Source organism: Rhodococcus sp. 14-2470-1a (assembly GCF_002259425.1).
Taxonomy (GTDB): Bacteria; Actinomycetota; Actinomycetes; order Mycobacteriales; family Mycobacteriaceae; genus Rhodococcoides; species Rhodococcoides fascians_E.
On record NZ_NPFZ01000032.1, the window covers coordinates 115,343 to 171,816 of the forward strand.

Annotated in this window: 58 protein-coding genes, 1 pseudogene and 1 other annotated feature (2 of these 60 running past the window's edge); of the genes and pseudogenes, 29 read left to right on the forward strand and 30 right to left on the reverse strand. The window is 63.0% G+C overall.

Features of this window, described 5'->3' with window-relative positions:
- The 3 genes in view from CH292_RS21475 to CH292_RS21485 are tightly spaced (at most 37 nt apart) and all read left to right on the forward strand, a layout consistent with a single transcriptional unit that may run on beyond the window.
- A protein-coding gene (locus CH292_RS21475) for a class I adenylate-forming enzyme family protein (RefSeq protein WP_094655690.1) crosses the window boundary here: on the forward strand, window positions 1-169 show its 3' end. It extends 1,346 nt beyond the left edge of the window; 169 of the gene's 1,515 nt are visible here — the last part of the coding sequence; its start codon lies off the left edge, out of view; its stop codon occupies window positions 167-169.
- Between the two features lie 37 nt (window positions 170-206).
- A complete protein-coding gene (locus CH292_RS21480; RefSeq protein ID WP_094655691.1) occupies window positions 207-1,358 on the forward strand; it encodes a thiolase family protein in 1,152 nt (383 codons plus the stop codon).
- A 14-nt stretch (window positions 1,359-1,372) separates the two neighbouring features.
- A complete protein-coding gene (locus tag CH292_RS21485) occupies window positions 1,373-2,194 on the forward strand; it encodes a crotonase/enoyl-CoA hydratase family protein (RefSeq protein ID WP_094655692.1) in 822 nt (273 codons plus the stop codon).
- An 86-nt stretch (window positions 2,195-2,280) separates the two neighbouring features.
- Here the strand turns inward: CH292_RS21485 and CH292_RS21490 are convergent, their stop codons facing one another.
- Window positions 2,281-3,333, reverse strand: a complete 1,053-nt coding sequence (locus tag CH292_RS21490; protein WP_094655693.1) for an acyl-CoA dehydrogenase family protein — start codon at window positions 3,331-3,333, stop codon at window positions 2,281-2,283.
- Window positions 3,334-3,450: 117 nt separating this feature from the next.
- Between CH292_RS21490 and CH292_RS21495 the strand changes: the two genes are divergently transcribed.
- From CH292_RS21495 to CH292_RS21510, 4 genes are read left to right on the forward strand one after another with little or no spacing between them, the layout of a single operon-like run.
- Window positions 3,451-4,602, forward strand: coding sequence for a thiolase family protein (locus CH292_RS21495; protein WP_094655694.1), 1,152 nt, complete (start codon window positions 3,451-3,453; stop codon window positions 4,600-4,602).
- Window positions 4,603-4,633: 31 nt separating this feature from the next.
- Window positions 4,634-5,794, forward strand: a complete 1,161-nt coding sequence (locus CH292_RS21500) for an acyl-CoA dehydrogenase family protein (protein ID WP_094655695.1) — start codon at window positions 4,634-4,636, stop codon at window positions 5,792-5,794.
- 26 nt (window positions 5,795-5,820) lie between these two features.
- The gene (locus CH292_RS21505; protein ID WP_094655696.1) at window positions 5,821-6,588 is read left to right on the forward strand and encodes an SDR family oxidoreductase; all 768 of its coding nucleotides are present in this window, start codon (window positions 5,821-5,823) and stop codon (window positions 6,586-6,588) included.
- A complete protein-coding gene (locus tag CH292_RS21510; RefSeq protein WP_094655697.1) occupies window positions 6,585-7,361 on the forward strand; it encodes a crotonase/enoyl-CoA hydratase family protein in 777 nt (258 codons plus the stop codon). The genes CH292_RS21505 and CH292_RS21510 overlap by 4 nt, the downstream gene beginning before the upstream one ends.
- 292 nt (window positions 7,362-7,653) lie before the next feature.
- On the opposite strand, the gene CH292_RS21515 is transcribed toward CH292_RS21510, so the two are convergent.
- The 6 genes from CH292_RS21515 to CH292_RS21540 all read right to left on the reverse strand — a co-directional run bounded on the left by CH292_RS21515 (window position 7,654) and on the right by CH292_RS21540 (window position 13,410).
- A complete protein-coding gene (locus tag CH292_RS21515; RefSeq protein ID WP_094655698.1) occupies window positions 7,654-8,187 on the reverse strand; it encodes a flavin reductase family protein in 534 nt (177 codons plus the stop codon).
- A gap of 28 nt (window positions 8,188-8,215) precedes the next feature.
- Window positions 8,216-9,400 (reverse strand): hydroxylase, encoded by a 1,185-nt coding sequence (locus CH292_RS21520; protein ID WP_094655699.1) that lies wholly within the window; start codon window positions 9,398-9,400, stop codon window positions 8,216-8,218.
- A 168-nt stretch (window positions 9,401-9,568) separates the two neighbouring features.
- Window positions 9,569-10,444: an alpha/beta fold hydrolase gene (locus tag CH292_RS21525; protein ID WP_094655773.1), complete on the reverse strand. Its 876-nt coding sequence runs from the start codon at window positions 10,442-10,444 to the stop codon at window positions 9,569-9,571.
- A gap of 119 nt (window positions 10,445-10,563) precedes the next feature.
- Window positions 10,564-11,565: a VOC family protein gene (locus CH292_RS21530; protein WP_094655700.1), complete on the reverse strand. Its 1,002-nt coding sequence runs from the start codon at window positions 11,563-11,565 to the stop codon at window positions 10,564-10,566.
- A 107-nt stretch (window positions 11,566-11,672) separates the two neighbouring features.
- On the reverse strand, window positions 11,673-12,497 hold the full coding sequence (locus CH292_RS21535) for a 2-keto-4-pentenoate hydratase (RefSeq protein WP_094655701.1): 825 nt from the start codon (window positions 12,495-12,497) through the stop codon (window positions 11,673-11,675).
- Between the two features lie 31 nt (window positions 12,498-12,528).
- Window positions 12,529-13,410 carry an IclR family transcriptional regulator gene (locus CH292_RS21540; RefSeq protein ID WP_094655702.1) on the reverse strand — a complete coding sequence of 294 codons (882 nt, stop codon included), beginning with the start codon at window positions 13,408-13,410 and terminating at the stop codon, window positions 12,529-12,531.
- Between the two features lie 369 nt (window positions 13,411-13,779).
- Here CH292_RS21540 and CH292_RS21545 point away from each other — a divergent pair, with 369 nt between their 5' ends.
- The 7 genes from CH292_RS21545 to CH292_RS21575 all read left to right on the forward strand — a co-directional run bounded on the left by CH292_RS21545 (window position 13,780) and on the right by CH292_RS21575 (window position 19,186).
- Complete coding sequence (locus tag CH292_RS21545; RefSeq protein WP_094655774.1) at window positions 13,780-14,376, forward strand: cytochrome c oxidase subunit 3; 597 nt, start codon at window positions 13,780-13,782, stop codon at window positions 14,374-14,376.
- Between the two features lie 3 nt (window positions 14,377-14,379).
- Entirely contained in the window at window positions 14,380-14,664 is a 285-nt protein-coding gene (locus CH292_RS21550; protein ID WP_094655703.1) for a cytochrome C oxidase subunit IV family protein, read from the forward strand.
- Between the two features lie 69 nt (window positions 14,665-14,733).
- A complete protein-coding gene (locus tag CH292_RS21555; protein ID WP_094655704.1) occupies window positions 14,734-16,341 on the forward strand; it encodes an FAD-binding protein in 1,608 nt (535 codons plus the stop codon).
- Window positions 16,342-16,446: 105 nt separating this feature from the next.
- Window positions 16,447-17,316: a mycofactocin-coupled SDR family oxidoreductase gene (locus CH292_RS21560; protein ID WP_094655705.1), complete on the forward strand. Its 870-nt coding sequence runs from the start codon at window positions 16,447-16,449 to the stop codon at window positions 17,314-17,316.
- On the forward strand, window positions 17,313-17,813 hold the full coding sequence (locus CH292_RS28670; protein WP_143545789.1) for a hypothetical protein: 501 nt from the start codon (window positions 17,313-17,315) through the stop codon (window positions 17,811-17,813). Before CH292_RS21560 ends, CH292_RS28670 begins: the two co-directional genes overlap by 4 nt.
- Window positions 17,814-17,817: 4 nt before the next feature.
- Window positions 17,818-18,273, forward strand: coding sequence for a MaoC family dehydratase (locus CH292_RS21570; RefSeq protein ID WP_256978429.1), 456 nt, complete (start codon window positions 17,818-17,820; stop codon window positions 18,271-18,273).
- 175 nt (window positions 18,274-18,448) lie between these two features.
- Window positions 18,449-19,186, forward strand: coding sequence for a hypothetical protein (locus CH292_RS21575; protein WP_094655708.1), 738 nt, complete (start codon window positions 18,449-18,451; stop codon window positions 19,184-19,186).
- Window positions 19,187-19,264: 78 nt separating this feature from the next.
- On the opposite strand, the gene CH292_RS21580 is transcribed toward CH292_RS21575, so the two are convergent.
- Window positions 19,265-20,017 carry an SDR family NAD(P)-dependent oxidoreductase gene (locus CH292_RS21580; protein WP_094655775.1) on the reverse strand — a complete coding sequence of 251 codons (753 nt, stop codon included), beginning with the start codon at window positions 20,015-20,017 and terminating at the stop codon, window positions 19,265-19,267.
- Between the two features lie 164 nt (window positions 20,018-20,181).
- On the opposite strand from CH292_RS21580, the gene CH292_RS21585 reads away from it, so the two are divergent.
- Window positions 20,182-21,252 carry an enoyl-CoA hydratase/isomerase family protein gene (locus CH292_RS21585; RefSeq protein ID WP_094655709.1) on the forward strand — a complete coding sequence of 357 codons (1,071 nt, stop codon included), beginning with the start codon at window positions 20,182-20,184 and terminating at the stop codon, window positions 21,250-21,252.
- Here the strand turns inward: CH292_RS21585 and CH292_RS21590 are convergent.
- Window positions 21,228-22,634 (reverse strand): amidohydrolase family protein, encoded by a 1,407-nt coding sequence (locus CH292_RS21590; RefSeq protein ID WP_094655710.1) that lies wholly within the window; start codon window positions 22,632-22,634, stop codon window positions 21,228-21,230. The genes CH292_RS21585 and CH292_RS21590 overlap by 25 nt on opposite strands.
- Window positions 22,631-23,467 (reverse strand): CoA transferase, encoded by an 837-nt coding sequence (locus tag CH292_RS21595; RefSeq protein ID WP_373454693.1) that lies wholly within the window; start codon window positions 23,465-23,467, stop codon window positions 22,631-22,633. The genes CH292_RS21590 and CH292_RS21595 overlap by 4 nt, the downstream gene beginning before the upstream one ends.
- A gap of 737 nt (window positions 23,468-24,204) precedes the next feature.
- Here CH292_RS21595 and CH292_RS21600 point away from each other — a divergent pair.
- Window positions 24,205-25,656, forward strand: coding sequence for an MFS transporter (locus tag CH292_RS21600; RefSeq protein WP_094655712.1), 1,452 nt, complete (start codon window positions 24,205-24,207; stop codon window positions 25,654-25,656).
- Between the two features lie 175 nt (window positions 25,657-25,831).
- Here CH292_RS21600 and CH292_RS21605 read toward each other — a convergent pair.
- A pseudogene (locus tag CH292_RS21605) lies at window positions 25,832-27,094 on the reverse strand (IS3 family transposase).
- Window positions 26,678-26,810 (reverse strand) — a sequence feature (AL1L pseudoknot). Its footprint overlaps the pseudogene before it by 133 nt.
- On the opposite strand from CH292_RS21605, the gene CH292_RS21610 reads away from it, so the two are divergent.
- The 3 genes from CH292_RS21610 to CH292_RS21620 all read left to right on the forward strand — a co-directional run bounded on the left by CH292_RS21610 (window position 27,085) and on the right by CH292_RS21620 (window position 29,817).
- Entirely contained in the window at window positions 27,085-28,119 is a 1,035-nt protein-coding gene (locus CH292_RS21610) for an MFS transporter (RefSeq protein ID WP_256978430.1), read from the forward strand. The pseudogene CH292_RS21605 and the gene CH292_RS21610 sit on opposite strands and share 10 nt — an antisense overlap.
- Before the next feature lie 75 nt (window positions 28,120-28,194).
- Window positions 28,195-28,611, forward strand: a complete 417-nt coding sequence (locus CH292_RS21615) for a DUF1761 domain-containing protein (protein ID WP_094655713.1) — start codon at window positions 28,195-28,197, stop codon at window positions 28,609-28,611.
- Window positions 28,612-28,722: 111 nt separating this feature from the next.
- Window positions 28,723-29,817, forward strand: a complete 1,095-nt coding sequence (locus CH292_RS21620) for a metallophosphoesterase (RefSeq protein WP_256978431.1) — start codon at window positions 28,723-28,725, stop codon at window positions 29,815-29,817.
- 84 nt (window positions 29,818-29,901) lie between these two features.
- On the opposite strand, the gene CH292_RS21625 is transcribed toward CH292_RS21620, so the two are convergent.
- The 11 genes from CH292_RS21625 to CH292_RS21675 are packed head-to-tail and all read right to left on the reverse strand — an operon-like array spanning window position 29,902 to window position 40,516.
- Window positions 29,902-30,999 (reverse strand): alcohol dehydrogenase catalytic domain-containing protein, encoded by a 1,098-nt coding sequence (locus tag CH292_RS21625; RefSeq protein ID WP_019667787.1) that lies wholly within the window; start codon window positions 30,997-30,999, stop codon window positions 29,902-29,904.
- A gap of 10 nt (window positions 31,000-31,009) precedes the next feature.
- Window positions 31,010-31,969 (reverse strand): ROK family protein, encoded by a 960-nt coding sequence (locus CH292_RS21630; protein ID WP_094655714.1) that lies wholly within the window; start codon window positions 31,967-31,969, stop codon window positions 31,010-31,012.
- Entirely contained in the window at window positions 31,966-32,670 is a 705-nt protein-coding gene (locus CH292_RS21635; protein WP_094655715.1) for an HAD-IA family hydrolase, read from the reverse strand. The genes CH292_RS21630 and CH292_RS21635 overlap by 4 nt, the downstream gene beginning before the upstream one ends.
- Window positions 32,667-33,548: a TIGR03619 family F420-dependent LLM class oxidoreductase gene (locus CH292_RS21640; RefSeq protein ID WP_094655716.1), complete on the reverse strand. Its 882-nt coding sequence runs from the start codon at window positions 33,546-33,548 to the stop codon at window positions 32,667-32,669. Before CH292_RS21640 ends, CH292_RS21635 begins: the two co-directional genes overlap by 4 nt.
- A complete protein-coding gene (locus tag CH292_RS21645; RefSeq protein ID WP_094655717.1) occupies window positions 33,545-34,336 on the reverse strand; it encodes a VOC family protein in 792 nt (263 codons plus the stop codon). Before CH292_RS21645 ends, CH292_RS21640 begins: the two co-directional genes overlap by 4 nt.
- On the reverse strand, window positions 34,333-35,232 hold the full coding sequence (locus tag CH292_RS21650; protein ID WP_094655718.1) for an NADP-dependent oxidoreductase: 900 nt from the start codon (window positions 35,230-35,232) through the stop codon (window positions 34,333-34,335). The genes CH292_RS21645 and CH292_RS21650 overlap by 4 nt, the downstream gene beginning before the upstream one ends.
- Window positions 35,229-36,062 (reverse strand): SDR family oxidoreductase, encoded by an 834-nt coding sequence (locus CH292_RS21655; protein WP_094655719.1) that lies wholly within the window; start codon window positions 36,060-36,062, stop codon window positions 35,229-35,231. The genes CH292_RS21650 and CH292_RS21655 overlap by 4 nt, the downstream gene beginning before the upstream one ends.
- Window positions 36,055-37,050, reverse strand: a complete 996-nt coding sequence (locus CH292_RS21660) for a zinc-binding dehydrogenase (RefSeq protein ID WP_094655720.1) — start codon at window positions 37,048-37,050, stop codon at window positions 36,055-36,057. The genes CH292_RS21655 and CH292_RS21660 overlap by 8 nt, the downstream gene beginning before the upstream one ends.
- Entirely contained in the window at window positions 37,047-38,249 is a 1,203-nt protein-coding gene (locus CH292_RS21665) for an MFS transporter (protein WP_020113254.1), read from the reverse strand. Before CH292_RS21665 ends, CH292_RS21660 begins: the two co-directional genes overlap by 4 nt.
- Window positions 38,250-38,252: 3 nt before the next feature.
- Window positions 38,253-39,290, reverse strand: coding sequence for a 3-oxoacyl-ACP synthase III family protein (locus CH292_RS21670; protein ID WP_094655721.1), 1,038 nt, complete (start codon window positions 39,288-39,290; stop codon window positions 38,253-38,255).
- Window positions 39,287-40,516: a sedoheptulose 7-phosphate cyclase gene (locus CH292_RS21675; RefSeq protein ID WP_094655722.1), complete on the reverse strand. Its 1,230-nt coding sequence runs from the start codon at window positions 40,514-40,516 to the stop codon at window positions 39,287-39,289. The genes CH292_RS21670 and CH292_RS21675 overlap by 4 nt, the downstream gene beginning before the upstream one ends.
- Before the next feature lie 157 nt (window positions 40,517-40,673).
- Here CH292_RS21675 and CH292_RS21680 point away from each other — a divergent pair, with 157 nt between their 5' ends.
- The 7 genes from CH292_RS21680 to CH292_RS21710 all read left to right on the forward strand — a co-directional run bounded on the left by CH292_RS21680 (window position 40,674) and on the right by CH292_RS21710 (window position 45,424).
- The gene (locus CH292_RS21680) at window positions 40,674-41,294 is read left to right on the forward strand and encodes a TetR/AcrR family transcriptional regulator (RefSeq protein WP_019667776.1); all 621 of its coding nucleotides are present in this window, start codon (window positions 40,674-40,676) and stop codon (window positions 41,292-41,294) included.
- Window positions 41,295-41,717: 423 nt separating this feature from the next.
- On the forward strand, window positions 41,718-42,041 hold the full coding sequence (locus CH292_RS21690) for a YbjQ family protein (RefSeq protein WP_026348243.1): 324 nt from the start codon (window positions 41,718-41,720) through the stop codon (window positions 42,039-42,041).
- A gap of 83 nt (window positions 42,042-42,124) precedes the next feature.
- A complete protein-coding gene (locus CH292_RS21695; RefSeq protein WP_019667772.1) occupies window positions 42,125-42,619 on the forward strand; it encodes a pyridoxamine 5'-phosphate oxidase family protein in 495 nt (164 codons plus the stop codon).
- 74 nt (window positions 42,620-42,693) lie between these two features.
- Window positions 42,694-43,623, forward strand: a complete 930-nt coding sequence (locus CH292_RS21700) for an aldo/keto reductase family oxidoreductase (RefSeq protein WP_094655723.1) — start codon at window positions 42,694-42,696, stop codon at window positions 43,621-43,623.
- Window positions 43,624-43,822: 199 nt separating this feature from the next.
- Complete coding sequence (locus CH292_RS29440) at window positions 43,823-43,945, forward strand: hypothetical protein (RefSeq protein WP_020113261.1); 123 nt, start codon at window positions 43,823-43,825, stop codon at window positions 43,943-43,945.
- Window positions 43,946-44,366: 421 nt separating this feature from the next.
- Complete coding sequence (locus CH292_RS21705) at window positions 44,367-44,888, forward strand: DUF3995 domain-containing protein (protein ID WP_019667769.1); 522 nt, start codon at window positions 44,367-44,369, stop codon at window positions 44,886-44,888.
- Window positions 44,889-44,992: 104 nt separating this feature from the next.
- Window positions 44,993-45,424 carry a hypothetical protein gene (locus CH292_RS21710; protein ID WP_094655724.1) on the forward strand — a complete coding sequence of 144 codons (432 nt, stop codon included), beginning with the start codon at window positions 44,993-44,995 and terminating at the stop codon, window positions 45,422-45,424.
- Between the two features lie 30 nt (window positions 45,425-45,454).
- Here the strand turns inward: CH292_RS21710 and CH292_RS21715 are convergent, their stop codons facing one another.
- Entirely contained in the window at window positions 45,455-46,267 is an 813-nt protein-coding gene (locus tag CH292_RS21715; protein WP_256978433.1) for an oxidoreductase, read from the reverse strand.
- 106 nt (window positions 46,268-46,373) lie between these two features.
- Between CH292_RS21715 and CH292_RS21720 the strand changes: the two genes are divergently transcribed.
- Window positions 46,374-47,552 carry an acyl-CoA dehydrogenase family protein gene (locus tag CH292_RS21720; protein ID WP_094655725.1) on the forward strand — a complete coding sequence of 393 codons (1,179 nt, stop codon included), beginning with the start codon at window positions 46,374-46,376 and terminating at the stop codon, window positions 47,550-47,552.
- A gap of 42 nt (window positions 47,553-47,594) precedes the next feature.
- On the opposite strand, the gene CH292_RS21725 is transcribed toward CH292_RS21720, so the two are convergent.
- Window positions 47,595-47,972, reverse strand: a complete 378-nt coding sequence (locus CH292_RS21725; protein WP_037181166.1) for a VOC family protein — start codon at window positions 47,970-47,972, stop codon at window positions 47,595-47,597.
- A 49-nt stretch (window positions 47,973-48,021) separates the two neighbouring features.
- Here CH292_RS21725 and CH292_RS21730 point away from each other — a divergent pair, with 49 nt between their 5' ends.
- On the forward strand, window positions 48,022-48,864 hold the full coding sequence (locus CH292_RS21730; RefSeq protein WP_256978435.1) for a helix-turn-helix transcriptional regulator: 843 nt from the start codon (window positions 48,022-48,024) through the stop codon (window positions 48,862-48,864).
- 77 nt (window positions 48,865-48,941) lie between these two features.
- Window positions 48,942-49,691, forward strand: coding sequence for an SDR family oxidoreductase (locus tag CH292_RS21735; protein ID WP_094655727.1), 750 nt, complete (start codon window positions 48,942-48,944; stop codon window positions 49,689-49,691).
- A gap of 73 nt (window positions 49,692-49,764) precedes the next feature.
- Here CH292_RS21735 and CH292_RS21740 read toward each other — a convergent pair whose 3' ends face one another.
- The 6 genes in view from CH292_RS21740 to CH292_RS21765 are tightly spaced (at most 53 nt apart) and all read right to left on the reverse strand, a layout consistent with a single transcriptional unit that may run on beyond the window.
- Window positions 49,765-50,583 (reverse strand): Fpg/Nei family DNA glycosylase, encoded by an 819-nt coding sequence (locus tag CH292_RS21740; RefSeq protein ID WP_019667762.1) that lies wholly within the window; start codon window positions 50,581-50,583, stop codon window positions 49,765-49,767.
- Window positions 50,584-50,636: 53 nt separating this feature from the next.
- Entirely contained in the window at window positions 50,637-51,452 is an 816-nt protein-coding gene (locus CH292_RS21745) for a CoA ester lyase (protein WP_020113269.1), read from the reverse strand.
- The gene (locus tag CH292_RS21750; protein ID WP_026348240.1) at window positions 51,449-51,949 is read right to left on the reverse strand and encodes a MaoC family dehydratase; all 501 of its coding nucleotides are present in this window, start codon (window positions 51,947-51,949) and stop codon (window positions 51,449-51,451) included. Before CH292_RS21750 ends, CH292_RS21745 begins: the two co-directional genes overlap by 4 nt.
- Window positions 51,946-53,112, reverse strand: coding sequence for an acyl-CoA dehydrogenase family protein (locus CH292_RS21755; RefSeq protein ID WP_019667759.1), 1,167 nt, complete (start codon window positions 53,110-53,112; stop codon window positions 51,946-51,948). Before CH292_RS21755 ends, CH292_RS21750 begins: the two co-directional genes overlap by 4 nt.
- Window positions 53,109-55,106: an acetyl/propionyl/methylcrotonyl-CoA carboxylase subunit alpha gene (locus tag CH292_RS21760; protein ID WP_094655728.1), complete on the reverse strand. Its 1,998-nt coding sequence runs from the start codon at window positions 55,104-55,106 to the stop codon at window positions 53,109-53,111. The genes CH292_RS21755 and CH292_RS21760 overlap by 4 nt, the downstream gene beginning before the upstream one ends.
- 5 nt (window positions 55,107-55,111) lie before the next feature.
- On the reverse strand, window positions 55,112-56,474 hold the 3' portion of the coding sequence (locus tag CH292_RS21765) for a carboxyl transferase domain-containing protein (RefSeq protein WP_020113272.1). The gene runs 215 nt beyond the window's last position; 1,363 of the gene's 1,578 nt are visible here — the last part of the coding sequence; its start codon lies beyond the right edge, outside the window; it ends in the stop codon at window positions 55,112-55,114.

The following is a 56,474-nucleotide window of genomic DNA, read 5'->3' on the forward strand; positions in this document are numbered from 1 at the left end:
CGCCCCGACCGAAAGTGAACTGCGCGAATTCGTTCGAGACCGTCTGACCGGCTACGAGGTTCCCGTTGCGATCCACACGGTCGACGCCCTACCTCGCGGCGCCTCGCTCAAGGTCGACCGCCGCCGTCTGATCGAGCTCGTGAAGGATCTCGAATCCGCACGCGTTTAGCACATCCAGCCTAGACCGAACAATCAAGGAGCACAGCATGTCCGCAGTCATCGTCGGAGCCGTCCGAAGCCCTGTCGGCAAGAGAAACGGCGGGCTGGCAGGCGTTCATCCCGCCGACCTTTCTGCGGCGGTTCTCAACGGGTTGGTACAGCGCACGGGTATCGATCCAGTCATCGTCGATGACGTGATCTGGGGGTGCGTACAGCAACTCGGTGATCAGGCGAACGACATCGCGCGTAACGCCGTGCTCTCGGCAGGATGGCCTGATTCCGTACCAGGCGTCACCATCGACCGCCAGTGCGGATCCTCCCAGCAGGCACTCAACTTCGCGGTCGCCAGTGTCGAAGCTGGGCACTACGACGTCGTGGTAGCAGGTGGTGTGGAATCGATGTCGCGTGTCGCGATGGGTTCGGCCGGCAAAGTCGGCGGCAGTCCCTACGGACCGGGCTTCCTCGAACGCTACGAGGTTGCTCCCAACCAAGGTGTCGGCGCGGAGATGATCGCGGACAAGTGGGGTCTGAGCCGTACCGATCTCGACACCTTCTCGGCTCGGTCCCATGAACGAGCTGCCGCCGCTCAGGACGCCGGATGGTTCGACAAGCAGATCGTGCCCATCACGACCCCGGACGGCACCGTCATCAGCAAGGACGAGGGAATTCGACGCGGAACCACCGTGGAGAAGCTCGCCGCGTTGAAGACGGTATTCAAGGAAGACGGAGTCATACACGCAGGCAATGCATCACAAATCTCCGACGGTTGCGCTGCCTTGTTGATCATGAGCGAAGAAGCTGCCGCGAAGTACGGACTGACACCGATCGCAAAGATCCACACCGCAGTGGTTGCGGCTGCGGACCCCGTCATCATGTTGACTGCACCGATCCCTGCGACAGCCAAGGCGTTGGACAAGTCGGGGCTCACCATGGACGACATCGGGGTGTTCGAGGTGAACGAGGCGTTTGCGTCGGTGCCTCTGGCGTGGCAGAAAGAGATCGGCGTGGATTCGGACAAGCTCAATCCGAACGGCGGTGCCATCGCACTCGGGCATCCGCTCGGCGGTTCGGGAGCGCGAATCCTGACGGACATGATTGCGCACATGCAGCGCAACAACATTCGATACGGATTGCAAACGATGTGCGAGGGCGGCGGTCAAGCCAACGCCACTATTCTCGAACTGATCGACGCGAGCTGAGAGGTAGAAGCGACATGACCGAATCGACCGCAGTGACCGAACCGACCACGCTGCCATCAGGTGCGCTCGTGGAGCGAGCAGGCAACGTCATGATCATCTCGATCAACCGACCCGACGCGCGCAACGCCGTGAACTCTGCCGTGAGTGCTGCGGTCGGGGCCGCTCTCGACGAAGCAGAACAGGATCCGGAGGTGCGGGTGATCGTCATCTCCGGCGCTGGAGACAAATCTTTCTGCGCGGGTGCAGATCTGAAAGCGATCGCCCGAGGCGAAAGCACCTACGCGCCCGGTCACGAAGACTGGGGTTTTGCGGGTTTCGTCAAGCATGTCGTCCAGAAGCCCACGATCGCCGCGGTGAACGGTTCGGCGCTCGGTGGCGGTACAGAACTCGCGCTTTCGGCCGACCTGATCGTGGCGGCGCAGAATGCAACTTTCGGTCTACCCGAAGTCAAGCGTGGGTTGCTTGCGGGCGCAGGCGGCGTTTTTCGCCTTCCCGCGCAGATCCCGCAGAGACTGGCGATGGAGATGGTGTTCACCGGCGACCCGATCAGCGCTGCGCGAGCACTCGAGTTCGGACTGATCAACAGCGTCGTCGACGAGGGGAAGTCCGTCGAAGCAGCTGTCGAACTTGCTCAGCGGATCGCCGTCAACGCACCTCTGTCTGTTCAGGCAAGCAAGCGCATCGCCTACGGCATCGTGGATGGCAAGCGCTCCGACGAGGATCACAAGTGGGCCTTGTCCGCGTCCGAATGGGACCAGTTGCGCCGGAGCGAGGACTCGAAGGAGGGTCCGCGGGCGTTCGCCGAGAAGCGCGCACCGGTCTGGCAAGCTCGCTAGGTAGCAGCTGGGTATCCGGGTGAGACCGGACGCACTGGAAGGCGGGAACCCGATAGGGTTCCCCGCCTTCTCCTGTCAGTGGCCGGTCAGACGCGGACCAATCTGCGACGATGGAACGAGACCGTTCCGTCGAGGAGCTCGTCGACCTTGATCCTTCTCAGTAGAAGGTGGAGGTCGTGTTCCCAGGTGAACCCGATTCCGCCGTGTACCTGGAGAGCGGTCTGGGCGACGGTGCTGGTCGCCTCACCTGCGTATGCGGCGGCCGCGGAGACGGCTGTCGTTCGTTCCGAGGACTTGTCGTCGAGTGCCACCGCTGCGGCCCACAGTGCGGCTCGCGCGGATTCGACCGACAGGGCCATGTTCGCGCAGTGGTGCTTGATGGCCTGGAAGCCGGCAATGGGCTTCCCGAACTGATGTCGACTTTTCGCGTAGTCGACGCTCTCTTCCGACAACCGCGCCGCAGCCCCGAGTGCATCGAACGCGCGAAAAGTCGCGAGCTGGTCGTGGACGAACTCGGCGGTGCCGGCGGGTAGTCCGTACCACTGGTCGGCCTCGAGAGTGATGTCGATGTCAGCGACCGAGAAGGATCGAGTGAGGTCGAGCGTGTCGAGTGACCGTGTGCCGACTGCCGAGACCGACAACACCGCGGCGACCTCGATGCCGTCGCCGCACCGAGCGACTACCAGGATGTGCCCGACGTCGATGAGTCCGCAGACCGGTGCCGAGGTACCGCTCAGCGAGAGTGTGCCGTCTTCGATGGTCGCAGCGAGGGAATCACCGTCGATCGACGCGAGCACCGGCAGGACCAGTTCGTTTCCTGCACTGGCATTTTCGTACAGGGGATGCTCCAGAAACTCCAGTAGGCCCGTTGCGATCGCCAATTCGGCCAATGGAAGTGGGCTACCCAGGCGGCCGTGCTCTTCAGCAAGAACTGCAAGATCGACATGGGTGCCTCCCATGTCCTCGGTCAGCAGTGCGGCGAGGCCGGAGTCGACGAGATGCCGTAGGTCCTCGGGACGCAATCGTGCCGGGCCGTCGTCGATCGATGGTCGCCGAGCGGCGATCGGATCGTGTTTGACGAGCCAGGCGCGTTCAGCGGCGGCGAGGGCGTCTTGTTCATCGCTGAGCGCGAAGTCCATGCAACTCTCCTCAGAAGTGTTTGACGTAGTTAACCATGTAATCTATCTTTTGAGTAGCGGCAGTGGACACAATTCCCATTCTTCCACTGCATTCGGCTACATCGATCGGAGCCATACATGCAGGTCCGGGAAGCAGTCATCGTCGAGGCGGTACGCACGCCCATCGGAAAGCGGAACGGTTCACTGAACGGAATACACCCTGTCGATCTGTCTGCGATCGTACTAAGCGAACTGGTGCACCGCAGCGGAATAGACCCGGGCACCGTCGACGATGTGATGTGGGGTTGCGTCACGCAGCTCGGCGATCAGTCCAGCAATGTCGGCAGGTTCGCGACTCTCGCCGCAGGGTGGCCGGAGTCGGTACCGGCAGTTACCATCAACCGTGCCTGTGGTTCGGGCCAGCAGGCCATCGAGTCCGCTGCACACGCAGTCATGTCCGGGGCATACGACATCGCTGTCGCAGGCGGCGTGGAGATGATGTCGCGGGTACCACTCGGCGCGACCCGTGCGTCCGGATTCCCCTACGGCCAGACAGTTCTCGACCGCTATGGTGTCGACGGACTCGACCAGGGCACCGGGGCGGAGCTCATCGCTCAAAAGTGGGGACTGACTCGGCACATGTTGGACGAGTACGCATCACGCTCGCACCAGCTCACCGCCGAGGCAATCGACGGCGGGGCATTCGATTCACAGTTGGTGGCAGTCGACACCGTAGACGCGAAACTCGACGTCGACGAAGGACTGCGCCGCGGAACCACCCCGGAGACGTTGGCAAAGATGAAGCCGTCATTTCGGGAAGACGGCGTCGTACACGCAGGGAACGCATCACAGATCTCGGACGGGGCTGCCGGAGTGTTGATCACGACACCGGAAAAGGCGCGCCAATTGGGATTGACGCCTATCGTGCGAATCCTGGCGGGGTCGGTCGTCGGCGCCGATCCGGTGTTGATGTTGACCGCACCCATCCCCGCGACTCGGAAAGTCCTGGCGCGAGCGGGATTGAGCATCGACGATATCGGTGCAATCGAGATCAACGAAGCGTTCGCGCCGGTTCCTCTCGCCTGGCAGATCGAGCTCGGCGCCGATCCGAGCCGTGTGAACCCACTCGGGGGTGCGATTTCGGTGGGGCACCCCCTCGGTGCCTCGGGGGCCGTTCTCACCACGCGCCTGATTCACCACATGCGCGAGAAGGGCCTGCGCTACGGACTGCAAACGATCTGCGAAGGTGGCGGCACCGCGAACGCCACCATCTACGAGCTTGTCGACTGATTCGCGAACACAACAGACCGGGAGATTCACAGTGTCACAGAGCTTTTACGACGCCGATCATTCGGCGTTCCGTGCGTCCGTCCGCGAGTTCGTGAACCGAGAGGTCGCGCCGAATCTCGATCGTTGGGAAGAGGAGCGGAGCACGGGCCGGATCGTGTGGAAGGCTGCGGGTAGCCAAGGCATCCTCGGTATTCGTATACCCGAGGAGTTCGGCGGTGGCGGAGCGGGGGACTACCGCTTTCGCTGTGTCGTGCAGGAGGAGCTCGCGCGAGTCGGTGCCGCCGCATTGGCGTCCGCGTTCTCCATCAACGAAGACATCGTCGCGTCGTACCTGACCACGTTCGGCACCACCGAGCAGAAAAAGGCCTGGCTGCCGGGAATGGCAGATGGCTCGACGGTCGCATCCATTGCGCTGTCGGAGCCTGCCGCAGGCAGCGACCTTCGCGGCATGAAAACCACCGCGGTGCGCGATGGTGACGACTGGGTGATCAACGGCGCGAAGACGTTCATCACCAGCGGCTTCTCCTCGGACATCGTTCTTGCAGCGGCCCGTACCGGCGAGAAGGAGGGTCGTCCGCAGCTCTCGCTGATCCTCGTCCCGACCGACACACCTGGGTTCGCCCGAGGCCAGAAGCTTCGCAAGCTCGGCCTGCACGCTCAGGACACCGCCGAGATCGCCTTTTCGGACGTACGTGTACCACTCGCCAACCTCGTCGGCGAGGAAGGACGTGGTTTCCACCACCTGACCGCCCAGTTGCCTCTCGAGAGGCTGTCGATTGCCTGGCGCGCTCTGGTTGCTGCCGAGGCTGCTCTGGAATGGACACTGAAATACACAAGCGAGCGAAAAGCCTTTGGGCAGCGCATCGTCGACTTCCAGAACACCAGGTTCAAGCTTGCCGAGATGACGACCGAGGTCGAAATCACGCGCAGCTTCCTCGAGCAGAGCATTTTGTCCTACAACGATGGATCATTCGACGCCACCCTCGGAGCAAAAGCCAAGTGGTGGACGACCGAGTTGCAGAAGCGTGTCACCGACGGTTGTCTGCAAATGTTCGGTGGATACGGATACATGGATGAATACCCCATCTCACGCGCGTACGCGGACGCTCGGGTTCAGACGATCGTCGGCGGCACCACGGAGATCATGAAAGAAATCATCGGCCGGGACCTGGCGAACCGCTACCCGTCCTGACCACCGAAGAAAGAACAAGGTTTTCGATGAATCTCACAGACAATACGTTTCTCGTCACCGGCGGCGCATCCGGTCTGGGTGCCGCAACAGCGGCGGCGATCGTCGACGGCGGTGGACGCGTCGTCATCGCCGACCTCCCGACCTCGGACGGTGAGGTAACCGCGAAAGGCCTCGGGGACGCAGCGGTGTTCCTTGCTGTCGACATCACCGACGAAGACAGCTTTGCAGCCGCTCTGGATTCCGTAGAGTCCCACGGCCGCCTGCGTGGAGCGGTCCATTGCGCAGGTAGAGGCGGCGATCGTCTGCGAATCCTGGACAAAGAAGGCAATCCGGCTCCACTACAGAGCTTCCGGGATGTGCTCGAAGTAAACCTGATCGGCACGTACAACGTGCTCCGGCTGGCGTCTGCACGGATAGCGCGCAACGAGCCGGTCGACGGAGAGCGCGGTGCGATCGTTCTCACGGCCTCCGTCGCAGCGTTCGACGGTCAGATCGGTCAGACCTCCTACACGGCGTCGAAAGCAGCTGTGCACGGCATTACTCTCGTCGCTGCGCGCGATCTCGCCAGCGTAGGAATTCGTGTCAACACCATCGCGCCCGGAGTGTTCGACACTCCGATGTTGGCGCGCCTACGTGATGACATCCGAGAAGGTCTTGCAGCGGGCGTTCCGTTTCCCAAGCGACTCGGCCAGCCGGAGGACTATGCCGACATGGCGGTCACTTTGCTCGGCAACTCGTACGTCAACGGCGAGACCATCCGACTCGACGGTGCGATTCGGATGGCGCCGCGATGAGTGCCACTGCGAGCGGTGAGGTGATCGTAGATGCCGACAACGGCGTCCTGACCATCACAATCGACAGGCCGGCGCAGCGCAATGCCATGACGAAGGCGGCAGCACACGTGATCGCTGCCGCCCTGATTCGGCTGGACGAGGACCCTGATCTACGGGTGGGAATCCTGACCGGAAATGGTGGGACGTTTTGTGCGGGAATGGATCTGAAGCGCTTCCAGCTCGGCGAGCGGCCCGTGGTGGATGGGCGCGGGTTCGGTGGGCTCGTCGAGTCTCCGCCGGAGAAGCCTCTTATCGCGGCGGTCGAAGGGTGGGCGCTCGGCGGGGGCTTCGAACTGGTGCTGGCATCGGATCTGGTTGTCGCGGGGGAGAGCGCCAAGTTCGGCCTCCCCGAAGTGACGCGCGGTTTGGCCGCACGAGCCGGCGGTATCTTTCGTGCTCCTCGCGTGTTGCCGCGAGCTGTTGCGCTCGAAATGTTGCTGACGGGACAACCGCTTTCCGCGGCCACCGCACTGAGTCACGGCCTGCTCAACCGAGTAGTGGACGACGGTTCGGCATTGACCGTCGCTCGAGACATCGCCGCTGTCATCGCCGCCAACGCGCCGCTCGCAGTGCGGGCAAGCAAGGCGTTTGCGCTCGCGTCGAGGACGATGTCCGATTCCGAGGCGTTCGAAGTGCAAGGTGCATACACAGATCCGGTGTTCGCCTCGCAGGACGCGATCGAAGGACCCGCCGCATTCGTGGAACGTCGCCCGCCGAGGTGGACGGGTCGGTGAGCGACGCCCCAGCACGCTGTCGCTAGCCCGACGAGGTGGCGGATGCGTCGCTCTGACCCGGATGGTCGTCGCGTGGTTCACCGCTGGAGGGCAGACGTACCTCACTGAAGGCAATCGATCGCTGCTGGAGTGCTACGAAGCAGTAGTCGCTGTGTGCATGCGCGCGAGCGCCGAGAACTCGGGTGAGTGGGGGTAGATCCAACACTTGGCGGCTCGATGGGGTTGCAGAGCTCAAAAATGGGGTCGGTGGACATAGTTGTCCACCGACCCCATTTTGCGCCGTGTCGAACCGCTACCAGGCGAGATTGCCGTCGAGCAGCGATTGTGCTGTGGAGGAGTAGTCCCCATAGCCACCGCGGAAGAACAACAGTGGGTTCTTGACCGACGCAGCGCGCAGATCGTGCACCCTACCGACTACCAGGAGATGGTCACCGAGTTCGACGACCTTGTCGATCACGCAGTCGATCCACGCAACCGTTCCGTCGAGTACCGGATTGTTCAACGACGACTTCTCCCAGGCGACGCCGGCAAACCGATCTGCACCTCGCCGAGCCATCTTTCGGCACAGAGCTTCCTGGTCGGAGGCAAGTGCGTTGGCACAGAAGCGCTCAGCCGCAACAATCTTGGGCAATGTCGACGACGAGCGGTCCGCGAGAAATGACACGAGTGGCGGGTCGAGCGATACCGAAGTGAACGATCCGACGACCATTCCCACCGGTTCCCGGTCGGATCCGATAGTCGTTACCGCCACGACGCTCGTCGGAAAATTGCCCAACACGTCGCGCATGTGTCGCGCATCGATCTCGACGACTGTCGGATCACTCATCCTGTTGTTCCTTCTCTCGGGTCGTACGTTAGAGCATTACGAGCATTCCCGGAGGTGTCTCCAGGTCCATCATGTGCAGTGCGTTGGAGTGATACGCAACGCCGTCACCGTGGATCATGTGCTGCAGACCAACGTGCGCATCACGCCAGTAACGCTGCATCGGGCTGCTCTTGCGGATAGCTCCGCCACCGGAGCGGGCGAAGATCGCATCGACGGCCTGCACAGCCCTCCATGCACAGCGAACCTGGTTGCGACGCTGATTGGACTTGTCCTCGGTCGTGGGTTCGCCGCCGGATTCGACGATGTCGTACAACCGGCTGATGCCGTCGATCAACTGGGTACGTGATGCGGCGATCTCCGATGCGGCCTGACCTGCGGCGTAGAGCGCATACGGATCGTCACGAACCTGTACTCCGGTTACCGCGACGCGATCCTTCTGAATTTGCAGGTGGGTAGCGAGCGCGCCTTCACAGATTCCGATGACCGCCGAAGTGATACCGAGAGGGAACATCACGCCGAACGACAGCTTGTACACGGTGTCGTGACGTCCTGCACGTGCAGCAGCGACTCCGCCGGCGATGTCCGACTGCAGAACGGTGCGGTAGGCCGGAATGGTGGCCTTGTCGACGACGACGTCCTTGCTGCCGGTGCCGGAGAGCCCGACAACCTCCCAGGAGCCCTCGATGATCTGGTAGTCGGGGCGGGGGAGCACGACGTGCATTACCTCGGGCGGCATGATCGGTGCGCCGGATCCGTTGCCCTTCATTGCGCCGAGGAAGTCCCACTGACAATGATCTGCACCGGAGGAGAACGGCCAACGGCCACTGAGCACGAAGTTGTCGTCACCGATGGGGTCGGCAATGCCGTTTGGCATGTACGGCGAGGCAACCCACACGTCTGGATCCTCGCCCCAGATCTCCTGCTGAAGCCTGCGATCCATCTGGGCGAGCTCCCACGGGTGTACTCCCACCACGCCGGAAACCCATCCTGCTGCGGGATCGTGCTTGGCGATCCCCATGACGGCCTCGGCGAAATCGCGCGGGTGCGCCTGGTAGCCGCCGAAGTCGGAGGGCTGCAGCAACCGCATCACGCCGATCTGGCGCATGAGGCTTGCCGTCTTGTCGCTCAATTTGCCCAGGCTTTCGTTCTCCTCGGCGAGCGCGGCCAGTTCGGGGCCCAATTCTTCTACACGCTTGACAACTTCGTGCACCATGCGAGCTACCTCTACTTCTCGTGAATTCTATTTCCCCGTCCGGCGGATGCGGGGTGCCTTATTCGATTGTGAACCCCGTATCCGCTTATCGCCCTTACGTTCCCGCTGAGCGGGATGATCGCTTTGACAGGAGGATGGGTGTGTGCGGGGCGCACACGATTTTTCTCCTCACTCAGCGAGGACGGATGCCTCCCGAGTCAGGAACTCGAGCACGACACGTTCGAAATCCGATTTGCGCTCCACCTGGATCCAGTGACCGCAGTGGGCGAAGGTGTGCAGTTCGACCTCCGGCAGCCATCTGGTGGCGAAATGGGCCTGGTCGTAAGGCAACATGCGATCGTCGCGACCCCACAGCAACAGCGTGTGGGTGGCGATCGTCGACGCCTTGGTCCACAGCGGGGTGTACTTCGCTTGATTCTTCGGATTGAACAATGAACCGAAGATGGCCTTGGTTCTTCCGAGAACCCCTTCGGCGAGTGCATTTTTCATACGCTCGTCGACCAGCTCATCGGTGATCAGGTTCTTGTCGAAGACCATGGTCTTGATCCACCCGATCATGCGCTCCCTGGTCGGGTCCTCCAGGAACTCGAACAGTCTGAGGAAGCCCTCACTCGGCTCCGCCTGGAAAATACCCACCGACAGTCCGCCGGATCCCATCAGTGCCATCCTGCGCACCCGATCGGGATGCAGCGCAGCGAGTTCGGCAGCCACGGCGCCGCCCATCGAGTTGCCGACGAAGTACGCGGACTCGATCCCGAGATGGTCCATGAAGGACGCGATCTTCTTCGCCGCAGCGATTGTGTAGACCTCGTCCAGTTCGGGCAGATCGCTGCCACCGAATCCGGGCAGGTCGGGCATGATCACCCGAAATGTCTTCGAGAAGAAGGGGAGGTTGTGCTGGAAGTTCGACCACGCACTGACGCCGGGTCCCGATCCGTGGAGCATTATCAGCGGCTCGCCCTCGCCCGCTTCGTGGTACGCGAACGTGAGACCTCCGACCTCGGCGGTCTTCCGTGTGGAATCGAAAGAGATTGCACCGGTCATCTTCTCGAGCCTCTCTGACAGCTCCATTGCTGCCGGTATTCGAATGCCTGACGCGTCTGTGCAAGGCACGCTCACGCAGACGCGTCAGGGGTGTTCTTCAGCGGTGGTGTCGCTCGGTACTACGGCTTGAGGCCTGCGGAAGGAGTGGTGGTGAGGAATGTTCCCTGCGGGCCGACGTCGAGCAGGTCGCCGTACCAGGTCTGGCCGTACTGAAGCTCGGGGAGCTTCCACTCGATCTCTTCGAAGTCGGGGTCGAAGATCAGGTATCCACCCGAGTAGAGCTCGACGCGGTGGCCTGAACCGGGGTCGTGAAGGTAGAGGTACATGGCCTGGCCGACCCCGTGCTTGCCGGGTCCCGCGCCGTACTCGATGTCGAGGTCACGAACTTCGTCGGCGATGCGCAGGACGTCGGCGTAGTTTTCGATGTTGAACGCGACGTGGTGGAACTGGCCGTTCTGTTCGAGCGGGTTGATGCCGATGGCAATGTCGTGGACCTGGGGGGTGACCGACAACCACGATGCCATGACCGTGCTCGGATGGTCAGGAATCATTGCGAACTCGCGTCGTTTGAATCCCAGCGACTCCCGAAGCCAACCTTCGGCCTGGTTGACAGTGCCGGGGCTGCACTGGACGTTGAGGTGGTCGAGGCGACGGACACCGAAGCCGCGGCGACGTGAGCTGTTGCTGGGAAGCTTCGAACGGAGCGACTCTTCCGCAATCGGCTTGTCGATGTCGTAGTACAGCTCGATCGGATGTTCTCCACCTGGGAGGAGGAAACGGATCGCTTCTCCGCGCCCGGTTTCGTGGCCCGCTGCGAGCTCGATCGATTCGATCTCCTCGCGATCGAGCTGCTTCTGAAAGAGCTCGACGTCCTGCTTGCGCTGTACACGGAAGCTGTAGCTGTTCACGGCAGCTTCGGACTGCTGAGTGAGAACCAGTGAGTGGTGTGTCAGCTCCTGGTATCCGCGGAGGTATGCGACACCGTCGGCCTGGGCAGTGACCTCCATTCCCAGGAGGTCGCGGAAGAACCACAGTGAACGGTCGAGATTCTTCGTTCCCAGGTTGATGCTGCCTGCGTGGGCGATCTGGGGACCGGGGTCGTAGTCGTGGGACACAGTCATCGAGCTCTCCTTAGAGTGGGTGTTGCCGATTCGAACGCTATTTCCAGCCGGGGACCGGGCGTGGTGGGTGTCCCGGCCAGCGGGACAGGTTCAGTTGCGCCGTAGCGTCATTCGTGTGGGATGGCGGCCGGTCGGCCGGCCTCGGCCCCTGCAAAGCTCACCGAGATGGAACCGAGTGGCGCTATATCCGCTTCGAAAATATCACCCGGTTGAACTGCCACCATAGGGCCGAGCGCGCCGGAAAGTACGATGTCGCCTGCGCGCAAGGGACTTCCGAACTCTATCGCTGTCGCCGCGAGCCACGCCAGTGCGTTCAATGGGTCACCGAGGCAGTCACGCCCGGTGCCTTCGGAGACGACTTCTCCGCCGCGGCGCATGGTCATGACGACCTCTTTCGGGTCGAACGTATCCAACGAGAATCCGGTTTCGCCAACAACGAAAACGCCGGAGGACGCGTTGTCGGCAACGGTATCCGTTATACCTATCTGCCACTGTGCAATTCGGCTGTCGACGATTTCCAACGCCGGGTAGGCCAGTGCAACTGCCGCACGCACCGCGTCGGGTGAGGTCGCATCGTCGATGTCAGTGCCGAGCACGAACGCGATTTCAGCTTCAGCTTTGGGTTGGAGGAGCCTTCCGAAAGGGACGACATCGCCGTCCACGAAACGCATGTCGTCGAAAAGCACTCCGAAGTCGGGGCGGTCCACTCCGATCTGCGATTGCACGGCAGCTGAGGTCAAACCGATCTTTCGCCCTATCAGGCGAGCTCCCGCACTGATGCGGCGCCGTGTCAGTGTCTGCTGTACCTGATACGCGGCGTCGATATCGGTCGTTCCGATCAGATCGCTCAGTGGGGAGCATGGAATGCCGCTTTCGACAGCCTGCTCCAGGCGATCGGCAACCTCGTCGATCACGCGAGTACTTGTAGTCACGGTGCCATCGCTGGCGTAACGCCGTTGTCGATCAACATTTTTCGACCCTCTCGATTCTGTGTTCTTCCTCGGCTGCTCTGCTGCGGCGCCACCCAGCCGGTGTCGAGAAGTCGACGACTGTTGCGCTGTGTCCACTGTTCTGCATCGGGTTGACTGCGCGGCTCGGCGGACAGCTGGAGGCCATCAGACGCCGAGAGATTTCAGCTGCGGTCCACATGACACGGTGTTTGAGCTCGTCGACGCGGAGTCGTTGTTGAGGGCCGCATGCAGAGATGGCTGCCACGACATTTCCGAACTCGAATATCGGAGCGCCCACGCAACCGACGCCCGGCACCGCTTCGCCTCTTTCGGTGGAGTATCCGAAGTTGCGGATGTTCAGTATCGAGGTTTCGAGAGCGTCCTCGGTCATGATGCTTGCGTTGGTCTGCCGTCGCATCCCGCTTTTTTTGTATTCGTCGGTGATTGCCTTGGGGGAGTATGCGAGAAGCACTTTCCCTACACCGGTGCAATGCGCGGGAAGTCTGCCACCCACACGCGAGGGCAACGTACTGCCGAAAGTGCCGCCTACCTTTTCCAGGTAGACAACGTCCTGTTCGTCGAGCAACGCGAGGTGCACGACGTGGCCGGTGGCTGCGGACAACTCTTGCATCAACGGCCGGGCGACTTCGCTGAAACGGGTGCGCTGCTCTACGTGGCTGCCGATCTCGAACATTCGCAGGCCCAGTGTGTATTCGTTGTCGCGCCGTTCGATCCATCGTGCAGTGACGAGCTGTTGCAGTATTCGGTGTACCGAGGACCGGGGAAGTCGGCTTCGCGAGCTGATCTGGCCCAGAGTCAAGGTGCCCGAGGATCGGGAGAAGACACCCAAAATCAGAACTACCCGCTCGACCATGCTTGATGGCGCATCGGACATCGTCAACCTCCTAACGCAGGCGTTGGCTTGACGGCTTGGAACTATCTTACTTATTGCAACACCATGCAATGCCAGTATGGACTGTCGACCCCCGGTTCGGATAAGAATCGAACAGTCGGTCTACAAATGACTGTACCTTTCGATGACCGATTCGGGTTGCGTCTCGGTGAGTGGGATTGCGGCATCTCATCCGACGCGGGCACCGTGAGACTGACCATTCCGGCGCTAGGAGATGTAGATCACTCATGCGTAACGAACGTGAAGCCAGTCACCGAGACCGAACTGGCGACCATCGAAAGGTGTTGACGTGATGTCCGAGAGATGTCGACCTGTGGCGTCGACCGAGGCGGCGGTTTCGTGACGAGCGATATGAACGTGTCTGCAGATCAAGAAACTGCAGCTCAGGACAAGGGTCACATACCTGGCGAGCCAGGTCTCTGGGTGTTTCTTCTCGGTGACATGGTTGTGTTCGGGTTCTTCTTCGTTGCGTTTCTTCTGGAGCGGGCGGAGGAACCCGAGGAGTTCACCGCCTCGCGCGAGGCGCTCGGTCTGACCGTCGGTCTGACGAACACGATGATTCTTCTCATCAGTTCACTTCTGGTCGTTGTCGCCCTGAACGCTGTCCGTCTGGGTAGACACCGGCTCGCCTCGAAGCTGTATCTCGGCGCGATGGTCTGCGGCGTGGTCTTTGCCGGCCTCAAGATCTCCGAGTACATCCACATGATCAACAGCGGGTATGGACCTGAGTCAGGTCCCTACTACATGTGGTTCTTCATTCTGACCGGCACACACCTATTTCACGTAGTTATCGGTCTGGTCGTGCTGTGGGTACTCTTCACCCGCTCGCGAACTCCGGTCGTATTGGCTGGTTCTCAGCGCGTCGTATTCGAGGGTGGCTCGTGCTACTGGCATCTCGTCGACCTGCTCTGGATGGTCCTCTTCCCCCTCGTCTACTTGGCGGTGTGAACAATGTCCACGAAATCGGTCGAACTGAAAGAACTGCTTCCCGGTCGAATCATCGTGACCTGGGTGATCCTCGTACTGGCCGCCGTCGTTGGCCCGCTGCTGACCTTGGACTCGCACGGGGGAACCGTGGCGGCTGTGGTGGTACTGGCGATCGCAGCGGTCAAGGTGCGTCTCGTGGGTCTGGACTTCATGGAACTGCGTCACGCTCCCTGGGAGCTTCGCGCGGTATTCGAGGTCTACTGCGTTGCACTGTGGCTCGTACTCTCCGGTCTCTTCGTATTCCTGTGACCGCTTCATCGAAACTCGCACACCTCAACGGCCGAATTCTGGCTTCGGCACTGACAACAGGAGAAAATCATGACCATTGACGTGGAAACATTCGACGTTATCGTCGTTGGTTCGGGCGGCGGATTGATCGGTGCGTACATCGCGGCGTCCCGCGGCTTACGCACCCTCGTCATAGAGAAGACCGACAAGGTCGGTGGAACGACCGCCTATTCCGGTGCGGGCTTGTGGTATCCGGGCAGCGCGCCGATCAAGCGCGCGGGAATCGAAGACGGCGTCGAGAACGCGCGGGCCTATCTGCGGGCGTTGGTAGACGACAGTTCACGCGAATCGCTCCAGGATGCATACCTCACCGCGGGCGTAGAACTCGTCGACGAACTCGAGAGCAGTGCGTGGTTCCCGGAGTTCGTTCATCAGCCTGTGCCTGACTACTTCGCCTCAGCTCCCGGTTCGTCGCCAGCGGGCAACACCATCTTCCCGGCGCCGATCCCGGCAGCCGAGCTCGGGGACAACCTCGCCATACTGCGCAAGTCGATCCCGGACGAACGGTGGGGGGACGACGAGGGCCCGGTGCTCTCGGGTGGACGCGCACTCATCGGTCGCGCGTTGATGGCGTTTCTCGAATCGGGCAACGGCACTCTGCGGTTGAACACGGCGCTCGAAAGCCTCGTGGTGGAAGACGGTCGGGTCGTCGGAGTCAACACTGTCAGCGATGGCGAACACGTGACCTACCGCGCAGGAGGCGGCGTCCTCCTCGCCGCAGGTGGCTTCGAGCACAACGAAGAACTGCGCGCCAAGCACGGCAAGATCGCTCTGACCGGCGAATGGTCGAACGGGGTCGCGAGCAATACCGGTGATGCGCTGAATGCAGGCGTTGCCATCGGGGCCGACATCGGTCTCATGGACGAAGCATGGTTCGTTCCTGGACTCGTGCAGCCGGACGGGCGACCGGTGTTTCAGACGGGAACCCGGGGCGGTATCTGGGTCAACGGCGCGGGGGAGCGGTTCACCAACGAAACGCAACCCTACGATCAGTCCGGTCATGCGATCTATAACGCCGAGGCAACTTCTGGGGTTTCCCACATGCCGGTGCGGTGGATTCTCGACCAGAAGCAGATCGACAGGGACAGTTTCGGCGGAGACCCGGCACTGCCGGTCCGTCCCGAATGGTTCGAATCCGGTGCTCTCGTGAAGGCTGACACGCTCGAGGAGCTCGCCGAGCTGATCGGAGTTCCGTTCGAGAATTTGAGTAACACCGTCAAGGAATTCAACGCAGCGTCAGAGAGTGGTGTGGACGAAAAGTTCCACCGCGGTGAGACGACGTGGGACAACATGTTCCAGTACGTAGTCGGATTCCCGGCACTACCGGCGCAGAACTACATGGTCCCGCTGCCGCAGGACATCCCCAACCCGCTTCTGGGTGCGATCGACACAGCGCCCTACTACGCCGCGACCATCCGCTTGTCCGATATCGGTACCAAGGGTGGTCTCCGGACCGACGATCATGCGCGTGTTCTGCGTGCCGACGGTGAGCCGATTGCCGGTTTGTACGCAGCCGGCAACACGATGGCCGCGATGTCAGGTGGTGTGTATCCCGGAGCCGGCACGCCGATCGGATCGTCTCTGGCGTTCTCCTACCTGGCTGTGCAGGACATTGCGCATGCTACCGAGCGCAGCTAGCCGCTTCTCGGTCTCGAAGATTTACACCCACACGTACACAAGATGGAGGTCCGAGCATCGACTTGCGATGCTCGGACCTCATCGTTCAACTGAATTGGAGCTACCGTGGCTGGACGCACGGAAGGCAAGGTCGCCTTCATCACCGGTGCCGCACGAGGCCAAGGCCGTTCGCACGCGGTGCGACTCGCCGAAGAAGGCGCGGACATCATTGCGGTGGACATCTGTGAGCAGATCGAGTCCGCGACGTATCCGATGGCCACGGAGGCGGACCTTGCCGAAACTGCACGGCTGGTCGAGGCTTTGGACCGTCGAATCATCACTCGCGTCGCGGATGTACGGGACCGTACAAGCCTCGCCGACGCAGTGGCAGCCGGAGTCGCGGAGTTGGGTCACCTGGATGTAGTCGTGGCGAATGCCGCCATCTGCCCGATAGGTCCGGATGTCCCGATCATCGGCTACTTCGACGCGTTGTCCGTCGATCTGGTCGGCGTCATCAACACAGTCGAGGCCGCCTTCGGGTACCTGCAATCCGGTGCGTCCATCGTGTGTACGGGATCGTTGGCCGCGATGTTGGCAGGGTTGGTGGACAACCCAGCGGCAGGACCGGGAGCTGCGGGATACGGCCACTCGAAACGAGCCGTCGCCAGATTCGTTCACGAGACTGCGCTTCAATTGGCACCGTTGAACATTCGGGTCAATGCCGTGCATCCCGGCAATATCGATACGGACATGCTGCAGAACGACGCGATGTACAAGCTCTTCCGGCCCGATCTGGAGAAGCCCACTCACGACGATGCGCAGGCGGCCTTCGGCACCTCACACAAGCTACCCGTCGAGACCATTTCTGCACGCGACATCAGTGAGGCTGTGCTGTACCTGGCGTCCGATGCCGCTCGGTACGTGACCGGGCTGCAGCTGAAAGTCGATGCGGGCGCACTGTTGACCGCCACCACGTCCGGCGCACCGCCTGTGTGACACAGGACCTGCCAACAGTCCAATCAGGAGTAGACATGAGCGTTCCAGTTGCGCAGTTCGAGCTGCGGCCGAGCTTGTCAGTCGTCCTCGGCGGCGACGACGAATCCAGTAATCACCCAGACCACGTTCATCGTGTACGAAGACCTGACCTCGCTGGTGCCATACGCGAACGCCGAAATGTGCGCCGTGAATGGATTGCGGCGGGCCACAATCCTGCGAGCCTGGTTGTGGCGCTGGAAATCGACGTATTGATCGACGGCGATGCATCGTCGGCGCGCGCACATTTGCGAAGACGTGGCGAAAAGCTGTTCGGTAGCACCGTCCGGTACGTCGGGACTGCACGAGGTCTGGCGTCACTGATTCTCGATGCCTATGTTGCCGAGGTCGCCGACGCAGTAATTCTGCATCCGCTGGATCGGGACGGCCTCGATCCGGGCACAACTCGGAGTTTGATCGGGCGCGAGGTACTGCCGTTGCTTCGGGACAAGATCTTTTGAGATCGTGATCGTATTCAAAAGTGTCTCGGACATCGAAATGGCATTGGGCCGCGACTACGGACCCACTGACTGGATCCAGCTGTCTCAGAACCGGATCGATGAGTTCGCGCGAACTACTTTGGACCGCCAATGGATCCACGTCGACGTGGAAAAGGCAGAAAGAGGCCCATTCGGTGCGACCATAGCGCACGGGTTCTTGACTCTTTCCCTGGTCCCGCACTTTCTCAGCAGGCTGCGAAGGATCGAGGGGGTGTCGATGGGCATCAATTATGGGCTGGACCGAGTGAGGTTCCCGGCACCGGCGCGGGAAGACAGTCGGGTGCGAGCAAGCATGGTTATCATGACCGTCGAGCGAAAGTCGGATGGCTCCGTGCATATCGTCACCCGGGTCACCATCGACCTGGAGAATTCGGAGAAGCCATGCTGCGTCGCTGATTTGGTGAGCAGGCTGTATTTCTGACGGGTGTCGATCCGACGCGCTGCAGCCCTCTCTGATCACCCGTCGACTACACAAATAATGTTCCACTGACCGAGATCCAGACACGCTGTATTTGTTTGCTTCGTCACACTGATGGAGTTGTTCTACCCGTCACCGCGCCGAGTCGATGTCACTTATCGAAGGAGTCTCGTTTTCCATGAACAAGAATACTCTCTACCAATTCCAGCGGTGGTCGGCGCTGTCCGGCTTCCTGGTGATGATCGTGATCGGCGTATGTTGGTTCAGTTTCGCCAAACTGCAGCCGCCCTTCTCCCCTTCCGAATCGGCAGAATGGGTCAAACAATTCCTGATCGAAAATCGCTCGGGAATTTTATGGTCCTCCGTCATCATTTCCTTCGTGGTTCCGCTCGAGTATTTGTTCGTCACTACGACGAGCTGGCAGATGCGCCGGATCGAGCGAGGGTGGGGTCCGCTGTCGATCATCCAGCTCCTCACCGGCGTTGTGGCTCCCATTGGATTCATGTACCCGTTGTTCATTATCTCGGTTGCGGCATACCGCCCGGAGGAGCGGTCACCGGAGATCTTGCAGGTGCTCACCGACATGTACTTCTTCTTCTACGTCGGATTTGCTCTCGTCTTCGTACTGCAGGTTCTCGTGATCGGTTTTGCAGTTCTACTCGACAAACGTGAGAATCCGATCTTCCCGCGCTGGTTCGCGTACCTGAACTTCTTCTTGGCCGTTGTTCTGACGCCGGGAGTGTTCATCTTCGTCGTCAAAGATGGCCCGTTGGCGTGGAACGGTCTGTTCGCGTTCTGGCTTCCATGCTTCGCGTATCTCGCATGGAAGATTGCGACGCCGCTCCTGCTGCTGAAAGCGGCCAAGAGCGAACTCGAAGCCTCGGACGACGACGTGGTGGAGACCGTTTCCGCCTGAGTGCGATACCCGGGATGTAGGTTTCGATCGTCCCGAACTGTTGCGCTGCCCGGTGATCTGCGGGCAGCGCAACACGTGTCATGCGCCGAGCATGAGCAGACCGCCGTTGACTGCGATCATTTGGCCTGTCATGAAACGTGCGCCATCTCCTGCGAGGAAGGCGAGGACTGGGCCCAGGTCGTCGATGGGGTCACCGAGTTTCCCGCCCAGCGGAATCAGTACCTGCAGCTGTTTTTCGAATTGTGCTGCCGCCTCAGGGCCGATGAACTCCGTGCGCCGGTCGGCTCCGGGAGTCTGGACTGCCGGCGCGAGCGCGTTGACTGTGACTCCGTCCTTGGCCCAGCTACGCGCTGCGGATCGGGTCCAGGTGTGTACGGCGGCTTTCGCAGCGGCGTAGGTGGCGGAAAGCCCGCTACCCGATACGCCCTCACTCGAACCGAAGTTGATGATCTGACCGCCGGATTTCCGCATGACTGCGTAAACAGCTTGATTGGTGATCACGGTGGCGCTGAAATTGATATCGATCATCCTCCGAATGTTCGCTCCGTCTATCTTGCCCGGCACGCCGGGCTCCCACAGCCCCGCCGCGTGCACGAGCACATCGATGCCTCCCAGAATCTCGACCGCCCGAGCGACGCATTCTGCGACGGATTGTTCGTCGACCACATCGCAGTGAATCCACGACGCATCGGTGCTCGTCGGCGGTGGGGTGTTGTGATGAGTGCCGACGACCCGCGCTCCCGCCGCGGTCAAAACCTCGACCGCGGCGGCTCCGATTCCTGTTGCCGCACCGGTAACCAATATGCGGCGGTCTTGCAGTGTTACAGTCACATTCGACTCCACTTCGTGTTTCGTCCCGCTGGATCGGTTGATACAGGCCGCACTGTAAACGCCGACATTGTCAAAGTTCGAGATCGGGACCGTTCAGCGGAACTGATCCCGAGTGGAGAGATCGACTGGCGGACGGAGAACGAGCAGGCCGTTCCAGAAAAACAATGGATTCGAGAGCGGGGGAGTCGGTGGAGATGGTCTCGGTCGATCGACTCGCCGCGGCCGATCTCGATCCCGTTACCCCTGATGACGTGCTGTCCTGGGTCGCGCTACCAGAGCGCGGCCAGGCTGACGTCGAGACCCTGGCCGCGGCCGCAGAGCGAGCACGACGGTCCCACCGCATTCTGATTGGGATCGGTACGCCGTCGGCGGATCTCGAAGAACTACTCGACGCGTTGTCTTTTACGTTTCACGACGGCACTGTCGATCACCTAAATACCGTGCAAGTGTCCTCGATCGAGGATGCTGCAGCCGAGGTCGACAAAGCGGTGGGTGCGACTCCGCTGGCGTCGATGACCTGTACGGGATTGTTGCGAATGACGGAATCGCTGAGAGTTCGAGACGGGCTCGTTGCAGAGTCGCTGGCATACTCGACGTTGCAATCCGGTCCGGAGTTCACGCGGTGGCTGAAGGGCGACCGCAGGCACGGTCAATCGGACTCAGGCGAGTCGATACGAGTACGGAGAGACGGCGACCGTCTGACGGTGGTACTCGACCGACCAACGATGCACAACGCCATCGACGCGGCGATGCGAGATCAACTCGTGGATGCGCTCGATCTAGCGTTGATCGACGACACGATCGAGGACGTTGTTCTCTGCGGCAGAGGTAAGTCGTTCTGCAGCGGCGGGTTTCTCGATGAATTCGGCTCTACTCCTGATCCGGCAACCGCACACTTGATACGCACGCAGCACAGACCAGGCGAGCAGCTACATCGGCTTGCTCAGCGCATGGGTCCCCGATGTGTCGCCCACGTCCACGGCGCGGTGATCGGAGGCGGACTCGAGATCGCGGCCTTCGCTGGATCCGTGGTCGCCGACCCCCAGTCCTTCTTTCGACTCCCGGAAGTATCGATGGGGTTGATTCCGGGTGCGGGCGGAACGGTCAGTGTTTCCAGACGAGTCGGCCGATGGCGCGCCGCCTGGATGATGCTGACAGGAAACGCGATCGATGCGGAAACGGCACTTAGGTGGAACCTCGTCGACGACGTTCACACAGCCTCGCCTGCGATATAGGTCGCGCGCACGAAATTTGCGTTCGGCTGCTTCAGTACGGTCGCGAGCGGGGCATGCAACAAGATCAGGTCGGCCGCGATGCCGACAGATACTGCCCGAGGGCGACCACCTGGATCGTGCGCAGGGCTCAGGAACGCGTCGAGGGCGGCACGAGCAGAGATGCGTTCCTTGGGCAGGATCGTCACGCCGGTTTCGCTGTGCCGGTCTCTCGCGGAAACAAGGACCGACCACGGGTCGAGGGGTCCGTATGGTGCATCGCTGGACAGCGCAACCGGAATCGACGCGTCGATCAAGGATGCGCACCGATATAGATTCGTCGCTTCGAACTCGTCGACCTCATGGCGAAAACGGTCACCCCGGTGTGCTAGAAAACCGGGCTGAGTGACAACGCGAAGCCCCAAGGCGCGCAGAGGTTCGATGCAGGCGTCCGGCACCACCGACGCGTGTTCGATGCGGTCACCATCGATACAGCCGACCATGTCGAAGGCGTGCAGCAGCAGGACCAACGCCTCCGCGGTGACGCAGTGGACGGCGACAGCTCGCCCCAGGGAACGTGCGTGTCGAATCGTGTCCGAGAGAGTATGTGCGTCGGGTAGCTCGGAATCGGCGATGACGATCTTGTAAGGACCACACGTGAGCCGACCACCCACACTCGATGATCCGAGCGGATCGGCGGTGAGAGGTAGTCCAAGGAGGCACACACGCTGGGTCAGAAGCCCAGCCGCCATGTCCGCCTCGATCGCTGCGCGCGACTCGACCGCCAGATCGGGGCTGGCGTCGGTGACCGAGGTGACGCCGAACCGAGAGAGGGCGCGGCTGACACCGGCCAAACTGGGCGGAGACACGACGGGAAGGCGGCCACGCAACCAGTTGTCAGCGCGCCACACACGGCCGGTAGGCGCGCCATCGCCGTAACGTTCGACTCCAGGATGATCAGCGATCGTGAGTCCCGCAGACTCGACTGCTCGCGAATTGAGCATCCATAGGGCGCCGCTGCGATGTTGAACGCGCACAGGGCGGTCGGCGTGCAGCTCGTCCAGGCGGTGCGCGTCGAGTGGCCCGGCGACCTCCTCGTCGTAACCGACCCCACGCACCCACCCGGCGTCGTCGCTCAACGATCTCGCCAGCTTCAGAGCCAGTTCTGCAGGGCCGCGTACCTGAGGTGGGCCGCAGCGGACCGACAACCATGAGGCGGCCAGTGCGTGGAGATGTACATGATGGTCCGTCAAGCCAGGGATGACCGCACCACCGCGAGCATCGACGATATCAGCGCCGGTAGTTCTGAGGCGGCGACCGATCGAGCGGACCAACCCACGCTCGAGACGCACATCCATACCGCTGACTCCGTTGATGTCGGCGTTCCTGATGACGGTAGTCGTCATACCGATTCGATATTCAAGTCGGACAACACTGTTGCGGTGTGCGAACCGGATGCGGCCACGCGACCGGTTGGCGCGCGGCGATGCGGAACGCGTACGTCGAGAATGTCCGCTGGCCCCTCGCTCCTCACGAGCGTCGACCTCACAACGTCGGACATCGAGATGTCGATCAGGTGGCCCTGTGTGGTCGGCGCGGTGAAGGCCGCGGCGGCGGCCACCAGTCCCGTCAACGGGTCGGCTATGGCGTCACCTACGAACAGAGGTCTGCCGTAGTTGTCCCGTGCGATCAAACCGTTCGCGGCGGCGATGTCGTCCCCGAAACCGATGCGATCGGATGCGCGTCCGTCGGCCGTGATGGAGATCCACAGACCCCCAGCATCGACGAATCGCTCAGCATCCAAACCGAATCCGAGCAATGCACGTGGACGGGATGCTTCGATGACGATGTCCGCGTGGGCAACGAGTTGCGCCAAAGCAGTTCGTTCACGAGGAAGCGAAGGATCGAGAACGACCGATTCGTGGCCGCCGTGAAGCAGGCGATAGAACTCCGAGTTGCCCTGTCGTGCTCCATCGGGCCGCTGTGGGGTCTCGACTTTGACGATTCTGGCTCCCGCAAGCCCGAGAAGATGAGCGCAAAGAGGCCCGGCCCACAGGGCACTGAAATCGACGACGAGCGCGTTTTCGACCGAACGGAAGCGTGTGGGCGTACAGACGGGTGAGCGCTCGACGAGCGGACGGTCCTCGACGACACCTCCGGCGATGCCGAGTAGGGCGATGCGTGAAGCGACCTCGTCGTCCGACGTCGACGCTAGCCATGCTGCGAGATGCGGCCACACAGATTCGGGCGTAAGCGATTCGCCTACCAATGCTCCGATAAGGAGTACATCGTCCGGACGCGCCTTGGTCACTACTGCCCAACTGTCACGCGTAGGTAGAAGTCTGGATGATCCGCCGACAGAAATGTTCCCGTTTCGAGTTCGGCTGGTGCATGCCGCACGTTCGCCCAGCAACGCCGCGCCGTCGACGGAGACGGGGTGAGGTGCGCGAGCGGTCGCAGATTCGATCAGCCCGGATAGTTCCCGTGCAATGGACGCGGCATTTCCCGGCGGGAGAAGCGGTGGGCCCAGTGCTTCTCCCGTAAGGGCCATGGCACCGCTTTCGGCCCAGTCTCGGGCCGCGCTCTTGCCGATCACAGATGGAAACACTACCCACTCGGTGTGCCGCAATTGCGGCGTACGAAACATTCGATGTCGGCCATCCCATTGAGCGGAACGAAGTTTCAGGATTCTCGTTGTAAGACGGTTGTGCGCACAGGTAGTTGAATGGACATTGCAGTCAGCGGAAATTGCAGACCTTGTTTTAGTGGACCGACTGTTCTAATATCCAGTGACGTAGCCCACAGATGGCGACTACTCGACGGGGATTCGAATGCGCCCGGTCCGTACCGAGGTAATGGCCGTCGGCCCGCACGTGTGCAGAGCGCACTGCGGAATCATTGAGAGGATCAGCTGCAGTGGATGCAACCCGACCTATAGCGAACTCGTTTCTAGGGGCTTCCAAACATAAGAAGCTGATGACCCTGGCCGGCCTCTACATATCCATCATGGTCGGAGTCATGGTGACCACCGGTGGGTCGACGTTGCTACCGGCAGCGGCGGCAGAAATCGGGGGACAGGACATCTACCCGTTGGCGTCGACCATCGGTGGTGTCTTGGGGATCGTGTGTATGCCGTTGTTCGGTTATCTCGCTGCGAAGAATCCAGCGTTGATGCCTGTCCTGCTGTCCTTTTCGTTGGCTGTGGGTGCAGTCGTCGTCCTCATGCGTGCATCTGCTCCATCGATGACGTGGGTCATCGTCGTGAGCTTCTTCTGGGGAATCGAGTCGGCTGGAAACTTCGTTCTCGGATACTCGCTGATTCGAGTGCTGTACCCGGCTGAGCGATCCGGTGCTCTACTGGGTGTTGCCGGGACGTGTGCAGCTATCGGCATGATGGCCGGCCCATTCTTGACCGGACTCATTATCGACCACTTCGACTGGCGAGTCGTATGCCACGTCGAGTGGCCACTACTACTGATCGCGTCGGCGCTGGTGTTCTTCGGCGCACGAATCCGTAAGGCCGACGCTGCTGCCGTTGCACTGCCGGGTGCCAAATTCGACTTTGCAGGAGCGGGGTTCTTGGTTGTTGCTCTCTCCGGTGTCATTCTTTGCCTCTCGCTCGGTAGCAACTTCATCCCGTTCGGCGGAACGGCGAACAACGCCCTCATCGTCATGACCGTCGTAGCCATCGGGGGACTGGTAACGGTTCTTCGACGCAAGGGGGCTGCAGCAATCGTTCCGAGTCCGGTACTGGCGGACAGAAATACGGCGTTGATCACGGTGTCACTCATGCTGATGACTTTCTCGAGTATGGCGGCGATGTTCTTCGTTCCGGCTTACATACTTCGAGTCATGGGTGAAAGTGCAACGGCCGCAGCACTCACCACGACCTTGCTGGCGATTGCCGGTGTAGTCCTGGGGCCGATATTCGGGCGTCGAATCGGGTCGACCGGTGATTCGAGAGGAGTCCTCGCCATCGGCGGAATCGTTCGAATTCTGGTCACCGTTGGGTTGCTCGTACTGCTGTCGCCGAGCCTGCCGCTGTGGGTGGTGTACATACTGATGTTCTTGGCGGGTGTCTACAACAGCGTTCAAACCATAACTTCGTCGACCATTCCCCAGATTCAGATCCGTCCCGAGTTCAGGCTGATGGGTAATTCTGTGGTTCAAGTGGGCTTGGCTCTGGGCGGGGGTTTGGGACTGTCGGTGTACACCTTGGTCATCGCGTCTTATGGCGTCGTGGACGGGATCGGCGTTGCATTCGCAATTGCACTCGTTGCGGCGGTCGCATCGTTCGTGCTCGGTTTCTTCATCAAAAAAGTGGACGTGCACGAAGACGACCCTGTCCCGGTCAGTGATACTGAAATTCTCGTGATGGACGGCATTACTGCCACCACTGCATCCGAGTTCTCGCCGAAGCGTCGATGAAGTGAGTCATGCTGTCGGAGAGCTTAGTGTGCGAGGAGGCAGAGTCGTTCAGATGTTGGCGAATTTGCCTTAGTCGCAGCTTTCGTTCGCGTCCTCGCTTCGCCGCGGGGCCCGACGATGCGAGGCGCTGGTGGCAGGGCTCGGTGAACTGCCCTGGATCTGATGGAGACCTGGTTCAAGCCACTTCGCGGTCGGAGGTGGCGATCGAGCATTGCTGACCGTACTCGTTTTCATAGTCGACGGGCGAAACGTAGCCGATCGAGGAGTGCAGGCGACTGGTGTTGAACCAATGCACCCACGACGCGGTTTCCCGTTCGATCTCGGCCCGACCGGTCCACGACTTCTGTCGGTCGATCAGCTCGGTTTTGTACAGGCCGATCGTCGATTCCATCAACGCATTATCGAGCGCATCGCCGACGCTTCCGATCGATCCGGCCAGCCCCGATTCGATCAACGCTTCGGTAAAGGCAAGCGACGTGTATTGCGAGCCGGCATCGGAGTGATGTACCAAACCTGTTGCAGTGAAGACGAAATCGGAGCGTCTACGAGTGAACAAGGCTTGCTCCAACACCCCTGAAACCAACGGTGTCGCCTTAGTCGTCATCACCCGCCACCCCAGAATCCGGCGGGAAAACACGTCGACCACGAACGATGTGTAGACAAATCCAGCCAAAGTCCAGCAATACGTGAAGTCAGCAACCCACCACTGATCCGGACGGGTCGGCGCATCCCATTGACGATCGATCAGATCCGGGTGTCGAGGTGCCCGATCGTCCGACTGGGTGGTCACCGTGCGCCGGCGTCCGCGGACGACGCCGACCGCGCCACAGATCGCCATCAACCGGCCGACCTGATCGCGACCCATGTCGTGACCAGCACGTTTCATCGCATACCACATTTTCCGCACACCATAGAGACGCCTGTTGGCCACGTACAGCCGGTGCACTGTGTTCGCGCAGTACGCCTCCTCGAGAGCCGCTGAAGAGACGGCGCCGCGTTTCCTGGCTGCGTAGTAGGTGGACGGGGCGATCTTGATGCCGTGCTCGCGCAGCACGGTGCAGATCGGGACGACCGGCGAAACGGTGGCGGTACTCGTCGATGTAATCGACGATCACCGAAGTCGGCGGTCGACCTCCGCCGCCGCGAAAAACGCTGACGCCGTCTTGAGAATTTCGTTGGCTCTTCGCAGTTCGGAGTTTTCGCGCCGCAACGCCTTCAATTCGGTATCGCGGTCGATCGCTGCCTCTAGCTGTTCCGCGCCAGTTACCGGCTCGTCCTTTTCGACCCAGTTCCGGATCGTCGCGGGATTGATATCGAGCAGCGCTCCGACGTGTTTCCGAGCGGCGATCTTGGTGTCGCCTGCCTCGGCCAGACGGTCCCGATACATCCGAACCGCTCGCTCACGCGTCTCGGCATCGAACTTCCTTGGTGCACCCATATCTGCATTCTCCTGGTGAGATCACAGTCTCCACCAGTCCCAGGGCAGTTCCGTATCTCGGATGGGAATGGGTGCTCTTCGTCAATGTTCCCGTGGGATTGTTCATGGTGTGGCAAGCATTCCGCCTGTTCCCGGCGTCGAGCAGAGTCGACGGGGCCCGCAGCTTCGACCTACCCGGTTCGATCAGCGTGACGGCCGGCCTGGCGCTGTTGGTGTTCACACTCGTCGACGCCGAAAAAGCCGGATGGACATCGACTACGACACTGCTGCGAGCTGCGGCTGCAGTCGCACTTCTGGTGGTCTTCGTGGTGATCGAGCGGCGCAGTGCGGCACCGCTGGTGACACTGTCGATCTTCCGACTACGTACCCTTCGTGGCGCAAACGTCGTCATGCTCCTCGTGGGCGCATCCTTGATCTCAGGCTTCTTCCTCATCACCCTGTACCTACAGCAGGTCCTGGGGTTCACCCCGCTTCAGGCTGGTCTTGCGTACCTGCCTCTGGCTCTGTCGATCATCGCCTCGGCCGGCGGCGCGTCACCGCTGATCACCAAGTTCGGGTTCAAGACTGTCCTTCTCGTCGCCTTGTGCTTCGTGGCTGCAGGCCTGGCCTGGTTCGCGCAGGTCGGTGCCGACGGTCGATTCATCTCCGACGTCTTCGGTCCGTCCGTTCTGACCGGCCTCGGAGTGGGTGGATCCTTGGTGGCCGTGACCGTAGCCGCCCTCACCGGAACGACGGACGAACAGGCCGGCCTCGCTTCAGGTCTCGTCAACGCCGGCAACCAAATCGGTGGGGCAGTGGGGCTGGCGGTCATCTCGGCGGTGGCAACAGCGACGACTGCACGCGCGATGTCCGGCGGTGTCGATCGAACCGTGGCGTTGACCGACGGCTTCCACGACGCGTTTCTCGTCGGGGCGGGTGTCGCGCTGGCAGGCATGGTTTTCGCGGCGTTGTCGATCTCCTCTCGGGACAGTCGTGAGCATGCTGCTGCGGCGCAGCGGGGCGAGGTGGCCGTGACAGCGCTCTGAGCGGCACACCGCACACCCGTTTCACCAACCGACTTCAACGGGCGTCGACGGACGCTCATCTCGAAGGAATCCGAAATGTTCGATGTTCTGACCGATATCAATTGGCTCGCAGTGCTTGCCGCGTTCGTGGCCTCCGCGGTGATCGCAGGCGTGTATTTCCCCGTCCTCATCGCCAAGCCGTACATCGTTGCACTCGGCCGCGAGAACGCGGGGGAGCCCGAGTCCTCGCTTGTGCGTAATCTCGGCCCGGTGGTGTGCATCTTTGTCACCACCATCACGAGCGCGGTGTTGATCACCGCGCTGGACATCACCGCGGTCGGCGACGCCGTCGTATTCGGTCTCCTCGTCGGGATCGGTTATCTCACGGCCATGACGTTTCAGATTGCGCTCAACCCCAACTTCCCCCGTCCGCTGTACTACGGGGTGCTCAATGCCCCGTTCTTCATCATCACCAGCGTGCTCACCAGCGTGATCATCGTCTTGATCGGCTGAAACGTCCGTCGCTCCGGAGTTGCCCAGCAGCTTCGGAGCGGCACCCGACGTGACGAACTCACGTCGTCTGCTGCAATGGTTCTTTCAACAGAAACCCGGTCATCGTTCACCATGCCTGCTCCTCTTCTCGCGCTCGTCGCTATCGTCGCAGTGCTGTCGATCTTCGTGCGCGTCATGTTCGTTTCTCCTCTGCGTCTGTCACGTCCGTTGGCACGCACCGTGGACTGTGTTCTCGCGGTCTTGTTGTGCCTCACGGTGGTCGGCTACGGAAGCGGAAGTATCTTCGATCCGTCCTGGGCGCGCGGCCCGGGGTTCGTCGGAGCTACGTGGGCTGCCGCCCTGCTGTATCTGTGCCTCGGCGGTCTTGTGGTCGGTGCAGTGTTGCTTGCGATCCGGATCAAAGGTGTTGCGCAACAACGCGACAGTTCGCCCACCAGGATGCGAGTTGCGCGGGTCGGTGCCGCCGTGGTCGCGCTGACAACAGCCGGTACCGTCGGATACGGTCTCGTCGAAGCGGCCCAGCCTCAGGTCACGCACACCACCATCGCGTCGGATGGCCTCCCACAGCAATTCGACGGTCTACGGATCGCGTTCGTGTCCGACATCCACGCCGGGCCCACGCGAGGTGCAGGTTTCGTCGAGGCGATCGTCGGCGAGATCAATCAGCACGATCCCGACGTGGTGATTCTGGGCGGCGACCTCATCGACGGGACGGTCGAGTTGGTCGGCGATGTGTTGACGCCACTGTCGGAGCTGAACGCCCCCCTCGGAGTGTTCGCGGTCACCGGCAACCACGAGTACTACGCCGACGCCGACGAATGGACCAGGCTGTGGTCGAGCCTGGGTGTGGAAGTTCTGCGCAATGCCACTGCGACACTGGAGCGTGGCGGCGCGTTCATCGATCTTGCGGGAATCAACGATGTCTCCGCTCCGCCGCCACATGCTCCCGACCTCGGCCGCGCCCTCGGCGAGCGAACTTCCGATCGATTCACCCTGTTGGCGGCTCATCAACCAGTTCAGGCGTTGGACGCCGTCGTGCCGGAATCGATCTCCAGCTCTCCGGACACACTCACGCAGGTCAGTTGTGGCCTCTGCGGTATCTCGTTCCCTTGCAACAACCCTCGATCGAAGGGCTCGTCACCGTCGCGGGCACCCCCGTCTTCACAACGCGCGGCGCCGGTACGTGGGGACCGCCCGTGCGCGTAGGTGCCGAGCCGGAAATATCGATGCTGGAACTACATTCGGTTGGTGCGTGACCTCGAGGCACTTATCGAAGTAGGCACGGGCCCCTCACGCCCCCAACCCCACCACCAACCGCATCACGAGTTCACCGTCCACCACCCGGGTCCGTTGTTCGCAGATGGTGTTCATCAACGCCGTGCCCTCCACGATGTCGCGCCGGTGGGTCAGTAGTCCGTCGATCGCGTCGTCCGCTGCGGTCAGTGCCGTAGCCGCCGCGGTGAGTTGGTCGTTCGTGACGCCTCGATTACCAGTGAATGCCACTCGCTGCGCACCGCGGCTGAACGTGGTGACCGCGGGAGGCGTCGGGCCACCGGTGTTGGCTTGCCTCACCCCGGCGATGTCCACACCTGGTAGCAGGCCCGACGTCGCCTTGGCCGGCACCCCGCCGATAGGGTGCACGGCCACTACCCGATCCCCGAGACGCCGTATCGCCTCGTCGATCGAGGCGACAGTTCCCGCGCGGTGGGTCGCGCCGAGCACCGCAACGGACCCGGTGATGTGACGTTCCCAGTCGTCGCCGGAGGAGAAGTTCTGCACCGAGGGCAGGTAGTTGGCGGTCCACTTCGCACCCAGCTCCGTACGGTGCACCATCGCCACCTCGACGGTCGGGAACATCGCCGAGGGTGCAAGTGTGGCCGCGAGGTTGCCGATCAGACCGTCCCCGAAGATGAGAAGCGTTTGCGGGGTCTCGCGCGCGAGACACGACAGTGCATAGCGAACCACGGCATACGGCTCCACAAGGGTCGCTCGGACACTCGACAAGTCGTCCGGCAGCAACGACACCAGACCGCTGCTGACTGCGGACGCTCCGATCACGACGCGTTCCTGAAACAGACCTTCCACATTGTGGCCGAGTAGGAAGGACGAATCGTGGGGATGGGTCGGGTTGACCACCACGCGGTCACCCACTGCGAATTCCGACACTCCTTCGCCCAGCTCGACGACTCGCGCAGCACCCTCGTGCCCGACGATCGGGGACGGATCGTTCCGGTCTCCCCGCACGATCTGAATGTCGGTTCCACACAGCGACACCGCTTCCGGCGCGAGCAGCAGCTCGCCGGGCCCAGGGGAGGGCGTCGGGCGAATCTCGACGGACGAGTGGCTACCGTGCCGGACGATGGCGCGGTGGGTGAGTTCGATTGTCATCGTTCCTCTTTCAAATCTTAGTCACACGAAGGTAACCGTCGGCGATTGCGTCCGCTCCGGAGAGTGTGTCGATGTCGCCGGGCGCGCACACGTGGATGATCTCGCGAACCCGATCCGACGTGAGCGAGTCGGCATACGAACGCGAGCCGGCAAGTTGCGCAATGAGTTCGCGCTCGTAGAACCCGACCAGTCCCTCCGCTACCCCGCCGCCGATCCCGATGCGGTCGAGTCGCGGATCGAGCGTGATCATGGTGCGGATCAACTCGGCAATGGGTTCGACTACCACGGTCAGCAATCGAGCGAGGTCATCGGTACCCTCCGCCAGCGAAGAAGCGAAACTCCGCTCCTCGTAGTCGATTCCGAGGACTTGCGCGACCGCCGCCACTCCGGGACCGGACGACATCGACGAAATGTGCCCGACGCCACCGCACGCGCACGGCAACTGCAGCACGGCCGGAGGCGCGGAACTGACGGCGCGCACGTGCCCGACCTCGCCTTGCAATCCGCGGTGATCGACCGGAACAACCTTCTCGGCCAGGTAGGCCGTGCGCACCGCGATGCCGCTGCTGATCGTGATATACGCCAGGTGCCGATCGGTGGGGCGAGCGAACCCCTGAGCGTACGACGCCAATCCTGCCGTCACGTCGTTGACCAGGGTCCAGCGAACATCGGGGCGTCGAGACGACAGCATGTGCAGTAGCGGAATCTCGCCCGAGGGCGCGCCGCCCCACAGTGGCCCGGAACCGAGTGCCACGCCCTTCTGCTCGTCGAGCGCCGCGCCGCAGGACATGTTCACCCTTGCACCGTGCGGCACGTGGACGTCGAGCGTATCCACCAACTGTTGCAGCAACCTGTCCACGGACAGGCCAGGCTGTTGCAGCACACTGGGCGCCGGGAACCGTTCGGTCGCGCTCCCTACACGAATGCGCAGCCACGTACCACCCAGATCGACGGAGACAGTATCGGTCATCGCACGGGAATCGCGTCGGTCACCGGATGCACGTCTTTCGCCGGGTACAGGTCGATGACCAGCGACCGGTCGCGCATCTCGACCCGCAGGGAGTCGAAGTTGTCGACGCGCGCGATGTTCTGGCCGGGCTCGTCGCCGATGGTGATGCACCGCACACCGGCATTCGCCGCGGCAGCCATTCCCGCCGACGAGTCCTCGAACACGATGCACGACTCGATGGACGCGCCCAGTTGCGCTGCCGCGGAGAGGAACCCTTCCGGGGCCGGCTTGCCGACGGTCACGTCCTCCGCGGCGACGGCGATCCGCGGCGTCGGGAGCCCGGCGGCGGTGAGGCGTCGGACCATCATCGATCGCGTCGCCGACGTGACCACCGCCCACCTCTCGGGCGGCACCGACGCAAGGAATCTCGCGGCGCCGGCAATCGGCTGAACCGGCACCACGCTCCGGCGCTCGTGCTCTCGTATCCACTGCAGCTCGGATCGTACGTCGGCTGCGGGTCCGAGGACGCGCAGAACGATATCGGCGGCGAGTCGGCCCGGAAGTGCCTCGGCAACAATCGATCTGTCGACGTCGTGTCGCTGGGCGAACTCGAACCACACCGCCTCGATGGATGCGTGCGAGTCGACGAGGGTGCCGTCCATGTCGAACAGGAACGCACCCGCAGTGATGGACTGCCGAATCGGGCTGGGCTGCAGACTCATACCGTGACCCCCATCCCCATGCTTTCTCCGGCGAAGCGGACGAGTTCGAGATCGTGCTCGGTGGATCGCCGCAACCGTTGATCGCCCGGATCGGTATCCAGAACCACGGTGCCGGCGCCGAGCCCCTCGAGAAAATCGATGTCCGAGTGAATCTGCTCGACGCTGCCGTACCCGAGGGGACGGTTCGGCGACTGAACCGGAGTCTCGGTGGGCAGGAAGTAGATACGTGGGACGAAGTCCTTGCCGTCGTCGAGGGCGTCGGCGCCGGCCGCGCACAGCTGCCTCGACGGGTGCAGCGGATGCCACCCAGTGCCCACGCGGTTCGTCCGCGCGATCGCAGCGGGGCCGTTGCCGCCGATCCACAGCGGCGGGTGCGGCGTCTGGGCGGGCAGCGGCCCACCGTGCACGCGGCGCGGGGTGCCACTGGCGCCGAGGGCCTCGTAGGTCTCCGACGACCATGCCGCCACCAGGGCGTCGAGGGTGACATCGGTCAGCCGCCCGCGTTGGTGATAGGGGACACCCAGCACGTCGAACGCCTGAGACGTCCACCCGACACCCACGCCGACGATCAACCGCCCACCGCTGAGTGTGTCGATGGTGGCCGTCGCGTGCGCGAGGTGCGCCGGATGGCGGTGGCTGCCGATGAGCACGCCGCTACCCAGACGGATGGTGTGGGTCTGACCCGCCAACCACGACAGCGTCGCCAGGCACTCGTAGAACGGCGCGGGCGAGCGGCGATGGGCGTCGTCGGTCAGCACCACGTGATCCGACAGCAGCACGTTGTCGAAGCCGGCGGCTTCCGCGGTGGTGGCCCACGCAAGGATCCCGTCGGCATCGATCTGCGGCCCGAAGTTCGGGAGGTTGAGTCCGTACCTCACAGCGCACCCGGAAACAGTCGAACGCCGTCGCGCCGACCCTCAGCAGGAAGCGTCAGGAAGTTGCTGCCGTTCGCGGTGAGTGGGCGTGCGGCGTATCGACGGCCGATGTGGTGTTCGAACAGCTCGATGTTCAGCTCTCCCACCGACACCATTGCCATCCGCGACGTACCTTCCACGTCGAGGTCGAACTGCGCGGTCATGAAGCCGCGGTCGGCCTCGATGTCGGTCCGCAGAACTTCCGTCGCTCCATGGTGATTCACGAGGCGGTCGATGGCCGCGTCCAGATCGGCGACGCTGTACCCCGAGTGGTCCAATCCGCGGCACGTGGGCAGAGTGGCCGACGGTAAGTCCTCGCGTCGGTGATGCAGGCGGGCGTCGGTGTCGCCGTAATAGCCCGGCACCTCGGGCCAGTTCTGCAGTTCGAACAATGTCCCCCACGGTGAACGGAAGTAGACCCATCTGTTGCCGGCGATCGGGCCTTCCGGCACGGTGATCACCTCGCCGAGAACGGACACATCGTCCAGCCCGGCAAGGTGATCGGCAGCGCGTTCGATGTCGCCGACGGTGAAGCAGAGGTGATTGGTGCCGATGTCGACCAGGCGCGGCGGGGCCTGATTCGGGCTGCGCGAGGACGTGAATTCGATCGATGTGGAGCCGACCGGAACCGTCGCGCCGTTGCCACTCTCGACGCCGAGCAGAGACGCGACGAAATCGGCTGCCTCGTGCGCGTCGGGAACAGTGATTCCGATCGTGCTGAGCGATGTTCGGGCATTCGTGGTGACGGTCATGGGATCAACAGCACCTTTCCTCGTGTTCCACCGGCAGCGAGCATGGCGTGAGCCTGCGGGGCTTCGTCGAATCCGAATGTGCGAGCGATCGGCACGGTGATCTCCCCCGAGGAGACAAGTGAGGCGAACTCCGCTAGGCCAGGCCCGTCCTCGTTCACGTAGCTCTTACCCGGGGTGATGCCCCGCTGTGGTTCGGGTTGGTCGCCGTCTTCGATGGAGACGAACGATCCGCCGTCACGCACACCGTCGATGGCCTCGACCACTCCGGCGGTGTCGACCACCGCGTCGTACTTCCGTGGCTCGAGATCGACGGGCTTGGCCAACACCGACCCCACGCCGAGCGTGAGAAGGTCGTCGGTGTCCGTCTCCCGCGCCAGCGCGTCGACCCGGTGGCCGCGCGACAACAGGATCGCCGACGCTATGCGCCCCACCGCGCCCGCAGCACCGGTCACCACCACGGTGGCGCCTGCCGGAAGCGTGATCTTGTCGAGCTGTTGCACGGCGGTGAGCGCCGCCAACGGGATCGCGGCCGCATGCTCGAGGCCGACGCCGGTGGGGGCGTGGGCGAACAGCGATTCGTCGGCGACGACGCGCTCGGCGTACGTACCGAAACGGTGCGCCGGCTGCGCGATCATCCCGATGACGGTGTCGCCGGGGGCGAATCGAGTGACGGACGAGCCGACTGCTTCGACCGTGCCCGACACGTCCCATCCCAGCACCGCGGGATACGTCAGATCGATGGGCAGGAAGCCGGACCGGGTCTTGAGGTCTACCGGGTTGACGGCCGCGGCGGCCACCGACACGGTGATGTCGCCGGGCCCCGCGGTGGGCTCCTCGATCTCGCCGACGGTGAGGACGTCGGGGTCACCCTTGCCGTGAACGATGATGGCTCTCATGCAGCTCCCTTCGATGTGGCGGCCTTCGATGTATCGGCCGTGTGCAGTTCACCGGCATAGCGTGCGTTCTGCTCGGCGGCGGTGAGTACGAGTCCGCCGTCGACAGTGATGGTGGTTCCGGTGACATAGCTCGACGCGGAGCTCGCGAGAAACACCGCGGCAGTGGCTACTTCGTGCACACCCGCCGGACGACCGAGCGGGATCGCGGGCCGGTCGATGGCGGCGTAGGAGGACTCGTCGTCGACGCCGTTCATCGCGGTCGCCGTTTCGCCCGGTGCGACGCAATTGACGCGGATACCGTGCTGCGCGAATTCGAGGGCGAGCACCTTGCTCGACGCCGCCAGCGCCGCCTTGCTCGCGCAGTAGATCGATCCCCCGGTGATGGGCACCGAGTCGTGAACCGAGGTGATGTTGACGATGGATCCCGCGATACCGTCGGCGATCATGCGGCGACCCACCGCCGACGCCAACGCCAACGGCGTGACCGTGTTGATCGCCAGCACATCCTCGATGCGGCCGACGTCGAGCGCATCGGCCGGAGAACGGTCGTTGACACCGGCGTTGTTGACCAGGCATCGGATCTCGCCGAGGCGATCTGCTGCGTCGAGAACGGTCTCGACGGCGGCATGGGCGTCGCGCAGATACAGCCGAAGCGGGACGACATCGACGGGATGATCCGCACGAATATCGTTGACCAGGGCGTCGATTCGATCGATTCCGTTGCCGTAGCCGAGGATGAGGTTGTGCCCTTCCGTGGCGAGCGCAAGCGCGATGGCGCGGCCGATGCCGCTGCTCGCGCCGGTGACGACCGTGTAGCCGGGTCTAGTCAATGGAGATCACCACCTTCGGCCGGGTTCGGTGGCTTTCGAGTCGATCGAAGGCGGATTTCGCGTCCGAGAGGGGCACGACGCTGTCGATGAGCGACGCCAGGGCGGGCCGGATGAGGGGGAACAGGGCCGCTGCACGCCGATAGTGATCGACGCCATGGCGCACCCCGATGATCGAGATTCCGGCCAGCGCAACCGCTCCGGGGTCGATGGACTCCGACTGCGCGGCGACCCCGACGAGTATGCACTTTCCGCCCGGTCGGAGTACGCCGATTCCCGTTCCCAGCGCGCCGTCGCCACCCGAGGCTTCCACGACGATGTCGTAGGGTCCTGCCAGGGCCTCGGTACTGGTGAAGCTGTGTGCGGCGGCGCTGGGACCGAGGTGGTCGATGGGTCGTGGTTCGAGCACGTCGACGGTGACGGGGTACTGCGACAGCATGGCGATAGCGAGGCTGCCGATGGTCCCCGCTCCGATGACGAGGACGCGATCGCCCGGGGAGACCGACGCCGAGTCGACGGCTTCGAGCACGGTGACCAGGGGTTCGATGAGAACGTGTTCCGGTTCGGCCGGAGCGCGGCCCAGGGATACCAGGGCGCGACGCGGCATGACGAGGAATTCGGCTGCGGCGCCGCCGTGCTCGTAGAGGCCGACCTCACGGAGGTCGGAACATTGATTGCGTCGACCCGATCCGCAGGCCGTGCACGACTGGCAGAAGATCATCGTGCTGCCGGTGACGGCATCGCCGGCGGCGAGGTCATGGACGTGAGCGCCCGATTCCTGGACGATGCCCACCCACTCGTGTCCGAAGTGATGCGGATACGACGTCTTGCCGTCCACCAGATACGACGACGTGCCGTGCAGTAGTTCGAGATCCGTACCGCACAGGCCGACGTACTTCACCGCGACGACGACGTCGTCAGGACCGCAGACAGGCGCGTCGAGTTCGACGACCGACACCGAGTGAGGCGCGTCGATCACGGCCGCTCTCACACGGCCACCCGGGCGGTACGGCGACTGAGGAACAGCAATCCGACGGCGGCGACGGCGAGAACAGCCCCGATGGCGGGCAGAATCCCGACGCTGTAGCCGCCGGACAACGCAATGGACCCGATCCACGCGCCCGCGGCGTTCGCGAGCTGGAAACCGGCGATGTTGACCGTCGCGGCGAGGTGCGGCGCTTGACTGGCCGCGCCGATCAGTTTGGAGGCCAACGGCGGAATGATGGAGAAGCCTGCGGCGCCCAGGACGAACATCCATGCGAACGCGAACCACGGGGTGCCGCCGAACAAGAACAGCACCAGCAGTGCCGCGGCGAGTGCGGTGAGCGCGACGTAGAGCGTCTTGTCCAGGGCCTTGTCGGCGAAGTGGCCGCCGAGTTGGTTGCCGACCACCGAGCCGACCCCGAACACGAACAGCACGATGGTGACGGTGGACGCCGAGATCCCGGCGTGGTCGGTGAGGTACGGCGCGATGTAGGTGAACACGACGAACAGCGCGGCCTGGCTCAACGCGGTGAGGCCGATGGCCCAGAGCACCGGGCCGCGGGTGAACACGCCCAGTTCCGAGGTGACGCTGCCGGTCTGATGAGACGGCGCTGCGCGTCGGGTCGAGACGATGAGGGCTGCGGTGACGACGAGCTGGAAGATCGCGATGATGGCGAACGACCAGCGCCAGCCGAGTTGGGTGCCGATCAACGTGCCCAGCGGAACACCGAGAACCGTAGCGAGGTTGAGGCCGAGCGTGACGCGGGCGATGACGCGGCCCTGGAACTCGGGGGCCACCAGGGAGGTGGCCAGCACGAGGCACAGCGCGAAGAACGTCGCGTGCGGAAGCGCGGTGATGACCCGGAAGACGACCAGGGTGGCGAAGTTCGGCGCCAATGCGGTGCCGATGTTGCCGACGATGAACAGGGCCATCAGCGCTGCGATGAGCGGTGTTCGCGGGACCCGGGTGGTGACGATGGTGAGCAGCGGGCCGCCGATCACGACGGTGACGGCGTAGATCGTGACGAGCAGGCCGGCCGTCGAATTGCTCACGGCGACGTCGGACGAGATGTCCGGGAGGACACCCGCGACGAGATATTCGACGGTGCCGACGCCGAATACGGCGAGGAGCATCCAGAGGATGGCGACGTTCGCGTTGGTAGGACGCGTGGCTGCGGGCTCGCTCAGACGTGTCTCGGTGACCATGGTCTATCCCTTCGTTGAGTTGTCGTGGCCGGTGTATTCGACGACTGCACATCCCCAGGTGAATCCGACGCCGATGCCGGTGAGCATGATTCGGTCACCCGGGTCCAGCGTCTCGGTACGGCGGAGCAGATCGAGACCGAGCAAAGGATCGGCGGCACCGGTGTGGCCGATCTCGCGGCCGAGTTCGACAAGTGTCTGATCAGGGCGGATCTTCAGCGGCTCGAAGCATTGCTTGCGGAGCAGCACATTGCCGAAGTTCGGGACGATCCACCGGGTGATCTCACCGTGGTGCGTGGCGGCATCACCCAATGCTGTTTCGGCGCAACGCGACAGGGCTGCCGAGTTGCGGGACCAGAATTCGTCGATGGAATGCATTTCGGTGAATCCGGCTACCCGCTTCCGCAGGTCGAGCGGACCGTCGGTGCTATAGACCTGCATGGCGAGACTGTCGTGGCCGCGGTGCATCTGCTCGAGGTGCGCGTCGCTCACCACGGAGGTGGACAGCAGGCGGAACGGGCCGGGATCCGGACCGATGACGGCGGCCCCCGCGCCGTCGCCATAGACCAGTCCGCTGTCGGAGGTCCACCGATCGAACAGGGGCTCACGCCACGCGTCGGATGCGGTGACCAGGCCCTTGCCGCGACCGTCGAACCAGCGTCCGATCATCTCCATCCCGACGATCGCGCCGGCGCAGGCGGTCCGGATCTCGATCGGCAAACAGTCCTCGATACCGAGTTCGTTCTGGATGTATGCGCCGCAGTTCCACGCCTCGAGCCCGTTGTGCAGGACTACGGCGTGGACGAGGAGGTCGACGTCCTCGGTGCTGATTCCGCTGTCTTTCAACGCAGCTCGGCCCGCGAGAACGGCCATGTCCGGAGCGGACTCGCCGAGGTCGGGGTTGGACACTGCCGCCGACGTCTGCCCGGTCTTCTGATGCTCGACCTCCTCGAAGCGGCCCGCGGCGACCATGTCGGCAGCCTGGACTCGCGCATCCGGAAGATACGAACCGAAGCCCTCGATGTAGAGGCTGTCCCACTTCATGACGCGACCCTCGTGACCGTCGGTTCTCCGAGTTCGGCGTTCTTTCGGCTCAGCAATTTCAGCGCGGAGGCGATTTCGCCGGGCGTGACGTCGTTCGCGAAGTGGTGACCGCCGATGCCGACGGGGAGCGGCAATCGCTGCCGACCGTCACGGTGACGGACGGTGTCGGCGAGTGCGGCGTCGAGCAGTCCTGTCTTGTCCAACACGTCGTTCCAGACCGGCAGCCCGAGCCGCTTCATGACCGTCAGTATCCGGTCGAGGTCGGCGCTGCCGAGGCTGCCGCGCAGGAAACCCAGTGCCGACGTCAGGGCCATGTCGATGCCGACGGCTTCACCGTGTAGCAACGCGGGCAGCGCTTCCATCTCCAGAGTGGGGGAGAACGTGTGCCCGTAGTCGACGCACCGTTCGAGGCAGGACTCCCACAGATTCGGTTGCAGTTCCTCCAACATCAGGTGGATGGACTCCGCGATGACCTGCGTTGCGGCAGTGTCGAGTTCGCCTGACGTCCCCTGAAAGTTGTCGGCGATCAGACGCGGACCGTACGTTTCGAGCAACTCGAACAGGTCGACCGACTTGATCAGCGCCATCTTCAGAATCTCCGCGAGACCGTTGGACAGGTGCCGGTCGTCGAGGGTGCGGAGAAACGCGCGGTCGACGTAGGTGGCGATCGCCGGCGCATACGTTCCGAGACGGTTCTTGCCCATGGCGTAGTTGACGCCGGTCTTGACGCCGACACCGGCGTCGACCAGGCCGATGAGCGTGGTCGGGATGCGGATGTAGGGGGTTCCACGGCGGTACACGCTGGCGGCGAATCCGACGACGTCGAGCAGTACGCCACCACCGATGGCGATGACCGGCTCGCGGCGCCGGTCGATGCCGAAGCCGTTCATGGCGTCGACCACCCGGATTACCGAGCTCCACTCCTTGACTGTCTCGTCGGCTCGCATGGGCACGAAGTGTGCGTCGACGCCGTGGTGTTCGAAGTACCTGCGGATACGGTCGCCGTGGATGCGGTCGACATTGGCATCGATGATGATCAGACGACGGTCGCCGCGGGTCAAGGGTGCCGCGCTGCAACTGTCGAGTAGCTGCGTACTTTTCAGCGCGAACAGGTTTCGCGCGGCGATGACATGGTATTCGACTTGCTTGACGGCCTCGACCTTCCACGCGGAGTCGGCGTCCGCCGTGTGGCTGAGGCCGAGTTTGAATGAAGCGGCACTACGCATTTCGATCCCCCTGGACGATGAACTGCAAGCTCGGGCTGTGACGGTTCCTTTGCGGTGCTTCGGCGAACCAAAGTTCGTAACCGAGGGTAAGGGATTCGCGTAGTGATCGCTACAGGAGTAGACTAGATCACAATTCGGAGCGAGACCAGGAGGTCCTATGGCAGGCGTACCGGGGCAGGGGCGGAAGTTCGACGTGGGCACCGCGCTAGAACAGGCGATGTTTGCCTTCTGGGAGCATGGCTACGAGGGCACATCCGTCTCCAAGCTGACCTCCGCGATGCACATCAACCCTCCGAGCCTCTACGGCGCATTCGGTGGCAAGGAAGGCGTTTTCTTCGCGGCCGTGGAGCATTACCTCGCCACACGCGGTGACTTCATGAACCGCGCCTTCTCGGAGGAACCTCATGCGGCCAAGCTGATCTCCCGGCTGTTGTATGACGCCGCGTCGCACTACACCGACGAGTCGTGTCCGGGTGGGTGTCTCATCATCAGCTCTGCCGTCAGCGTCACCGACGCCAACCAGGGTGTCGCAGATCGATTGCGCGACATGCGCAATGCCAACGTGGCGCTTCTGTCGGAGCGCATCACCGCCGACATTGCCGACGGCGTCCTTCCGACATCCTGGGATCCGATCGAGATCTCCGAATACATCGGCGTGATCATCCAGGGCATGTCGCAACGAGCCCGCGACGGCGCCACGCGTGCGCAGCTCGAGCGGGTGGCCGACCGAACCGTGGCGTCCTTGGGTGCAGCGGCTGCGACGCCCCTGCGCACATGATCACTGCCCGCCCTGTCGAAGACTCATGACCTAGTCGGTTGAATTCGGATCGAGTCCGAGCGCATCACGATTCACGTTCCGTTCGGCTCACCGACCGTTTCGGAGTCACCTGGATCATCGACGTCACTGCACCCTGGGGCTGAACTCCGAAGGCTGCGTGAGAATGGGTTGGCGTGGTTCAGGTGTTCCTCACCCCCGGCGTGAGTTCGAGACTCTGCGGCGCCGCTCGCGGAACAAGCATCGGGTTGCGCGTTTCGAAAAACGGGGAGGCTCCCTGAAATGCGCCCTCGATTCGACATTCGAGTACGGCTCGGAACCTACTTCGGAGTGGTTGTCGGTGCTTCGGAGACCGCGGCTGGCACCGCCAGTGCATCTTGTCGAATACGTTGTCGCGGTCGTGAATCACCGCCTATCGTGCAGTGCATGATCATCGTGACTACGAACGAGATTCCTGGCCATCGCATCACAGCGGTACACGGTGAGGTGTTCGGTTTGACCGTGCGCTCGCGCCACATCGGATCGAATATCGGTGCCTCCTTCAAAGCGCTCGCGGGCGGAGAGCTGAAGGGCATCACCACGCTCTTGCAGGAAACTCGCACCGAAGCGCTGTCCCGATTGTCGGCGGAAGCCACGGCGAAGGGTGGCAATGCCGTGGTCGCGTTTCGATTCGAAACCAACGATTACGGCGACACCGGAGGAGTCGAGGTGTGCGCCTACGGCACCGCGGTCACCACCGAACCCAGTTGAGGGTTTCATCCGGACGGGCGCGATAACGGTCGGGTCCAAGTCCGTTGTCGTTTGCGGGGGCTCACTGTGGGTACAACCCTGAAATGACAATCGACGACGACCGTACGGCCGGTATCTCCAAAGTGACCGAGCTCCTGAAGGATTCGAAGCTGTGCATGTTCACCACACACGGCCGTGACGGACACCTGCTGTCCCGTCCAATGGCACTGCAGGAGCACGACTTCGACGGTTCGCTGTGGTTCTTCGCGCGCAACGATTCGCGCAAGGTCGGCGACGTTCGCGCGGACAGTTCGGTGAATGTGTCGTTCCAGTCGGGGACAGCCTGGGTTTCCGTGTCCGGACGAGCAGAGATCGTTCTCGACGAGGCGAAGAAGAAGGAACTATGGAATCAGGCGGCGGCAGCATGGTTCGACGACGGCCCTGAGTCTCCCGAGGTCGTTTTGATCTCTGTCGAAGCGGAGGGCGCGGAATACTGGTCAGCGCCGGGGTCCAAGGTATCGACCCTGCTCGCGTACGCCAAGTCCAGGATCACGGGCGACAAGCCGGATGTCGGCACGAACGACACCGTCGAAATGTAGAAACTGGCGCGCTGGAGGAGGGTAGGGTGGCGGCCTCTGGACGGTGCAGGCACGAATGGTGATCGAGGGTGTGCGTGAAGTATTACGAGATGTTCGCTGGCGGCCCGCGCGCGTCGAGCATCGTTCTCGGCCTGATGCGCATCGAAGCACTCGACAATGCGAGTATCGCGAAGCTCGTCGGGACCGCTCGCGATGCGGGTGTTTCGGTTTTCGACCACGCTGATATCTACGGCACAAGTCGACACGGATGCGAGCGTCGATTCGGAGACGCAGTGACATTCCTGCCCTCCGAACGCGAGCAGGTCGTCATTCAAAGCAAGGTAGGGATCCGGGACGGGTTCTACGACTTCTCCAAGGCGCACATCCTCGACACCGTCGAGGGATCGCTCTCCGCGCTCCGCATGGATCATCTCGACGTGCTGCTGTTGCACAGGCCGGACAGTCTGGTCGAGCCCAGCGAGGTCGCCGCTGCATTCGACGCTCTGCACTCGGCCGGAAAGGTGCGCAGTTTCGGCGTCTCCAACCACACACCCGGTCAAATTCAGTTGCTTGCCACCGAGGTGACGCAGCCGCTGATCATCGATCAGGTGCAACTGAGCCTCACCCATGCGCCGTTGATCGCTGCGGGTTTGGCGTCGAACATCGGTGGTCTCGACCAATCGATCGACCTGAGCAACGGCCTTCTGGATTACGCGCGCATCAACGACATAGCCTTGCAAGCTTGGTCGCCCTTCCAAAGCGGCTACACAGGAAAGGTTTTCATCGGTGATCGCGACAACTACCCAGAACTGAACGACGCTCTCGACGACCTCGCCCGCGATCACGGTGTGACTCCCACTTCCATTGCGACGGCATGGCTCACCCGTCACCCGGCGAAGATCCAAGTTGTCCTGGGGACGACCACGCCGAGTCGAGTAGCTGAAGCCGTGGCCGGGAGCGATATCAGTCTGAGCCGGGAAGAGTGGTATCGACTCTTCCGTGCTGCCGGATACCGCCTGCCTTGACGGTCAGCGCCTGTTTGCTCGGATTCCTTTCAACCATCCTCGGATAACTGTGAGGTCGTGCAGTCCCAAAGGTGCAGTGGTCGAGAGGCAATGCGTCGATTCACTACTTCTGCACACGTCGTCGCATCTGGGCGATAGGTAATCTGTGGGAATGGCGGCTTACGAGGTTGGAGACGGGGTAACAACGACGGGTGGGCCCATGAGCGGTGTCTACGGCACTGTTGTCTGGTTCTACGAGGAGAAGAACCAGATCCTGGTTCGTTTCGGTGCTACTCAACAGATGTACTTCGCGCCCGACGAATTGAAGCGTTGGGGCGGGTAGCGCCGGCGAGGCTGGAATCGTCGATCTTCGGAGCAGTCCTGGAGTCATTCGGTCGAATGAATGTCTTTGGAGAGCGCCCGACCGCACCGATGAGATAGATGCGTTCTACCGTGATGTGGTGCAACCGCTGAAGCCTTGGGTGCCGTCGGCGCCGGAATCGACCACGAGCACGGTCGATTCGGAGTGAGGATGCCAACCTCCGTGCTTCATAGCGGCGCATGGAGTGGAGCGAGATGCAGTTCCCATCGCGCACTGGTAGCCCCAGCGTGATGCTCGAGCCCCACGACAACAGTCACCGTTCAAGCGAATTCGCTCCCGTAGTGCGGCGCCGGAAACTGGGTGTCGGTATCCGGGTGCGGTCAGGGCAGCACTCCGGGTAATCCTGGATGTGCCGCCCTCGGGTAATTCGTACCGTTGTTCCATGCGAACACGGGGCACCGAGCGAACGAAGGCTTCGACTGCAGCGTTCGCGGTTGCCGCCGGGGCCGGGGTGGTTCACGCGGTGGCAAGCATGTACTGGGCGCTCGGCGGGCGGTGGCAGCTCGAATCGGTCGGGGAGTGGGCCGTCCAGCTTTCGGTTGAACACCCGCTGACGACCGGGCTGGCGCTGGGGACGATCGCTGTCGTCAAGCTGGTTGCGGCGGTCGTGCCGTGGGTCGACGAGCGTCATCAGGGGCGCTTCCACCGCCCGTTGCGGGTGGTCGGTTGGGCGGGCGGATTCGTTCTGGTCGGGTGGGGCGGCATGTCGACCATCGCGGCAGGCGCGGTGCTGGCTGGACTGTTCACACCGAGCGGTGGATACAACGAGACGACAATGATCGGACACGCGATCGTGTGGGATCCGCTGTTCGCGCTGTGGGGAATCGCGTTGTTGACAGCGTTGGGTTTGACGCGCACCGCAGAATCATCGACTGCGGGCCTCGGCCGAGTGCGTCACCGCTGAAGCCGATCTGCGGACAAACCAATACCTGCAGCGACGGAATCCGAATACCCATCGAGAGGCATTCGACGTCGATGTCGGGGCCTGCTGACTGGAGGAGTGAGTTCATGCGGGGCGACAGGAACCATCTCAGGCTCGTCGACGATGCACCCGAAGTGTCCGCGTCGGTCCCACGAAGCGGTGCGGCCAACGTGATCGCAGTCCGAGCCGACAACGTTCGCCCAGGTCAGGTCTGCGAGGTGTTGCACGCGGGGGTGTTCGCACTGAGTCACCGCGTGGTGGTTCCCGAGGGTCACACGGGCGTCACGATGTCGACCTTCGCGCTGGTGAAGGGCAACTACGAGGTTTCGTTGCGGATCGACGGCGTCGTATACCCGTGCGCCGGTCCAGAGTCGGTTCGTGTGGGCGAACGACGCACCGAGCCGACGACCGCGCCCTCCACGCCGAAGCCGTCGTACCCGAACATCCGTACGGCTGCTGTCGGTCCGCGCAGCCTGACCCGACCGCGGTCGGCACAGGTCACTGCGCACTCGCGCTGAGCACCCCTCGACTCGTCGTGGGTGCGGCGGTCACGTCGTCTTCACGGTGCCCCCATCCACGATCACGTCGTGTCCCGTCATCGATGCAGCCGCGTCGGACACGACGAATCCGATGACGTCGGCTATCTCGGAGGCCGGCGCCAATCGGCCGGCCGGAATCCCACCGAGCGAGTCCATGAGAACAGTCATGCCCTCTTGCTCGTTCACATCGCGCGCCGCGGCTATCCGCCTGGCCAGATCGAGTGCGCCGTCGCTCTGAATCCCGCCGGGTGAGACCGTGTTGACGCGTATTCCACGAGGAGCGAGCTCGTTCGCGAGCCCCTTGCTGTACGTGCGCAACGCGGCTTTGGCAGCGGCATAACCCAGTGTCCCGTCGTACAACGGCATCCTGCCTTGTATCGACCCGACGTGCACGATCGCACCCGCTCCGTTCGCGAACAAAAGCGGCACCAACGCTCTGTCGATGCGGACCGCTGACATCAGGTTGAGCGCAAGTTCGTCGTACCAGTGGGCGTCGGTCATCGTCGCATGGCCGCCGCCCGGGGACGAGGAACCGCCTGCTACGTGCACCACGAAGTCGACTCCGCCTGCATCGTCCGCCGCGCGAGCAATTTTGCCCGCCGACACCGGGTCGGTGACGTCAACTTCTATCGTGCCGTCAACCCTGGTCCTGCGCGCAGGTGTTCGACCGACCGACAGCACCTGTGCTCCGGCGTCGGCGAGACGATCGACGACCGCCGATCCAAGGCCTCTGGTCCCGCCGACCACAACGGCCCTTCGACCCTTCAGCGACAGGGTGGTCGGGTAGAAGGTATGTGTTTCCGGCGGCGTTGGTTCGTTCATGCTCCTACCATCCAGTCTCCCTGCACTGGAGAGTCAAGCTGTCGGTGCGAGCGAACCAGTCGCTTGGTGATTGCTGCACAGTGGTGTCCGGGTCGATAGTGGATGCATGGACACCCTGAACCCGGATGTACCCGACGATGTCTTTTCCGATGTGCTGACGCAGATCTCGAAATTCGTGCGGTCACGCGTCGTACCGCGCGAAGTGGAGATCATGAACGCTGATGCCATACCGGATGATGTGCGGGCGCAGTGCGCGGAGATGGGCCTGTTCGGGTTCGCGATACCGCAGGAATGGGGCGGACTGGGTCTCAACCTGATTCAGGATGTCGAAGTCGCGATGGAGCTCGGTTACACGTCGCTGGCCCTGCGGTCGATGTTCGGTACCAACAACGGGATTGCCGGGCAGGTTCTCGTCGGTTTCGGCACCGAGGAGCAGAAGGCGAAGTGGCTGCCGGGTATGGCAGCAGGCGACATCGTCGCCTCGTTTGCTCTGACCGAGGACGGTGCCGGTTCCAATCCTGCTGGGCTCGCGACCACGGCCAGAGTCGACGGTTCGGGCTGGGTGATCAACGGCAACAAGCGGTACATCACCAACGCGCCGATCGCCGATATGTTCGTCGTCTTCGCCCAGTTGGATCCGAAACCGGAGAGCGGTAACGGTATCGCAGTGTTCCTCGTCCCTGCCGACACTCATGGAATCACCGTCGGGGCCAAGGACGCCAAGATGGGCCAGCAGGGATCGGGAACCGCGGACGTGACGTTCACCGACGTGAGGGCCCCGGCCGATTCGCTTGTCGGCGGAAACGGCGACATCGGGTACAAAGCGGCGATGACGTCGTTGGCGCGTGGGCGAGTGCACATCGCCGCACTCGCCGTCGGTCAGGCACAACGTGCGCTCGACGAGTCGGTGTCTCACGCTGCGGTGTCGAGGCAAGGCGGTGAGCCGATCGGAAACTTTCAACTCGTGCAGGCGATGATCGCCGACCAGCAGGCAGGGGTCATGGCCGGCCGCGCCATGGTCAGGGAAGCAGCGAGGGCTTGGGTCGAGAAAACAGACCGACGCATCGCCCCCTCTGCCGTGAAACTCTTCTGTACCGAAATGGTCGGCAAGGTAGCCGATCTTGCGGTCCAGATCCACGGCGGTGCAGGCTACATGCGCGAGATACCGGTCGAACGGATCTACCGCGACGTGCGGCTGCTACGTCTCTACGAGGGTACGAGCGAGATACAGCGTTTGATCGTCGGCGGCGGGCTGATCCGAGCGGAACAGAAGCGGAACAAGTAGCTCGCAGGACGGACCGGACCCTGGGATGTCGTTCTTCTCGCACTATCCCCAGTTCTCGGCTTTGGTCAGGCAGAAGGGGTGACCGGACGGATCGAGCAGGACCCGCCAGGTTTCGCCGGGCTGGTCGTCGGGGAGGGTGGCGCCCAGGTCGACGGCCGCGCGTGCTGCGTCGTCGAGATCGGCCACGGCTAGATCGAAGTGAAACTGCTTGCTGCCGTGTTCGTTGGGCCACGTGGGCGGGGCATAGTCCTCGACTCGTCCGAACCCCAACGCGCTGCTGGGGCCCGCCAACATCGCGTAGTCCTTCTCGGAGTGGACGACGTCCCATCCGAGCAGAGACGACCAGAAGGTCGCGTTGGCCTCGGGGTCAGCGCAGTCCAGTGTGACCATCTTCAGTGTTGCCACGGGCGTGGTGTTCATGTCTCTCTCCTGACGAACGGTGTCGTCACAGCCTCCTAGACTGCTCCACGTGGCGGATAGGAAAAATGCGACAGCAACCACTGCGGGTGTTCTACGACCCGCTGAACTCGCACGCCACGTCGAGCTCACTCGGCTTCCCTGCTCGGCTCCGTTGTCTCCGTGGATCGAGAACTACTGGCTTTTGCTCTGGGATCTGCCGTCCGGATCGACGTACGCCAGCTCGACGCTTCCGCACCCAGCATGCACCTTGAGCGTCGAACGCGGGCACCTTCGAGAAGGGGTGACCGATCCGGTGGTCGTGACGGGCGTACTCACTCGACGGTTCGACGTCCGACTGGCGCACTCCGGATGGGTGTTCGGGGCCAAGTTTCGTCCGGGAGGATTCGCGTCGTTCACCGGCACTCACGCCCGCACGTTGCGCGACGTGTTCGTCGCACCTCCCGTCGCGTTCTCGACGGAGACCGTCGGGTCGCTGGCAACTCTGGGTTCGCATCTCACGCCGGACGAGTGTCGATTGCACATGGACGCCGCACTCCGCCCGTACGTGCGGGGCGTCGAGCCGGACTACTCCACAGTTCTGGACATCATCGAGGTGATGCTGCACGACCGCTCCCTCGTCCGAGTCCAGCAGGTCGAGGACCGGTGCGGGATCGCGACGAGGCGGCTGCAGCGACTTTTCGAGAAGCTCGTCGGCGCCACACCCAAGTGGGTACTGGCGCGCTATCGCATCCACGACGCGGTGACGGACCTGGACAACGGCTACTCCGGATCGCTTGCTGACCTCGCGGCTCGCTACGGCTGGTTCGACCAAGCTCACTTCACGCGGGAGTTCACCGAACTCGTCGGCGTTCCGCCGGGAACCTATGCACAAGCACGACCGACTGAAACCTGACCGTCGGCGGTGAGGCGTCGAGCGCGTCGGGTGCGCAGATCCGAACCCTCGTTCTGGCGGCGTGATGGAATGGAGTGATGGTGATCGAAATCGAACGTGTGATCGTCGTGACCGGAGCGGGATCCGGGCTGGGGCGCGCCATGGCGACCGGCCTGCTGAACGTCGGCCATCGTGTGGTGTTGGTGGGCAGGACCCGGTCGAGTCTCGACGAGGTTGCCGAAGGACACGATCGAGCAGACGTCCGTGAATGTGATGTGTCCGTGCCCGATTCGGTCAAACGACTGTTCGAAGGAGTGGTCGCGGACTTCGGGAGACTCGACGTGCTCGTCAACAACGCGGGCACGTTCGGGCCGTCGGGAAGCATCGACGAGGTCGATCCCGCCGACTGGTCGCAGACCGTTGCCACGAATCTCACCGGGGTGTTCCTCTGCGCGCGCGAGGCGGTGCGCATCATGAAGGCCCAGGACCCACGAGGCGGCCGGATCATCAACAACGGTTCGATCTCCGCGCACACGCCGCGTCCCGGGAGTGTCGCCTACACCGCAACCAAGCACGGAGTGTCCGGGCTGACCAAGTCCATCGCCCTCGACGGCCGCGATTTCGACATCTGTTGCAGCCAGATCGACATCGGCAACGCCGCGACCGACATGACCGCGGGCATCGCACTCGCCGCTCGGCAGGCAGACGGGTCCAGCCGCCCGGAACCTACGTTCGATCCGGTGCACGTCGCGAACACTGTCGTGCAGCTGGTGGACCTGCCGCTCGACGTGAACGTCCCGACCATGACGATCATGGCGAACCGGATGCCGTACATGGGACGGGGCTGACTCGTCCGAGTCGACTCAGCCCGGGTCGACTCTGCCCGAATTTACTCTGCCCGAATAGACTCTGGGAACGACATCATTCCTGTTCGCGGGAACACCACCACGTCGTACGGCCGCCGACGGTTCCGCGAGACATCGGTGCGCCGCAGCGAGGACACGTCGCATCCTTCTTGCGGAACGGGATGATCTCACCGGTGTGTACTCCGCCTTTCTTTATGGCGGACCTGATCGCGCGCCGCAGAATCACTCGGAGTTCGTCGAGTTCGTCGACCGTCAGAGTCTTCGCACGGCGTGACGGTGACAGTTCGCTCTGCCACAGAACCTCGTCGGCGAGGAGGTTTCCGATCCCGGACACCGCGGCCTGATCGAGCAAGCGTGCTTTCAGAGGAGCACCGCTGATGCCGATGCGGTGCCGGAAATCGTCGCGGGTTATCTCGGCGGCATCCGGGCCGAGCGCGTCGATATCGGGTTCGAGCCGTACACGGCCGAGCCGCCGCTTGTCGAACAGACGGAGCTGTCCGCCGTCGTCGAACGTGATCGCGAACCGAGTCCACTCGGGTTTGTCCGTGTCCCGTTCGCCGACATGCGGATCGCCGCCGCCGTACCGGGACGTCTGCTCGCCGTCCGGTGCGGTGACGATGATGCGTCCACCCATACCGAGGTGAATTCCAAGAGTCGGGCCGTCGGAGCCGTCGGCGAGCCTGGTCTCGCACCACATCGCTTTGCCGCGGCGGCGCGCTTCGACCAGCATGCCGCCGGTGAGTGCCCGGGCAATGTCGCCCGGACGATGGGGTCTGCATTCGAAGGTGTCGGCGTCGTCGATCTCGACGATGACGCGATCGAGCGCCTTCTCGACGACTTGTCTGGCGTTCTCGACTTCGGGGAGTTCGGGCACCGATGGTCCTTACCCCGTCGGGCGATCGTCTATGCCTGCACCGGTGCGCCGAGCTACGGGGACGTGGTCCGACGCGCCAGGATTCGTCGAGCATGGGTGAGCACCGGCGCGTCGACCATCTTGCCGTCCAGGCTGAACACGCCGCGGTTCGACTGCACGGCGTCCAGAACGCGCTCGGCCCAATCGATCTCGTCGTCCGTCGGCGCGAAGGCGCGGCGGATCACCGGGATGTGACTGGGATGGATCGCGACCTTGCCGTCGAAGCCTACCGCCACGGCGTCGTCGGCCTCCTCGCGTACACCGTCGAGATCGGGAATGTCGAGATAGACCGAGTCGAGGGCGAACAAACCCCGCGCTTTCGCGGCGAGCAGAACCTGAGACCGGACATGGTGCGCGACAGTTCGATACGAGCCGTCCGGCAATCGGCTGGAGCTACCGCCCAAGGCGGCGATGAGATCCTCGGCGCCCCACATCGCGCCGACAGCGTTGTCGGCGCCCAGAGCACGGTGGCACTCGACGGCCCCGGCCGGTGACTCGAACAACGCGATCACATCGCGGGGCGCCAGGGCGGACACGTCTTGGGGGCTCTCGCACTTGGGAAGCATGACGACGGTGTAGTCGGTTCTGTTCAGTGCGGTGAGATCCGCCGAGCAGTCGTCGGTGCCGTGCGCGTTGACTCTGACGATGGTTCTGGTCGGGTCGAGTGGGGTGGCAACCAGTGCTTCGCGCGCAGCAGCCTTGTCCGCCGGTGCAACGCCGTCCTCGAGGTCCAGGATGACGACGTCTGCGCGCGCGGCCGCTTTCTCGAACCGTTCCGGTCGATCCGCCGGGCAGAACAACCAGGCCGGACCGGGCGGCACCCAGTTCATGAACGATCCTCCGACAGTGGGTCCGTGGCCGGCTTCATCCGAACCAGTGTCTTGCGGACAGCGACCACGACAACGTCGCCGTGCTGGTTACGCCCGGTATGCGTGAACGTGACGATGCCCTCGCCGGGCCGGCTCTTGGACTCACGCTTGTCCGAGATCGAAGTCTCGGCGTACAGCGTGTCGCCGTGGAACAGCGGCTTGGGGAACGTCACCTCGGAGAAACCGAGATTCGCCACGATGGTGCCCTGAGTCAGCTGTGCGACGGACAGGCCAACGACGGTGGACACCGTGAACATCGAATTGACCAACCGCTCACCGAACGATGTGCTCTCGCTGTACGCCGCGTCGAGATGTAGTGCCTGAGTGTTCATCGTCTGGGTCGTGAACAGCGTGTTGTCCGCTTCGGTGACGGTTCGGCCGGGCCGATGCTCGTAGGTGACGCCGACCTCCATTTCCTCGAACCACAGGCCTCGCTGCCGAATAGTCCTCCCGCTCATAGCCCCAACCCCCGCGCAATCAACATCAATTGGACCTCGGTCGTTCCTTCGCCGATCTCGAGGATCTTGCTGTCCCGATAATGCCGAGCCACCACGTACTCGTTCATGAATCCGTATCCACCGTGGATCTGCGTGGCGTCTCGGGCATTGTCCATCGCAGCCTCGGAGGCGACGAGCTTGGCGATCGACGCTGCTTTCTTGAACGGTTTACCTGCCAGCATCAGCGCGGCGGCGTCGTAGTACGCGGTACGGGCGGTGTGCGCACGCGCTTCCATCCGCGCGATCTTGAACGAAATCGCCTGATTGCGTCCGATCGGTGCGCCGAACGCCTCGCGCTCCTTCGCATACTTGACGCTCTCGTCGACGCATCCTTGTGCCGCACCGACGGACACGGCAGCGATGGCGATACGGCCTTCATCGAGGATCTGCAGGAAGTTGGCGTACCCGCGCCCCTCGTCCCCGAGCAGGTTCTCCACGGGTACGCGGACGTCGGTGAAGCTCAACGGATGTGTGTCCGACGCGTTCCACCCGACCTTGTTGTAGGCGGGTTCGGCGACGAATCCCGGTGTGTCGGTCGGCACGAGGATCGACGAGATGCGTTTCTTGCCTGTCGCCTCGTCGACCCCGGTCACTGCGGTCACCGTCACCAGCTCGGAGATCTCGGTTCCCGAATTGGTGATGAATTGCTTGCTGCCGTTGATGATCCAGTCACCGCCGTCGCGCTTCGCGGTGGTCTTGGTGCCGCCGGCATCGCTGCCCGCTCCCGGCTCGGTGAGACCGAAGGCCGCCAGCGCCCTACCCGTGGTCAATTTCGGTAGCCACTGTTGTTTCTGCGCGTCGTTGCCGAATCGGAACACGGGCATCGCGCCGAGGGACACCCCTGCTTCGAGTGTCATCGCGACGCTTTGATCCACCTTGCCGAGCTCCTCGAGGGCAAGGCAGAGCGCGAAGTAGTCGCCGCCCATCCCGCCGTACTCCTCGGGAAACGGGAGTCCGAACAAGCCCATGTCGCCCATCTTCGCCACGACGTCGTAGGGGAAGGAGTGCTCCTCGTCGTGTTTCGCCGACACCGGCGCGACCACCGTTTTCGCGAAATCGGCTACCGAGTCCTTGAGTTGGCGATACTCGTCCGGCAGGGAGGACGATGACAGGTAGTCGGTCACGATTGCACCTCTGAATCTTCGTTGGGAATGATGCGGGCGAGAACTTGGTCCACCTGAACCTGGTCTCCGACCGACACTGCGAGTTCGACGGTTCCGTCGACAGGTGTGGTCAGGGCGTGCTCCATCTTCATCGCTTCGACGACGACGACGGCGGTTCCTGCACTCACGGCGTCGCCGGTAGCGACCTCGACAGCGATGACCGAACCGGGCATCGGGCTGACGATCTCGGCGTTACCCGAGTGGGCTTCCTCGGCGCGAACACTCGGCTCGGACACCGTCGACATCGACCAGGTTCCGCGTGAACTGGAAATCCACGTCGCATTTTCGGCGTGGGCGAATCGCGCAGTCTCACGGTGACCGTCCACGACGGTCACGATGGTGTCCGTTCGTACTTCTGCGTGCAGGGGCCTGGACGGCCCATCGCCGACGGCAACCGTCGCAGATCCAGGAACACCGCTGATCGAGACGTGCACTGCCGCTTCGCCCGTGGACAATCGCACAGTGAACGGCGCGTGCTCGCCCACCCGCCATCCGGTCGGGGACGACCAGATGTCGGCCCCGGTGCCGATCCACATCTCGAGCCAGGAGACGGCTGCAGCTGCGATCAGCGCCTGATCCGGCACCGACTCAGGAGTGAAATCTTCCAGTCGGCGGTCCAACAGACCTGTGTCGAGCGTGCCCGCTCGAACGTCGTCGTCGTCGAGCAGGAATCGGGCGAACTCGATGTTGGTGACGACGCCCAGTACGGCTGTCTCCGACAACGCGCGATCGAGTGTGCGCAGGGCGGTGGGTCGATCGGGCCCGTACGCAATCACTTTCGACAACATCGGGTCGTAGTTGCTTCCCACCTCGGTACCGACGGAAAGCGAGGAATCGACCCGAACCCCGTCACCGCCGGGTTCGCGGAGCCCGACGACGGTGCCACCGGTGGGTAGGAAGCCGCGGCCAGGATCCTCCGCGTACACGCGGGTCTCGATGGCGTGACCGGTGAGAACGATGTCGTTCTGCTGCAGACTCAGTACCTCACCTGCAGCGATACGAACTTGCCATTCGACGAGATCGAGTCCCGTCACCATCTCCGTGACCGGGTGCTCGACCTGCAAGCGGGTGTTCATCTCCATGAAGAAGAATTCGTCGGGGCTGTCTGCGGAGACGATGAATTCGACAGTTCCTGCGCCGGTGTAGTCGACGCTGCGGGCCGTGTTGCACGCCGCTTCGCCGATGCGGGCGCGGGTCTGCGCGTCGAGCAAGGGCGACGGCGCTTCCTCGATCACCTTCTGGTGCCGGCGTTGCAGGCTGCACTCGCGTTCACCGAGATGAATGACGTTGCCGTGCTGGTCCGCCAGGATTTGCACTTCGATGTGTCTGGGCCGGAGGACGAACCGTTCGAGGAAGAGCGTGTCGTCGCCGAACGACGACGCAGCCTCACGGCGGGCACTGGCCAGAGCGGCCGGCAGGTCCTCTGCTCGCTCCACCAGCCGCATTCCTTTTCCGCCGCCGCCTGCCGACGGTTTGACCAGTACCGGGAAGCCGACCTCGTCGGCGCCGGCAATCAAGTCGGCGTCGGTCAACCCGGGCCTCGAGATGCCCGGAACGACCGGGACCCCGAACTGGGTCACGGCGTCCTTCGCCGTGATCTTGTCGCCCATCGCGGCGATGGCCGTGGCCGATGGGCCGAGGAATGCGATGTCGGCCTCCGCGCACGCGGCCGCGAACTCTGCGTTCTCGGAGAGAAATCCGTACCCCGGGTGAATTGCCTGGGCGCCTGTGCGTTCGGCTGCCTCGATCACGTTGCGGATCGACAGATAGCTGTCCTTCGCTGCAGCCGGTCCGATGCGTACGGCAGTATCGGCCTCGGTGACGTGCCGAGCTCCTGCGTCCGCATCGCTGTAGACAGCAACGGAGGTGATCCCCATCGTGCGCAGGGTTCGAGCCACGCGGACTGCGATCTCACCGCGGTTGGCGATCAGAACGGTATCGATTCTTTCGACCATTTGTCTCACATCCTGAAAACGCCGTAGGAGACCGGTTCGAGCGGTGCGTTGGCGCACGCCGACAATGCCAGTCCAAGAACAGTTCTGGTATCGGCCGGGTCGATTATGCCGTCGTCCCACAGCCTGGCCGTCGAGTAGTACGGGTTGCCCTGTGTCTCGTACTGGGCGCGAATCGGCGCTTTGAACGACTCCTGATCTTCTTCCGACCAGGTCTTGCCCGCGGCATCGAGTTGGTCGCTGCGCACGGTCGCCAACACCGACGCGGCCTGCTCGCCGCCCATGACGGAAATGCGCGCGTTGGGCCACATGAACAGGAAGCGGGGGGAGTAGGCGCGCCCGCACATCGAGTAGTTGCCTGCGCCGTACGATCCGCCGATCACGACGGTCAACTTCGGAACGCGGGCACACGCGACGGCAGTCACCATCTTGGCACCGTGTTTGGCAATTCCGCCCGCCTCGTAGTCGCGCCCGACCATGAAGCCGGAGAGGTTCTGCAGGAACACGAGTGGGATGCTGCGCTTGTCGCAGAGCTCGATGAAGTGAGCGCCCTTCATCGCCGATTCGGAAAAGAGAACACCGTTGTTGGCGACGATACCGACGGGATGACCATGGATGTGCGCGAAGCCGGTGACGAGAGTCTTGCCGTACTCGGCCTTGAACTCGTCGAACTCACCTGCGTCGACGACTCGGGTGATCACTTCGCGCACGTCGTACGGAGTTCGTGGGTCCGTGGGGACCACGTCGTACAACTCGTGCTGGTCTGCGATCGGTTCACGGGGCGTCACGATGTCCCACGGGCGCGGGGTGCGAGGTCCGAGCGTCGAGACGATCTTGCGCACTCGGTCCAGTGCGTCGCGATCGTCCTCGGCCAGATGGTCGGTGACACCGGAGACCTTGGAGTGCACGTCACCGCCGCCGAGCTCCTCGGCCGTGACGATCTCCCCGGTGGCCGCCTTCACCAAGGGCGGACCACCGAGAAAAATGGTTCCCTGATTCCTGACGATGACGGCCTCGTCGCTCATGGCCGGAACGTACGCGCCGCCGGCGGTGCACGACCCCATCACCGCAGCGATCTGCGCAATTCCCTTGGCGCTCATGGTGGCCTGATTGAAGAAGATGCGGCCGAAGTGGTCGCGGTCAGGAAACACCTCGTCCTGGCGGGGGAGAAACGCACCGCCGGAATCGACCAGATATATGCACGGCAGGGTGTTCTGCAGCGCGATCTCCTGGGCACGCAAGTGCTTCTTGACCGTCATCGGGTAGTACGTGCCGCCCTTGACCGTTGCGTCGTTGGCGATCACGACACATTCACGCCCCGACACCCTGCCGATTCCCGCAATGACCCCTGCGCCCGGGCACTCGTCGTCG

Bases quoted from the DNA above. Each gene is read 5' to 3' on its own strand.
- CH292_RS21480 (WP_094655691.1), top strand. From the start codon at position 207: ATGTCCGCAGTCATCGTCGGAGCCGTCCGAAGCCCTGTCGGCAAGAGA.
- CH292_RS21485 (WP_094655692.1), top strand. From the start codon at position 1,373: ATGACCGAATCGACCGCAGTGACCGAACCGACCACGCTGCCATCAGGT.
- CH292_RS21490 (WP_094655693.1), bottom strand. From the start codon at position 3,333: ATGGACTTCGCGCTCAGCGATGAACAAGACGCCCTCGCCGCCGCTGAA.
- CH292_RS21495 (WP_094655694.1), top strand. From the start codon at position 3,451: ATGCAGGTCCGGGAAGCAGTCATCGTCGAGGCGGTACGCACGCCCATC.
- CH292_RS21505 (WP_094655696.1), top strand. From the start codon at position 5,821: ATGAATCTCACAGACAATACGTTTCTCGTCACCGGCGGCGCATCCGGT.
- CH292_RS21510 (WP_094655697.1), top strand. From the start codon at position 6,585: ATGAGTGCCACTGCGAGCGGTGAGGTGATCGTAGATGCCGACAACGGC.
- CH292_RS21515 (WP_094655698.1), bottom strand. From the start codon at position 8,187: ATGAGTGATCCGACAGTCGTCGAGATCGATGCGCGACACATGCGCGAC.
- CH292_RS21520 (WP_094655699.1), bottom strand. From the start codon at position 9,400: ATGGTGCACGAAGTTGTCAAGCGTGTAGAAGAATTGGGCCCCGAACTG.
- CH292_RS21525 (WP_094655773.1), bottom strand. From the start codon at position 10,444: ATGACCGGTGCAATCTCTTTCGATTCCACACGGAAGACCGCCGAGGTC.
- CH292_RS21530 (WP_094655700.1), bottom strand. From the start codon at position 11,565: ATGACTGTGTCCCACGACTACGACCCCGGTCCCCAGATCGCCCACGCA.
- CH292_RS21540 (WP_094655702.1), bottom strand. From the start codon at position 13,410: ATGTCCGATGCGCCATCAAGCATGGTCGAGCGGGTAGTTCTGATTTTG.
- CH292_RS21545 (WP_094655774.1), top strand. From the start codon at position 13,780: ATGAACGTGTCTGCAGATCAAGAAACTGCAGCTCAGGACAAGGGTCAC.
- CH292_RS21550 (WP_094655703.1), top strand. From the start codon at position 14,380: ATGTCCACGAAATCGGTCGAACTGAAAGAACTGCTTCCCGGTCGAATC.
- CH292_RS21555 (WP_094655704.1), top strand. From the start codon at position 14,734: ATGACCATTGACGTGGAAACATTCGACGTTATCGTCGTTGGTTCGGGC.
- CH292_RS21575 (WP_094655708.1), top strand. From the start codon at position 18,449: ATGAACAAGAATACTCTCTACCAATTCCAGCGGTGGTCGGCGCTGTCC.
- CH292_RS21585 (WP_094655709.1), top strand. From the start codon at position 20,182: ATGGATTCGAGAGCGGGGGAGTCGGTGGAGATGGTCTCGGTCGATCGA.
- CH292_RS21590 (WP_094655710.1), bottom strand. From the start codon at position 22,634: ATGACGACTACCGTCATCAGGAACGCCGACATCAACGGAGTCAGCGGT.
- CH292_RS21600 (WP_094655712.1), top strand. From the start codon at position 24,205: ATGACCCTGGCCGGCCTCTACATATCCATCATGGTCGGAGTCATGGTG.
- CH292_RS21615 (WP_094655713.1), top strand. From the start codon at position 28,195: ATGTTCGATGTTCTGACCGATATCAATTGGCTCGCAGTGCTTGCCGCG.
- CH292_RS21620 (WP_256978431.1), top strand. From the start codon at position 28,723: ATGCCTGCTCCTCTTCTCGCGCTCGTCGCTATCGTCGCAGTGCTGTCG.
- CH292_RS21625 (WP_019667787.1), bottom strand. From the start codon at position 30,999: ATGACAATCGAACTCACCCACCGCGCCATCGTCCGGCACGGTAGCCAC.
- CH292_RS21630 (WP_094655714.1), bottom strand. From the start codon at position 31,969: ATGACCGATACTGTCTCCGTCGATCTGGGTGGTACGTGGCTGCGCATT.
- CH292_RS21635 (WP_094655715.1), bottom strand. From the start codon at position 32,670: ATGAGTCTGCAGCCCAGCCCGATTCGGCAGTCCATCACTGCGGGTGCG.
- CH292_RS21645 (WP_094655717.1), bottom strand. From the start codon at position 34,336: ATGACCGTCACCACGAATGCCCGAACATCGCTCAGCACGATCGGAATC.
- CH292_RS21650 (WP_094655718.1), bottom strand. From the start codon at position 35,232: ATGAGAGCCATCATCGTTCACGGCAAGGGTGACCCCGACGTCCTCACC.
- CH292_RS21665 (WP_020113254.1), bottom strand. From the start codon at position 38,249: ATGGTCACCGAGACACGTCTGAGCGAGCCCGCAGCCACGCGTCCTACC.
- CH292_RS21670 (WP_094655721.1), bottom strand. From the start codon at position 39,290: ATGAAGTGGGACAGCCTCTACATCGAGGGCTTCGGTTCGTATCTTCCG.
- CH292_RS21675 (WP_094655722.1), bottom strand. From the start codon at position 40,516: ATGCGTAGTGCCGCTTCATTCAAACTCGGCCTCAGCCACACGGCGGAC.
- CH292_RS21680 (WP_019667776.1), top strand. From the start codon at position 40,674: ATGGCAGGCGTACCGGGGCAGGGGCGGAAGTTCGACGTGGGCACCGCG.
- CH292_RS21690 (WP_026348243.1), top strand. From the start codon at position 41,718: ATGATCATCGTGACTACGAACGAGATTCCTGGCCATCGCATCACAGCG.
- CH292_RS21695 (WP_019667772.1), top strand. From the start codon at position 42,125: ATGACAATCGACGACGACCGTACGGCCGGTATCTCCAAAGTGACCGAG.
- CH292_RS29440 (WP_020113261.1), top strand. From the start codon at position 43,823: ATGAGCGGTGTCTACGGCACTGTTGTCTGGTTCTACGAGGAGAAGAAC.
- CH292_RS21705 (WP_019667769.1), top strand. From the start codon at position 44,367: ATGCGAACACGGGGCACCGAGCGAACGAAGGCTTCGACTGCAGCGTTC.
- CH292_RS21710 (WP_094655724.1), top strand. From the start codon at position 44,993: ATGCGGGGCGACAGGAACCATCTCAGGCTCGTCGACGATGCACCCGAA.
- CH292_RS21715 (WP_256978433.1), bottom strand. From the start codon at position 46,267: ATGAACGAACCAACGCCGCCGGAAACACATACCTTCTACCCGACCACC.
- CH292_RS21720 (WP_094655725.1), top strand. From the start codon at position 46,374: ATGGACACCCTGAACCCGGATGTACCCGACGATGTCTTTTCCGATGTG.
- CH292_RS21725 (WP_037181166.1), bottom strand. From the start codon at position 47,972: ATGAACACCACGCCCGTGGCAACACTGAAGATGGTCACACTGGACTGC.
- CH292_RS21735 (WP_094655727.1), top strand. From the start codon at position 48,942: ATGGTGATCGAAATCGAACGTGTGATCGTCGTGACCGGAGCGGGATCC.
- CH292_RS21745 (WP_020113269.1), bottom strand. From the start codon at position 51,452: ATGAACTGGGTGCCGCCCGGTCCGGCCTGGTTGTTCTGCCCGGCGGAT.
- CH292_RS21750 (WP_026348240.1), bottom strand. From the start codon at position 51,949: ATGAGCGGGAGGACTATTCGGCAGCGAGGCCTGTGGTTCGAGGAAATG.
- CH292_RS21760 (WP_094655728.1), bottom strand. From the start codon at position 55,106: ATGGTCGAAAGAATCGATACCGTTCTGATCGCCAACCGCGGTGAGATC.